Source organism: Flavobacterium subsaxonicum WB 4.1-42 = DSM 21790, from assembly GCF_000422725.1.
GTDB classification, from domain to species: Bacteria; Bacteroidota; Bacteroidia; order Flavobacteriales; family Flavobacteriaceae; genus Flavobacterium; species Flavobacterium subsaxonicum.
Map to the genome: position 1 here is coordinate 115343 of NZ_AUGP01000029.1, position 57671 is coordinate 173013.

Below are 57671 nucleotides of genomic sequence, written 5' to 3' on the forward strand. Positions count from 1 at the left end.
CTAAAAGCGCAACGTAGTATTGCTGACCGTTTAGTAACGGTGTAGCCGGTGTAATGGTAATGGTGTTGGCTGCAAATGTTGCATCAAAAGGTACCACGGCACCTGTAGCATTGTTAAGCCTAAGCGCTACTAAAGCATCTACGTTTGTGTTAGTTATGGCACTGTTATCGGCCAGTCTTACATCTTCGTTAAAAGTTATTGCAGGGTGTGCCGAAATTAGTATGTTTGTAGCGGCATTTGCCGGTGCAAAAGTAACAACGGGGGCGGTAACATCCACGGTACCTTCCATGGGGGTGGCGGTAACGGTAAGGTTATCAAACCTGTTGTTACCCACTGCACCACCTGAACCCTGTTCAAATTCTACCTTTATTTTAAAGTTCGCATTATTATCTGCTCCGGCTATAGCCGAAAAATCTAATGTTGCCAATGCCGGGTCGCCATCTATTGGTGCAATTGTAGCAAAAGATATATACGTACTTCCGTCTGTTGAATACGACCACAACTGGTTACCCGCACCCGATCCTGAACGTTTTGTAGCAAATTTCACTATAGCATTTTCATAACCTGTTGTTGGCACTGCAAAAACAAGCGCACCACCTATTGGGTTGTTAAAACGTAAATGCGTACCTGCCTCGTCGCCGTTTTGGGCGTTAAGGTTTAGCGTTGCGAAGTTCTGACCTGTGCCACTTGCAAAATCGATAAGGCTTGTACCTCCGGCAACAGCCGTAAGTGTAGGTGCACCTACCAGAGTTTGCGATACTGCTGTAATAGCAGCCTCCGAAGCACTATTATTAAAGTTCCAGTAATGTATTACTGTTGGGTTTACAAGCACAGTACCGGTTAGGGTAAAGTTATCGAACCTGTTGTTGCCAACAATGCCTCCCGGGCCTTGTTCAAATTCTACCTTTAGTTTAAAGTTAGCGTTATTATCTGCTGCGGCTATAGCCGAGAAATCTAAAGTAGCCAATGCAGGGTCGCCATCTATTGGGGCTATGGTAGCAAAAGATGTATACGTAGTACCATCGGTTGAATACGACCATAACTGGTTACCTGCACCCGATCCTGATCTTTTAGTTGCGAATTTTACAATTGGGTTTTCGTACCCTGTTGTTGGCAATGCAAAAACAAGTGCGCCGCCTATTGGGTTGTTAAAACGTAAATGCGTACCTGCCTCATCGCTGTTTTGAGCGTTAAGGTTTTGCGTGGCAAAGTTCTGACCTGTGCCACTTGCAAAATCGATAAGGCTTGTACCTCCGGCAACAGCCGTAAGTGTGGGTGTACCTACAAGGGTTTGCGATACTGCAGTAATAGCAGCCTCAGATGCGCTGTTATTAAAATTCCAGTAATGCACCACAGTTTGCGCTCCCGCTGCATGTGCCAACATACAGCAAAGCAGCGGCATGAAGATTTTTTTGTAATTGTTTAACATTCTTTTTACTTTGATTAATATAGCTGCAAAAATCAAACTTGCATGTTATTTAAGCTTTAAGTAAAAAACAATGCTATATCATTATAGTGTTACCAATGTTTTTTAAACATCAATCAAAACCATGATTTTTAGTAGCCGATTAACGTTTTCGTAAACTTGCCTGTTATTCTAAAACAAAAAAGCCTGCCGAAAATTCGGCAGGCCATAGTAAAACATGATTCGAAAATTACTTGTGCATTAACACAGTATCTATTACATGGATAACACCATTGCTTTGGTTAACATCGGCAATTGTAATTTTGGCTTTACCGCCTTTTTCGTCAATTACCCAAACATCTTTGCCATCCATTTTAAACGTTAGCTTGCCACCCTGTACGGTTGTAGCAGTATAGGTACCGTTACCTTTTTTAATGGCAGCAACCACATCGGCAGCGCTCCATTTACCGGCAACAACGTGGTAGGTAAGCACGCTTTGCAGCATATCTTTATTTTCCGGTTTTAGTAAAGTCTCTACAGTACCTTTTGGCAGTTTATCAAAAGCAGCGTTGGTTGGAGCAAAAACTGTAAACGGCCCTTTGCCAGATAATGTTTCTACTAAACCGGCAGCTTTAACCGCAGCTACAAGCGTAGTATGGTCTTTAGAGTTAACTGCGTTCTCTATAATATTTTTGTTAGGATACATGGCCGCGCCACCTACCATTTTAGTTTTTTGGGCAAATGCAGCCCCTGTGGTTAACATTGTAAAAGCAACAAGTGCAACAGATAACATTTTTGAAAATTTCATGATTGGTTTATTTTAAGTTATAGTAGCAGATACGCCATATAAACCATCATGGTTTTTTTGATTGTTTAAATTTTGGAAAATATTAACGTATGATGTTGCGGATTTGGTAATCAATTAGCATGCTAATTATTAAAAACAAGGCATTTACGTGAGATTGCCGTAGCAGCAATCCATTTAAAAGTAAGTATAAAGTGCTTCATCGTACCTCCTTGCAAAGACAGTGTAGGAAGAGTTACACAAACAGTACTCATACGCGTCTTTAGCGCAATGCAACAGAGCGCGGCAATATGTTTTAAGGATCATATTCGGGATTCTTCGACTGCGCTGCGCTCAGAATGACAAACTGCACATTGTAACACAATAGGTAATTTATAAATAAAAAAACCTCCTGATTGCTCAGGAGGTTTCTATATTTAAAATGGAGTCGAGAATTATTTGTTCTCTCCTTTTTCCATTCTTTCTTTAAGTTCTGCCAATACATCAAGATCGCCAAGAGTGGTTTTCTCAGAATTGTTAGAAGAGTTGTTGTTAGAATTGTTCGAGTTGTTAAAATCGTTGTTTCTTACGTTTTTCTCTTCTTCGTCTTTAAAGGTAGCAGTATGAGAAGCTACAACACGTTTGAATTCTTTATTAAACTCAATAACTTTAAATTCAGCAGATTCGCCTTTTTTAAGTTTTTTACCGTCTTCTTTCTCTAAGTGCCTTGTAGGGATAAAAGCAACAATATCGTCGCCAAATTCTACAGTTGCGCCTTTATCAACTATTTCAGATATCTCACCTGTATGTAAAGTACCTACAGCAAAGCTATCTTCGTATTTATCCCATGGGTTAGCAGTAGTCTGCTTGTGACCAAGAGATAATTTACGGCCATCAACATCAAGTTCAAGAACTAAAACGTCTAATTTATCGCCAACGTTTACAAACTCACTTGGGTGTTTAATTTTCTTAGTCCAAGAAAGGTCTGAGATGTAAATTAATCCATCAATACCCTCTTCAAGTTCTACAAAAATACCAAAGTTTGTAAAGTTTCTAACGATACCTGTGTGGCGAGAGCCAACCGGGTATTTAGAAGTAATATCAGTCCAAGGGTCTTGAGAAAGTTGTTTGATACCAAGAGACATTTTACGGTCTTCCCTATCTAAAGTAAGGATAACAGCTTCTACCTCATCGCCAACTTTAACAAAATCCTGAGCAGAACGTAAGTGTGTAGACCAAGACATTTCAGAAACGTGGATTAAGCCTTCAACACCTTCAGCAACTTCGATAAATGCACCGTAGTCTGCAATAACAACTACTTTACCTTTAACTTTATCGCCTACTGCAAGTTTAGCATCAAGTGCATCCCAAGGGTGAGCGTTTAATTGCTTAAGACCAAGTTGAATACGTGTTTTCTCGTCATCAAAGTCAAGAATAACAACGTTAAGTTTCTGGTCAAGTTCAAGAACTTCGCTTGGATGGTTAATACGGCTCCAAGAAAGGTCTGTAATGTGGATAAGACCATCAACACCACCAAGATCGATAAATACACCGTAAGAAGTAATGTTTTTAACAACACCTTCAAGTACCTGGCCTTTTTCAAGCTGGCCGATGATTTCTTTTTTCTGAACCTCGATATCTGCTTCGATAAGAGCTTTGTGCGATACAACAACGTTTTTAAATTCGTGGTTGATTTTAACAACTTTAAACTCCATAGTTTTGTTAACGTACTGGTCGTAATCACGGATAGGCTTAACATCTATCTGAGATCCCGGTAAGAAAGCTTCGATGCCAAATACATCTACAATCATACCACCTTTAGTTCTGCATTTTACAAAACCGTTAACAATTTCGCCTGTTTCATTAGCGCTAATAACCCTATCCCAAGCTTTAATAGTACGTGCTTTTCTGTGAGAAAGCACAAGCTGGCCAGATTTATCTTCACGAACATCTATAAGTACTTCTACTTTATCTCCTACTTTTAGAGCAGGATTGTAACGAAATTCGTTAAGAGAAATTACACCTTCAGATTTTGCGTTGATGTCTACAATAACATCTCTGTCTGTAATTCTTACTACTGTACCTTCTACTACCTCGTCACTGTCAGTTGAAATAAAAGTTTCTTCAACTAAGCTTTCAAATTCTCTCAGGTTTTGTTCGTCTACCGGATCAATACCTTCTTCAAAGTTATGCCAGTTAAACTCCTGTAAAAATTCGTCTTGTGTTTTTGTTTGTTCAGACATGCTGATTAAAAATTTGTATCCTGCGCTTTACCCGGTTTCGTTATGCTCGATAAAACTGCAGAAGCGTTTTACATAAAATTGTTTATCCTCTTTAATGAAACCTACGCTTAAAAAGGTGCGCAAAAGTACTACTTTTTTATTGATTTACAAATATTAACCTCCCGTTTTTTAATAACGCAACTATTTAATCTACAGATTATTGAAACTTTGTTAAATATCTATATTTTGACTATAAAACTTATTAACATAAATTTTAAGTAAAAATTTTTATTTATCTTAGGCAACTGGAAAAAAACTTGAAATTAAGTCGGGAAAACTTAATTTTTGCTATGATAACTGTAAACAATAATACCTTAGCCCATGGTGCATTTGTAAAGCTTGCACGCTATACAATCATCTTATCCCTGCTGCTTTTTAGTACCATACTAAAGGCGCAAGGGTTTACCATATCTGTTGCTGCAACGCCAGAAACCTGCTCCGGCAACGGCACACTTACTTTTACACCGCAAAATGCAGCCCCATCGCCGGCTATAACCTATCAGGTATATTTAATGCCCGGCGGCACTACAGATCTTGCCGGCGGCACTACCGCCACAACCCTACCCGGCCTTGTTGCAGGCACCTACCAGGTAATAGCCACACAGGGCAGTATTAGCGCACCTGCCGTAACAGCTACTGTAGAGAACCAGCTAAACCCCTTAGTATTTGGCGTTTTTACCCATGTACCTGCGTATTGCGGCCCGGATGGAAGCATAACCGTAGTGGTAACATCGGGCACTCCGGTTAGCTACCAGATAACAGCAGGCCCCAACACCACAGGGGTTCAAAACTCCAGCACTTTTAATAATATATCGGCAGGTTTTTACACTATACAGGTTACAGATAGTTGCGGCGATAGCCAGTCTATTAACTACACCCTGCCATCTAACGCGCCGGTACTTAGCGTTAGCCCGCCCAGTTTTCCTGATAAAGAGTTGCCAGACTGTAACCATATAACGGTTGTAAATGTAGTTACCCACACCACCACCCTGCCAATTGCATATCCGTTAACAGCAACATTTACGGTTTACCCACCCGATGGTAGTGCACCTATAGTTTTTACACAAACAATTCCGGCCGGAGGTCCTGACGAAGCCGTAATTGGGCAGGTAATACCTCTTTACTACGGCGAGGATTATTATTATGACGTAGTGGTTACAGACCCCTGCGGAACCCCCTATTATGCTCTTACCAACCAGGTGGTAGCTATGTTTCAGGTAGGGGCCATTTTTAACGACCTTGGCTGCGGCAACAGAATGATGCAAATTGCGCCATTGCAATATGTGGCGCCTTACACTATTACGTTTACCAACAATGTACCGGAGGATTTTGATCCGGAACAATTTAGCGCTATTTATCCAAATCCATTTTATGGCGAAACAGCCGACTTTGGCGATATAGATAACCCCGTGCCTTATGGCAGCTACGAGTTTACGGTTACCGATGCCTGCGGCCGTAGTTATACTACTACCGAAACAAACACAGAGCCGCCCCCTGCCACACCTTCCAGCACTGCAACTAATAACGACTGCATAAATAATAAAGGTAAAGTTATTATAGAGATACCCGGCTTTATAATAGAAACGGCTTTTATAACAAGCGGGCCTCCTGACTACGAATTTCCACCCGGAGGAACACCCCTTACAATGCCTGTAGATGTAACAAGCTTTATTAATAGCGAACAAAAGCTCGAAGTGCCGGGGCTGCCACCAGGCAACTATATTTTTTATCTTATAGATACCTGCGGCAATACCTATACTTATCCGGTTGTTATACCGCCCTACTCTTCCGGCACCCTAAGCTCTGCCATGAGGCCCGGTTGCGCACCCGGTTTTGGCTCTGTATTTCTTGGCAACAATACCGCAGCAACAGAGGTTTTAATGCTATCCTGGCCAAGCAGTTATACAGTACCTACAACTACCCCGTACGATGTTTCTTTTAACATTTACACCAACGGTTATTTTTATATGGATAACCTGCCGCCGGGGCAATATAAATTTAAGGTTACAACAGCCTGCCAAACTTTTGAGCCGCCACCAATAACCGTTATAGGCTATAACGTTACCCAAAATAACATTACACATACACCCCTGTGCGGTTCGTTTAATTTAGAGCTGCAACATACTGCCAATGCCATATCTGGCGTGGGGTTCTGGCTTCAAAAAGAAATAGACCCCGTTGCAGGCACATGGGGGCATCCAGATGGTAGCGGCGTACCTTATATTGAAGGAGAACAGCCCGGAGCTGCCAACGCTGTAGCAGTACAAAATAATTTTGTAAACACCAACCTTATATACCCAACGGGCCATTACAGGGTTTTAAAAGCCTTTAAATCTTATGGCAGCGGCAGTGTTACTAACGAAAAAATTTGCATAGAAAACGTATACGATTTTGAATATTATAATACCCTTACCGTTCTTAGCATACAAAACATTAGCTGCTCTGGCACTATTGCCGATGTGCAGGTAAACGCCGTAGGTGTAGGTACTATTACCTATACCATTACCCATGCCAACGGCATACCGTTAACTACCCCTATAGTTAATGGCAGCAGCAATATATTTGCTAATTTACCATCAGCATCCTACATTGTATCGGTAACAGATCTTTGCAATACTAAAACGTACAGTTTTAATATTGCCGATTTACCTCCGTTAGTTACCGCATCTACAGCACCCGATCTTTTTGCCTGCGATGACGATGGTAATAGTACCGAAGCATTTGACCTCTCGTTGCAAACCCCAACCGTATTAGGGCTGGTAAATACTGCCGATGTTACAGTGTCTTATTACGCCTCTCAAGCCGATGCAGATGCTGCTATAAACCCGTTACCTTTAAATTTTTTAACGAGCGCAGCAACCACCACCATTTACGCAAAAGTGCAGCACAATACCAATACCACCTGCTCTGCCATAAGTACCTTTGATATTACTGTAAGGCCAAAACCGGTACTATTGATGAACGAACTTTGGAGGGGTTGCGAAAATGAGCCTATTACCATTACTGCCGACCCCGGGTTTATACACTACGACTGGGACAACGGCGCTTCCGGCCAGGTTATAGATGCTTTTATGCAGGGCCCCTTAACGTTAACCGTAACAGATCTTTACGGATGCCAGGCTTCTAAAACCATTCAGGTGGTTACATCGGCAGAGCCGGTTATTAGCGAAATTGTAATTTCTGACTGGACCGACCACGATAACAGCATTACCGTGTATACCGAACAGGATGGTACGGCTTCGGTACAAAATTTCGAATATTCGTTAGATGGCATCAACTTCCAGACAAGTAATATTTTTAACGGTCTCGACCCCGGTAAATATGCTGTTTTTGTTAGAGATAAATACGGCTGTGGCATGGCACCCGCCAGTACTTATTTACTTACCTACCCAAGGTTTTTTACCCCTAACGGAGATGGCCAGAACGAAAAATGGCGCATTAAATTCTCCACCCAGGCAGAGCCGGACCTTATGGTTTATATTTACGACCGTTACGGTAAGCTTATAACCGGCTTTGGTGCCGATAGCGAAGGCTGGGACGGCACCTACAATGGCTATCTGCTACCTTCTACCGATTACTGGTTTGTGGTACGCCGCCAAAGCGGTAAAGAGTTTAAAGGGCATTTTGCGATGATACGATAACAGGACTTTGAGATGAAAGACACAACTATTTAGATGAAAGATAATAGATGAAAGACCGTAGCTTAGATGCTTACTTACAATCTATTATCTGTTATCTGTTATCTTCTTCTCCCTAAACACCACCGGAAACACAATTGCCAGTACTAATGCATAACCTGCAAAGCACAACCAAATGCCCTGCCAGCTAAGGCTGCCGTTGGCATTGGTAAAAAAGTGCTGAATAATAAGCCCACTGGCAAAGCTGCCTATAAGCGCGCCAAAACCGTTTACCATCATCATAAACAGCCCTTGGGCACTGCCGCGAATTGCCGGGCTGGTATTGGTTTCTACAAATAGTGAACCCGAGATATTAAAAAAGTCGAATGCCATGCCGTAGATAACGCACGAAAGCAGTATCATCCATAAGCCCTCGGCGGGGTTAGCAAAGGCAAACAACCCAAAGCGAAGTACCCAGGCAAGCATACTAAAGAGCATCACCATTTTAATTCCGAACTTTCGCAAGAAGAAAGGAATGGCAAGTATAAAAAGCGTTTCTGATATTTGAGATACCGACATTATTATAGCCGGATACTTAACCGCTACGGTATCTTTATAAGCAGCTACATTTTTAAAGTCGTGCAAAAAGGTATCGCCATAAGCATTGGTTAGCTGTAGTGCAGCCCCCAATAGCATGGAGAAAACAAAAAACACGGCAAACTTTTTATCTTTAAAAAGGCTAAAGGCATTAAGGCCCAAAGCTTCAGTCATTATTTTTGTGCCTGCCTGCGCAGATAATGGCGGACATTTGGGCAGTGTAAAAGCATAAAGCCCCAACACTAATGATATAAACGATGCAATGTAAAACTGGTTAGAGGATGTTTCGTTACCTGTAAGGCTAACCGCCCACAAGGCTGCAATAAAGCCTATAGTACCCCATATACGCACCGGCGGAAAATCGGCCACAACATCTTTACCGTTGTTTTTAAGTACCGTGTAGGCTACTGTGTTAGATAATGCCAGCGTAGGCATGTAGCACATCATATTTACAAGAAGTACCCAGAAAAAGGCCGTAGGGCTATATACCTGTGGTAGTACAAACAGCATTACTGCGCCACCAAGATGGCAAAGGCCGTAGAGTTTTTCGGCATTAACCCATCGGTCAGAAATAATACCCATTATGGCCGGCATAAAAACCGATGCTATGCCCATGGTAGAAAAAATTATTCCAAAGTTAGAGGCACTCCACTGCCGATTCTGGAACCAATACGCGCCTACGGTAAGCAGCCACGCCCCCCAAATAAAGAACTGAAAAAAATTCATTACCACAAGGCGCAGTTTTATGCCCATATACAATAGCGTTAGGTTACCAATACAAAACTATAATGGTAAATCTATCAATAAAAATTGGTTTTAGCAATTAAGAGCCTATGCCTCAAGCACTTTTTTGGCAAGCGCCACAACAGTGTCAAACTGCTGCTGTATCGATAAGTCAGAATTATCTATCTCTATGGCATCGGCAGCTTTTACAAGCGGAGAATCTTTACGGTGGGTATCTATATAATCGCGTTCCTGCACGTTGTGCAGCACCTCATCAAACGTTACTGTATCGCCTTTTTGGGTCAGTTCTTCAAAACGGCGCTGGGCACGCGTTTCGGGGCTGGCCGTCATAAACAGCTTTAGCTCGGCATTAGGAAAAACCACCGTGCCAATATCGCGGCCGTCCATAACCACGCCCTTATGTTCGCCCATGTGTTGCTGCTGTTTAACCAGCATGGCACGCACGGCGCTAACCTCGGCCACACGGCTCACAAAATTACTTACAGGCAGCGTACGGATCTTGCGCTCTACATTCTCCTCGTTAAGGTACATTTCGGCAAAGCCAAGGTCGGGGTTAAATAAAAACTGAAGGCTAATATCGTCTATGCAATCAGTAAGGCCTTCGCTATTAAAAAATTCGGTATCAATAAAGCCATTTTCCATAGCATAAAGGGTAACGGCGCGGTACATGGCACCGGTATCTACATAAGCATAGCCAAGGTGGCGTGCCAGCTGCTTTGCCAGCGTGCTTTTGCCTGTAGAAGAAAAACCGTCTATAGCTATGGTAATTTTTTTATCCAAATTACTGTAAGTTTATGGTTAGCCCAAAAAGGCTGGTGTTGGCAGCAAGGGTGTAGCGGGAGTACGAATAATCAAAGCGTAATTTATTAAATCTAAGCGACATACCTACCGATATACCCGAGAAATTACGTTTATCTACCACGCGCAGCTCTTCTCCCCTCCTAAAATTATAACCCGCCCTTATATTAAAGCTCTTACCCGGAAAAAGCTCGGCACCCAGAATAACGTGGCGCAGGGCGTTGTTAAAAAAGCTCACTTTTTCTTCGGTAGTGCCACCCTCAATATCCTGTTCGGCACGGTTGGGGTTAGAAAAGGCAATATTCCATTGTTGCAGGTTTTCCAGCGTTATATGCCACCTTACGGGAACATTCTCTACCTCCTGCGATATACCCGCTATAATTTCCAGCGGCAACGGCTCCTGCTGGCCCGCATAGGTGGTAATTTGCATACCCGCGTTGCGCACCACAAGGGCGATATTAATATCGTTATAATCGTCTATGTAAATAGCGCCAATATCTACGGCGGCGCCAAAAGAGTTGTAACTTTCCAGTGTAGAAGAAATCAGCTTACCGCTGGCTCCCAGATAAATATCGGTATAAGGTACGTTAAAGGCATAGCCAAAAGAAAGGGCAATTTCGCTACCGGTAAAGTCGCCCGTAAGCAGGCCGGTTTCGTCGCGGCCCTCAAAAGTACCGTAGTTAACGTAGCTTACCCCTGCGTGAAAGGTTTGCACGTGCCTGTCCCACGTATAGGCATAGGCCCCCGTGCCATAGGTAACCTCGCCGAAATAACTGCCGTAGTTTAAAGACAGGTGGTTATCCATTTGCGGGTTAATGGTTGCCGGATTAAAAATGGCCTGGTTAACATCTTCGTCATAATTGGTAATTACCTTGCCGCCAAGTGCCGCCTGGCGTGGAGAAGTTACCAGGTTTAAGAACTGATAGGTATATTTACCGCCTATCTGGCCAAAAGACATAGCAGTGGTTAGCAGTAAAAAGTAAAGATACCTGTTTTTAAACATTGTAGATTTGTGGCGATTTGTGCATATATAACGCGAATGCGAAGATATTATTTTTAAATAAATTAAACGTGTAAAATTTAATGTACATTATCTATAGTTTTAAGGTTTAGATAGACCCACCCCAAAATAAACCCACTACATAGCCGTTGTATTTTACAATCAGCCAAAAACCTTTACATGAAGAAATTTGTTTTATTGATTGCCTTTTTATCATGCCCAATTTTGTTTGCACAGAACAAGGTTACTGAAAGTAAAAAAATCCAAGACCTGATTAATATTTGGGGATTACTAAAATACCGGCACCCGCAGGTTAGCAAAGGTACATTTGATTTTAATGATGAGTTTATTACCGAATTAAAAAAACTGCAAACCATTAATAATCAACCCGAGGTAAATACCGAATTAATTAGCTGGGTACAGAAATTCGATTTAGGTAAATCTAAATTTAAACCCAACACGAAATTTTTAAAAACTAAAAACCTGTGTGCTAAAAATGCCAACTATACATGGATAGAAACCTCCCGGTTTAGCTCCAACCTTATCACTCTACTGAACCAGATTAAAAATAACGGGGCGTATGGAGATTACTATGCATCTATAAGCAATGTAAGCGGGTTTGTTGATTTTAAAAATGAAAAGGCATTTAAAGGTTTTGATGCCGAAAACGCTGCGCACCGCATATTATTTTTAAGCTCTTTTTGGAATATTATTAAATACTGGGACGTAAATATTTACCTGGCCGACCAAAATTGGGATGATGTACTTACAGAAATGGTTCCGGAATTTCTTGAAGGCGATGCTTTAAAATTTGAAGCGTCTAAAGAAAAACTGTTTACCAAGCTTAACGATTCTCATGCTGATTATGAGTTTAGCCACACCATTAATAATATACTTATTAAGTACCCTGCTTTTAATGGAAGGATAGTAAACGACTCTTTAGTGATTACGCACCTTCGTAATAAAGAGCTTGCTAAACTGGATGGTATCGAATTAGGAGATGTAATTGTTGCGGTAAACGGCAAAGATTTTAAAAGCTTTTATATTGATAAATTCTCAAACCTTATAAGTGCGTCAAACCGCAATTATTTGAGGAGGGGCAGCGAGCGATTTTCGTTACTTGCTGATAGTCTCGACTCAATTAAGGTTACGGTTAGAAAAAAAGATGGCCTACTTTACGATCAATACATTAAACTCAATACTTATACCCAATATCCGTATGAGCTAATTGCCTCTTTAAATCCGCCAAAGGCCAAGAAGTTTTACAGCTTAAACAATCAGGTTGGCTATATAAATCTTGCAAAAATAACTAAAGCCGAACTTAAAGACGCGTTTAACCAATTTGAATCAACAAAAGGTATTGTAATAGACCTGCGCAATTATCCGGGTAATATTTCGCATGAGGTTGCTAACTATTTATACCCCGATAAAAAGGTGTATGTAAAAATTCTTAACCCTATTGCTCCGGGTTATAGCATGTACAATTACAAATCTTCGCTACACAAAATTCTTAACCCTTTTAATGCCGGGCATAAAAATAAAAACTATTACAAGGGCAAAATTGTATTGCTTGTAGACCGGGTTACGGGCAGCCATGCCGAATCTATTGCTATGGAAATTCAGCAGGCACCAAATTGTGTTACTATTGGCGAACAAACTTTTGGTGCGGTAATGAACCGTAAAAGAGTGCCACTGATGGACAACACTACTGTTGATTACACCCACGCAGGTGCTTTTTACCCGGATGGTACGCAGGTGCAACGCAACGGGATAAAGCTTGATGTGGAAATAATTGAAAGTGCTGAAAATTACGATTCTGATCTTTATATTAAGGAGGCTCTAAAAATTATAGAACAGGGGTAATAAAAAAACGGCTAGAAATTTTAGCCGTTTTTTTATTATTTGAATCATTTTATGATGAATATATAGCATATAGAGCAATCGTGGCATTCCCCTCCCATGGAGGGGTGGCTGAAAGCCGGGGTGGTTTATTTTTCTTAGTGTTGAAAAAAGAAACAATCTATATAAATATCAGAAATCACCAACTTCTTAAAAAAACCACCCCACCCTACGGGTACCCCTCCAAAGGAAGGGAATGCTTACTCGGGTAGTTTATCAGGTAGCTTAAAGCGTCTTCGCGTTTTTAACTTTCTGGTCGGTAATGGCAAACTTAATAACCTCGCTCATTTCTCTAACGTAATGAAACGTAACACCTTCCAGATAATCCTGTTTTATTTCTTCAACATCGCGCCTGTTTTCTTCGCAAAGTATTATCTCTTTAATATTAGCCCTTTTTGCTGCCAGTATTTTTTCTTTAATACCACCTACCGGAAGTACCCTGCCCCTTAGGGTTATTTCGCCCGTCATGGCCAGGTGCTTTTTGATCTTTTTTTGCGTGAATGATGATACTAACGATGTTAACATGGCAACACCCGCACTCGGGCCGTCTTTTGGCGTAGCCCCTTCGGGCACGTGTATGTGCACATTGTATTTCTCGATAATATCCGGTTCTATACCCAAAAGCTCTGCGTTCGATTTTATGTACTCTAATGCTATGGTAGCCGACTCCTTCATTACCGTGCCCAGGTTACCCGTCATGGTCATGTGGCCTTTGCCTTTAGAAAGTATACTCTCTATAAACAAAATATCGCCACCAACGCTGGTCCAGGCAAGGCCGGTTACAACACCTGCTACATCATTATTTTCGTATTTGTCGCGTTCCATTTTAGGGGCACCCAATACTTTAAGCACGTTCTCGTCGGTTACTTTAACGTCGTATTCTTCTTCTAAAGCAATAGATTTTGCAACGTTGCGCACTACTTTGGCAATTTGTTTTTCTAAGCCACGTACGCCCGATTCGCGCGTGTAGCCCGTAACAATTTTTTCTATTTGCTTTTTACCAATAACCACATCTTTAGGCGTTAGCCCGTGCTCTTTAATTTGTTTGGGAACAAGGTGTTTTTTGGCAATTTCTACTTTTTCTTCTATAGTATAGCCCGTCATATTAATGATCTCCATACGGTCGCGTAGCGCTGGCTGAATGGTAGACAGGTTGTTAGAGGTAGCGATGAACATAACTTTAGAAAGGTCGAAACCAAGCTCCAGGAAGTTATCGTAAAAATCAGAGTTTTGCTCAGGGTCCAGCACCTCTAATAAGGCAGACGACGGGTCGCCCTGGTTGCTAACACTAAGCTTATCGATCTCATCTAAAACAAAAACAGGGTTCGATGTGCCTGCTTTTTTAAGGCTCTGGATAATCCTGCCGGGCATAGCGCCAATGTAGGTTTTACGATGGCCGCGAATTTCGGCTTCGTCTCTAAGGCCGCCCAAGGAGATACGGATATACTCCCTGCCCAACGCCTCGGCAACCGATTTACCAATCGAGGTTTTACCCACACCCGGAGGCCCGTAAAGGCACAGTATAGGCGATTTCATGTCGTTACGCAGCTTAAGCACCGCAAGGTGCTCTATAATACGTTTCTTAACATCTTCAAGGCCGTAATGGTCTTTGTTTAATATTTTTTCTGCACGCTTAAGGTCAAAGTTATCTTTAGAGAACTCATTCCACGGCAGGTCTATCATCAGTTCTAAATAGTTGCGCTGTGTACCGTAATCGGCCGCCTGCGGGTTCATACGCTGTAACTTGGCAAGCTCTTTTTCAAAATGGGTCTTTGTTTTCTCATTCCATTTTTTAGTCCTTGCCTTTTGGCGAATTTCGTCAACCTCCTGGTCGTGCGATACTCCACCCAGTTCTTCCTGAATGGTTTTCATCTGCTGGTGCAGAAAGTATTCGCGCTGCTGTTGGTCTAAGTCAAAACGTACCTTGCTTTGGATATCGTTTTTAAGCTCCAGTTTTTGCAGCTCAAGGTTCATGTACCTCAGCGTTTCCAAAGCCCTGTCTCTAAGGCTGCTTATAGCCAAAAGGTCCTGCTTTTCTTTAACGGTAAGGTTCATGTTAGACGACACAAAGTTTACCAGGAACGATTCGCTCTCAATATTTTTGATGGCGAAAGTAGCCTCGGTAGGAATGTTCGGACTCTCTTTAATGATCTGGATAGCCAGCTCTTTAATCGACTCTATAATAGTATGAAACTCGGCATCCTTACTCTTTGGCCTTGTTTCTTCAAACTCGCGTACGGTAGCCTTAAGATAAGGGTCTTCGGTTGTAACCGAATCGATCTCAAAGCGCTTTTTACCCTGAATGATAACGGTTGTATTACCATCGGGCATTTTAAGAACGCGTAAAATACGGGCCACAGTACCCACGGTATTAACATCGTCGATACCCGGCTCTTCTACACTTTCGTCTTTTTGGGCAACTACCCCTATTATCTTATCGCCATTATTGGCATCGTTAATAAGCTTTATGGATTTATCCCTGCCTGCGGTAATGGGTATTACAACACCCGGAAACAGCACCATATTGCGCAATGGCAATATAGGCAGCGTATCGGGCAATACCTCGTTATTCATTTCTTCCTCATCTTCGGGGGTCATTAACGGAATAAGATCTGCATCGGTATCCAGCTCCTGAAGTGACAAACTGTCAATATTTAAAATTCTTTGCTTAGCCATATCTTGGTAAAGGTCATTTTGTCATTAAACGTAAATTCAGAAAGCGCTTACATAAAACGCAAGCCTTTCAAAGTAATTGTGTTACAGCCCTGCATACAGCTGTATAGCCCACAGCGACACAAGTGTATGACAATGATTGTGCCATAAAAAAATCCGCCACGAGGGCGGATTTTAGATTTATTGGAGAATACTATCTGCAACCTTAGTTTTTAATAACCTTGATTGTTTTAACAGCAGTTCCTACAGTTACATTTACCATGTAGGTGCCTTGTGCAAGCGCCGACATATCTATAGCTGCATTGGTAGCGTTTGGCTTAGCAGTAAGCATTTGCTGACCAAGTACGTTAAACACGCTAACCGCAGTAATATCTGATGAATATTCTACAGTAAGTACATTGCTAACCGGGTTAGGATAGTAAGCAAAGTTATGCACATCAAAACCGGTTGTAGAAAGAACTGTTTCTATAGTAACAGTAACCGCTAAAACATCGGTACTTGTACAATCGCCTACTGTTTGGGTAGCATAGTATGTAGTAGCAGTTGTTAGTACAGCATCGGCCGCTAACGGGTTAACACCCGCAAGAGCATCAGCCTCTGTAGCATACCAGATAACAGTACCTGTAGCAGTAACCTCGATATCAGCTAAAGTAGCATCTTCGCCTTCAATAACAGTAATCGTTTGTGTAGCTGCGCCTGTTGGTGCGGCAGCACTATTAATAGTTACTGTAAATGTATTCTGGGCAGTACAGTCGCCTGATGCTGCAAATACATAAAGCGTTGTAGTTTCTGTAATTTCTGTACCCACTGCAATAGCAGTACCACCACCGTTAGCGGCAGTATAGTAAGCACCATTTGTTAGTTCAGGAAGTGTATATGCATCACATTCTGTAACATCTGCCGGAGCATCTGCAACAACCGTTGTAATAGTAACTACAACAGCAGTCCTGTCGGCGCTTTCGCAACCGTTAACCGTTTGAGAAGCATAGTAAGTAGTAGCTGTAAGCGCTGTAGCAGCCGTTAAAGCCGTACCGCCTGTAGCAGCAGCATACCACTGTACGTTTGTACCACCTGTAGCAGATAAGTTAGCTACCGTAGCAGCATTACAAAACGTTTGTGCAGCAGTAACTTCAGGAGCATCTGTAGTTATAACTGTAACCGCTGTAGTAGCTGTTACAGAACAACCAGCAACATTACTCGCTGTTACTGTATACGTAGTATCGGCATCAGGTGTAGCATATACGGTAGCTGTAGCAGTACCTGTGTAAGGAGTAGTTGCAGCAGCATCTGTAAATAAGCCTGCAACAGGAGCCCATGTAAATGAAGCCGATTGCTCGCCCTGTACACTTACATTGTCTATAGCCCAGTAGTACCTGTACTCAGAATCATATTTAAACCTTACATATACTGTTGGCTGGTTTAAGTAAGCTGCTGTTAGAGCAACAGTAGATTGTTCAAAAGCATCAAGTTCGCCTACTGTTTCATCATAAGTTGCAAGGGCAGCCCATGTAGTACCGTTAGTAGAAACCTCTACCGTAGCAGTAGTACCGGAAGATGGCTCGTATAAAAACTGGTAGAACGATACATTTGCAGATGTATAGCCTACAGTACTAAAGGCAGGAGACTGCAATATTGTAGATGTTGTTATACCTTCGTAACCCTGCGCATCGCTGTTAGTAAGGTAAAACTGGGTGTTATCATTACTTTCAAAAGGGTCAAAGCTATACTCGTAGCCATCCGGCCTTAGTGTCCATGCCGCTTCGATAATATCGCCACCTGTAGAGTTGTTTATTTTTGTCCAGTTGTTGGTAGCAGCGTTAAAGCCTTCGCTTAATATAACGTTGTTAGTAACACCACCTGTAACTGTTAGTGCTACAGCATTGCCGTTAGTGCAAACTTCTGCATCTTCTGTAACATCAAGGTCTGATGGTAAAGCGTTAACCGTAACGGTAACTGTTGCAACAGCCACACAGCCCGTAGCAGCATCTGTAGCTGTAACAGTATACTGGGTTGTAGCCGTTGGCGATACCGTTTGTGTTGCACCCGTAAGGTTGCCCGGCATCCAAACATAAGCATAACCTGCATTGGTGCTTGTAGCCGATATTTGTGTACTTGCACCCTCGCAAATTAATGCGTTAGTTACCGCTGTTGTTACAGGGGTAGCCGGGTTAACAGTAACTGCAACTGCCTGCCTTGGCGACAAACATGCGTTTGAACCAATTAGAAGGTTGTAGAAATACATATTGGTAACATCTTCGCCATACCAGTATCCGCTGGTTACGCTTAGAGATCCATCCTCTGTTTCAAAAGGAAAAGTTTCTTCAGAATAACCAAGGTCATAAATATTTCCGGTTATTTCTGATAGTATAATATAATAATCGCCTGCTGCAGGTATTGTTAAGTTAAGCGGAACTGCAACCGGGGTTGCACCGTTGCCTGTAACCGTTTCTGTAGTTACCGATGTAACCACGTTTTCGTTAGCATCCCATAATTCTACCGTAAATGTACCTGTACCTGTAAAAGGTATTTCGGCACTCATTACAGTAACGTTAGGCACTGTTGTGGTAACAGCAATACCATGATTGCCTGTACTATCACCGATAGTTTCGGTACCGCTGTATACAGCACCGGCTGTTTGTAATGCCGATGACGATGCACCTACATAATATGTTGCATTTTGTGTTAGTAAAGGCGTAGTAAATGTTTCGCCAGATGCAATAATGCTACCACCTACGGCTGCATTATACCAGTAAACAAAACCGGTACTTTCTGAAACAAGATCTATAGAGCCCTGTCCGCAAATTGCTTCGGGAACAGTAACTGTTAATACCGGAGATATACAATCGGTTGTAAAAGAACCTTGTGTCCATGTGCTAAAGCCATCTGCACCGCATGCACTCCTTACAAATACATAATATGTTGTAGAAGCCGTTAAGTTTGCTATAGCAGCAGATGTTCCTGTAGCGGCTGTACCTGCGCCTGTTGGTGCTGTATTGGTTGTAGAAACAACATACTCGTAACCTGCCGGAGTACCCAATACAGGTGCCGCCCAGTTAATAGTAGCCGTATTTTGTGTTACTGCCGTAGCACCAGCACTTGCCGGGTTAAGGCATGATGGCGGTGTTGTTAATACAAAACGTGCCTGTGGCTTAAACGTGTTTACAACCTCGGTCTCTACGCTACATTGCGATGTACCGTCAGACACACTATATCTGCTGCTGTTATCGGCTGTGCCGTAAACAAACGTGGTTCCGTAAGTATCTTCAAAATCAGCAGAACCGTTACAAATGTCTATAAGTATGTTACTTGTACCATCCCAAACAAATGTTGTGGTAAGTGTAAACATGTTATAACCGGTTACGGCTGTAAAATCGCCACTGTACACCTGTGTTAACGGTGCATTGTTATGCGTAGCAGCATCTGTAGCTGTAGTAAGGGCCATTTTAATTGTGTACGCCGGCAGCACAACATCGGGCGCCAACGATACATTCCAGCCAAACTGGCTTACTAATCCGGCAACGCCGCCGGCGGCGGTAATTTCGGCAGCGGTGTAAACCACCTGGTAGTGCGTGTAAGCGTAGTAGCTGCTTACAGGCCCAAGGTCAAGATAATCTGCCTCACTGGTTTCTGCGGTGCCCGAACCCAATGTAACTGTTTGTGCAGTTGCAACGGTGCCGATCAATAAAAAAAGCACCAAAAAGCCCGATATCCATTGCTTAGGATACCACGATTTTTGCAAATTGTTTAAAGTAAATTTGTTCATAAAGTATTAAGTTATTTGATTCTTTAAAACTATAACAAAATACACTACAGTTCAATAACCTGTCAGATTATACCCATACACTAACCAAAACGTTAAATAACTGAGTATTTTCAAACCCAAATCAAAAAATTATAAAAACGCAATCTTAATTTTATGTTAATTTAAGCGTCGTAATATGTTACAAAAATACTTTTAAAACTTGCTAAAATTAAAAAAGCCCCTAAAAAGGGGCTAATTGTTATAATATTATAGTTAAAATGTAACTATTTATTTATTCTTTTATGCTTTCAACTGTAACAAGTTCGTTAGCATCGGCAGCATAGTCTACGCCATCAAAACCAAAGCCAAAAAGGTTGTAAAAATCATCCCTGTATCCTTTAAGGTCGCCTATTTCGGCAAGGTTTTCGGTTGTGGCTTCCTCCCAAAGTGTGGCCACTTTTTGCTGAACATCCTCCTTCATTTCCCAGTCGTCTATACGTATCCTGCCTTTTTCGTCTACCGGAACATCGCCACCCGTGTACAGCCTTTCGGCATACAAACGCTGAATTTGCTCAATAGTACCTTCGTGCAGGCCTTCTTCTTTCATTATTTTATACAGTAACGATATGTAAAGCGGAATTACCGGTATGGCCGAACTTGCCTGCGTTACCAGTGCTTTGTTAACCGACACATAAGCTTTACCGTCGATATCTTTAAGGCTGTCGGTAATTTCGAAAGCGGTAGCTTCAAGGTGGTCTTTAGCACGCCCAATAGTACCTTTGCGGTAAACTGCCTCTGTAAGCGACGGACCTATATAAGAATACGCCACAGTTTGCGCGCCCGGAGCCAAAAGGTTAGCCGCCTTAAGAGCGTCGATCCACATTGCCCAGTCTTCGCCACCCATTACGGCAACGGTGTTCTCTATATCGCCATCCTGAGCCGGCTGTATAGAAATTTCTGATACCTTACCGGTATGAAAATCGACTGTTTTATTGGTATACACCCCGCCTATTGGCTTAAGTACAGAGCGGTGCAGCACACCTGTTTCAGGATGCTGGCGCACCGGCGATGCAAGGCTGTAGATAACAAGGTCTACCTGGCCAAGATCTGCCTTAATAAGGTCTATGGTTTGTTGTTTTATTTCTTTAGAAAACGCATCGCCGTTAATGCTTTTAGCATACAGGCCTGCTGCGTGTGCTTCTTTTTCAAAAGCTGCTGAGTTGTACCAACCCGGAGACGCTGTTTTGCCCTCTACCGGTGGTTTTTCAAAAAATACGCCAATGGTGGCAGCGCCGCTTCCAAAAGCGCTGGTAACCCTGGATGCAAGTCCAAAACCTGTAGAAGCGCCTATTACAAGCACTTTTTTAGCTCCGTTTATGCTGCCTTTAGATTTAATGTACTCAATTTGGTTTTTAATACTTTGGGCGGCACCATCCGGGTGGGCGGTTAAACAAATAAACCCGCGCATTCTTGGTTCTATGATCATAACTGTAATGGTATGTTTGTGTGTGTATTTTTATTTTATGACGGACAAATATAACCCGATTTTTTAGTTGAGCAAAGCCCGTGCGTGATTAAGGGCAGAATCTGACACATCCTTGCCCGAAAGCATCTCGGCTACTTCCCTAACCCGCTCTTCTTTAGTAAGCAGCTTAAGTTCAGATACCGTGGTTTCGTCCTGCGTGGTTTTAAACACCTTGTACTGCTGGTCTCCCTTTGCGGCAATTTGCGGCAGGTGGGTAATGGCAAATACCTGCATGGCCTGGCTCATATTCTTCATTATATCGCCCATTTTATTGGCAATCTCGCCCGATACCCCTGTGTCTATCTCGTCAAAAATAATGGTAGGCAGCTTAGAGTAATTGGCAAGCACCGCCTTTATGGCCAGCATTATACGCGACATCTCTCCGCCCGAAGCTACTTTTTTAAGCAGGCCAAAATCAGTGCCCTTGTTGCCCGAAAACAACAGGCTCATCTGGTCTTTACCGTTGGCATAATAAGTTTCTGATGCTGTTACATCAAACTTAAAGCGTGCGTTGGGCATGCCCAGTTGCTGTAGTATCGCGGTAATTTTATCGGTTAAAACCGGTATGGCGCGTTGCCTTTGCTCGTGCAGCAGGGCCGCAGTGGCATCAGTTTCGGCTTTGGTTTTTTCGGCTTCGGTTTGTAGGGCGGCAATGGCATCATCAAGACCTTCTACCAAAACCACTTTATTTTCCAGCTCCTGCTGAATGGCAAGCAACTCTTCAACCGTTGCGGCCTGGTGCTTTTTTTGCAGCGAATAGATTAATTGCAACTTCTGGTTAATCCGTTCCAGCTCTTCGGGGTCGTTTATTAACGACTCGTAGTTTTGCGCAAGGCTGTCGGCCACATCATCAAGTTCGATCAATATACTTGAAACGCGCTCATGATAATCGGCATATTCCGGCGAAAGCCCGCTTATTTTTTGCAGTGCATTTTTTATTTCTTTCAGATTTTGGATTACCCCTATCTGCTCTTCGTTTGCTACGGCTATTGCCCTGGCAACCGATTCTTTTATAAACTCTACGTTGCTTAGTTTTTCTAAAGCTGCCTCAAGCTCTTCCTGCTCGCCTGCTTTAAGGCTGGCCGCAACCAGCTCCTGCAATAAAAAGGTATTGTAGTCCTGCTCTTTAGACAGCGTTCCTTTTTGTTCCAGCAGTTTTTTAAGCTGCGACTGCACTGCTTTGTAAGCCGAATGCTGTTTTTTATACGTTTCTAACAGGGTTGCGTTGCCGGCAACCGCATCCAGAATTTGCATTTGGTACAGCTCATCGCTTAGTTCGCGGGTTTGCTGCTGCGAGTGGATATCTATTAGGTAGGCACCAAGTTCCTGCAATTCGGCAAGGTTAACAGGGCTGTCGTTTACAAAGGCGCGTGATTTGCCTGATGGCAGTATCTCCCTGCGGATGATGGTTACGGCATCGTAATCCAGGTCGTTTTGGGTAAAGAAATCGCTTAGGTTATAATCAGATATTTTAAAATGTGCCTCTACTACACATTTTTGCTCCTTATCTTTAAGAGAAGTAAGGTCGGCACGGTTGCCCGATACCAGGCCCAGGGCACCCAGGATAATGGATTTACCGGCACCGGTCTCGCCGGTTATGGTAGAAAACCTGCCTGAAAAATCGATGTGCAGGTGCTCTATAAGGGCAAAATTTTTAATATGTAAGGTTTGAAGCATACTGTTTTAAGGTGCATATAGCAGCACAAATATACTATTTACAAAAGAATATTTATCATAAAATTTAGCCACGAATTACACTAATTCCACAAATTTACATTCTGATGCGGGAGTAATTGTATTTGTTTCGGAATGCTCCATTTTATAGTTTTAGCCACGAATTACACCGTTTCCACAAATTATATAACGGCATAGGGAATATATTCGTAATACTATATTCAATCGCTTATAAAAAATTTAGCCACGAATTACACCAATTTCCACAAATTTAATTGCGATGATTAGTATAATTCGTGGCCAAAAAAAATTATTTTATTTTATCTTACCCCACTTAGCGCCATTCATAGGCGATATGCGGTTTAGCATATCCTGTAATTTTGTTATGGAAACCATTGGGCCTCCGGAGAATACCGCAACAATTTCGTCTGACTTGGCATCAAAAAATACGCGGGTTAAAAATGCATTGGGGCGCACTTTATATAATTCTGATAGCGTAGTTATTGCCGCTATTACCTTCTCTTTACCTTCTTTCTGGTTGTCGGCCATTTTATCCATCGCCGTCATGTGGTAAGCATAAAGTGCTTCTCTAAAGGGTTTGTAGGTGTTAGAAAGTACATCGTTAACCAAAAAGTAACGGCTTTGCAGGCCATCCTGTTGGGTCCAGCCTTTGCCGCCGCTTTGCGAAACACTCACTATGTTTTGTGCTGCCTCATAGTATGGTGTGCCGCCTTCTTTTTCGTACGTATCGGCATCCATGGCAATAATCATGTTGGCATAAAACGCCACAAGCGATACGAGGTTAGAATCGAACGAATTGGGGTTAAAAATAAGGTTCTCGCCTTCGTTATATCTAAAGGCAATATCTTTATCGTTAACATTCATTACCGGGCTCTGGTAGGTAGAGTTGTACACACTCCTGGACGAAGCCACCTGCAGCATAGCGGTAAAGCTATTATTATCATACGCCGAAATATTAAAGAACATAGAGCAGTCTATGCGCTCGCTCCTGCCAAAGTTACGGGTAGTCCAGCGGGTGTTGTTTACAAAATCCTGCAACGACTTTTCGAGCGTTTTAAATATTTGCGGGTTGGCATCGGTAATACGGTCAAAACTTACTTTTACAGTACAATTAAGCTCCTGCCCCTTAGCAGTAAAGGAAAAGAAGGTTAGCATTAAAAGCCCTATCCATTTATGCATTGTAATGTTTTTTTATCTTGTTTATAATATCTGCAGCAACAGCTTCTTTTGTTTTAAGCTCCATTGGCTCTTCGTTAAAATCTTTATCTATAAAGGTTACCTTGTTGGTATCGCTGCCAAAACCGGCACCTTTATCATTCAACGAATTTAAAACAATCAAATCTAAGTTTTTTTTAGTTATCTTAAGCTTGGCATTCTCAATTTCGTTCTCTGTTTCTAACGCAAAGCCCACTAAAAACTGACTTATTTTTTTTTCGCCTAACGATGCCAGTATATCTTTAGTTTTTTCGAGCTCAAGAGATAACGTGCTTTCGCTCTTTTTTATTTTTTGGGGTGCCACATTTTTAGGTCGGTAATCGGCTACGGCAGCAGCAGCAACGGCAGCATCTACGGTGCCAAAATATTCGTGGCAGGCGGCGTACATCTCTTCAGACGATGTTACCCTAACCACCGTAACCAGCGTATGATCCAGTTTTAAATGCGTGGGGCCGGTAACTAAAATTACCTGGGCACCCTGGTCGGCGGCGGCTTTGGCAATATCAAAACCCATTTTGCCGGACGAATGGTTACCTATAAAACGCACAGGATCTATAGGTTCGTATGTGGGGCCGGCAGTAACCAGTATTTTTTTTGTGCGAAGCGGTAGTTTGCCCTCTATATCGCGCTCTATAAAAGCCACAATATTTTCGGGTTCGGCCATGCGGCCTTCGCCGGAAAGGCCACTGGCAAGCTCGCCGGATTCGGCAGGAATAACACTGTTGCCAAACAATTCCAGTTGCCTGAAGCTTTCTTTAGTTGAGGGGTGCTTGTACATATCGAGGTCCATTGCAGGGGCAACATAAACCGGGCATTTAGCCGAAAGATAGGTAGCAATAAGTATATTATCTGAATTGCCCGATACCATTTTAGATAAGGTATTGGCCGTAGCCGGGGCAATAACAAAAATATCGGCCCAAAGGCCAAGGTCTACGTGGTTGTTCCAAACGGCATTTTCGTCTTCTTCATGATAAAAAGAAGAGTACACCGGGTTCTTGGAAAGCGTAGACAGGGTAAGGGGAGTAATAAAATCTTTAGAAGCAGGCGTCATGACTACTTTTACATGCGCGCCTGCTTTTATAAAAAGCCTTACTAACGACGCTGTTTTGTATGCGGCAATGCCCCCGGATATGCCGAGTAATATTTTTTTACCGCTTAAAACAGACATCCTTATGTATGTATTATAGTTTATCCGGGTTTCTGTAAGAAACCTTGTTGTCTAACCACTCCTGTACTGCAAGAGCATGTGGTTTAGGCAGTTTTTCGTAAAATTTAGAAACCTCTATTTGTTCTTTGTTCTCAAAAATTTCCTCAAGGCTGTCATTATACGTAGCAAATTCTTCAAGCTTCTCGATCAATTCCTTTTTAATTTCGGTATTAATCTGGTTAGCCCTTTTTGCCATAATGGTAATTGCCTCGTATATGTTACCTGTAGGCTCTTCTATTGTAACCTTATTGTAGGTAATTGTATTTACCGGAGCAGTTGTTTTCTTTAAATCCATGACTCGTTATTTAGAAAATTTTTGTAATTCAGTATCTATTGTTGCAAGCATTTTATCTGCCTGCTCTTTGTATTTAGTATCGGCCTTAAACTTTAAAAGCGCAGCATAGTTGGCTTTTGCTGCCTCAAGGCGATCGTGCATTTTTACCTGTACACTATTAATAGCCAGTTGGTAAGAAGAGTCGAATTTTAAAAACAGCGCATCTTCTTTAAGCTTGGTACCCGGAAAATCTATAATAAAGTTATCCAGGGTTTTAATAGCGGCATTATAATCGCCAAAATATTCGGCAGTCATATGGTACTGCTTTGCAATTTCAAACGCTTTGGTTTCCAGTTTTTCCCTTAGCTCTTTTACAAGCTGGTTAGCCTCCGGCATAAACTGAGAGCTTGGGTAATTATCTATAAACGCCTGTAGCTTATCTAACGCCTTGTAGGTATCTACCTGGTCTAAAGAATAACGCGGCGACAGCATGTAATAACTTTTAGCACCTAAAAACGATGCCTCTTCCATTTTTTGGCTACGCGGGTAACCGGCTGCAAATTTTTCGAACTGGTAACCTGCCGTGTAATATTGTTTGGTTTTAAACAGGGCATCAGAGTACATAAAAAACATTTTCTCTGCCTGTGGCTTACCGTTGTATGATGGGGCTATCTGCTCGAAAAGCCTAATAGCCTTCATGTATTTTTCTTTAGTGTAAAGCTTTTCGGCTACTTCATATTTAACCTTAACGTCGTCTGCCTTTAAAGCCTTTTGAAATTCGCTGCATGATGTAAGCGCCAAAGCGATAAGAAGTATGTAAAAAAATCTTGCCATATATATAAGTTAAGCGGCTGTGCAGCGGCTGTTGTAAAAGCAACTGCAAAATTAGTTAATAATTACAGAATAAAAAATCTTTTTTTCATAGTGTTGCCCATAAAAAAAGATGCCGTAATTGGCACCTTTCTTTAAACTGATTTTTTAACGTTTTATTGTACGATATTATGGCCTGTAGAGGTAAAATTCTTCATATCGTTATCAAACATATAAAGGCCACCCTTGCTATCGCCAATAAGGTCTATCTTATCTAAAATTACTTTGGCCTGGGCCTCTTCTTCAATCTGCTCGCTTACATACCACTGCAAAAAGTTGCTGGTGGCGTAGTCTTTTTGCATTAATGCGATATCTACAAGCACGTTGATGCTTGCCGACACCTTAACCTCGTGCTCGTACAGCTGCCTGAACAGCACCCCGAACGACGAATAATCCAGCCTTGGCTCGTCTAACGCCGAAACTACAGCATAGCCGCCACGCTGGTTTACATATTTTACAAGCTTAAGCATGTGCTGCCTTTCTTCGTCACTTTGCTTAAACATAAAGGTTGCAATACCCTCAAAACCTTTAACCTCTGCCCAAGATGCCATGGCAAGGTATATTTGAGATGATTCTGCCTCTACTTTTATCTGCTCGTTGAGCGCTGCCTGCATTATATCTGTTAACATGATACGTATATTTAAAGTTGTACCGTAAAATTAGGCGATTTTTTTTACAAAAGCAGCAATCCTGCCCGCTAAATCGGCGTTTACGTTAACCAACGGAAGCCTTACAACATCTTCGCAAAGGCCCAGTTCTTTAAATATATGTTTGATGCCTGCCGGGTTGCCCTGCTCAAAAATCATATCAATCGAGTCGGCAATAAGGTAGTGCAGTTTATAGGCTTCGTCTACCTTGCGCTCTAAGCCCAGCTTAACCATTTGCGAAAATTGTTTAGGGAAACCCTCGGCAATTACAGAGATAACCCCTGCCCCACCGGCCAATACCATAGGCAGTGTTACCATATCGTCGCCCGATATTACAAGGAAACCGTCGGGCTTGCCCTGTATAAGGCGCATGGCCTGTACAATATCTCCGGCAGCTTCTTTAATGCCCACAATGTTCTTAAAATCGTTAGCCAGCCTAAAAACCGTTTCGGGCAGCATGTTGCTTGCCGTACGGCCGGGCACGTTATATAATATTACAGGTAGCGGAGATGCTTCGGCAATAGCCTTAAAATGCTGGTAAACGCCTTCCTGCGTTGGTTTGTTATAGTAGGGAGAAACCGACAGTATGGCTGTAAACGCCGACAAGTCGCGCGATTTTAGCTCATCGGTAACTTCTTTAGTATTGTTGCTGCCAATACCCAACACAAGCGGCAGCCTGCCGTTGTTTGCCTTTATAACCGTTTTTATAACAAGTTCCTTTTCATCCTTATCCATAGTGGCCGGCTCTCCTGTAGTACCAAGTACTACAAGGTAGTCTATACCGCCGTCTATCTGGTAGTTAACAATTCTTTCCAGAGCTTCTGTATCTACAGAAAGGTCTTTTTTAAAAGGGGTAATAAGCGCAACGCCCGTACCTGTTAATGACTGCATGGTTATATTTTGTTTAGTATTTTTAAATATTTAAAAAGCTCTGCCACAAACTCTTTGTATTTTTCGGCCTGGCTTTTAATCATAAAATTATTAAGGCGGTTATCTACCGTTGCAAACCCGGCCTTAAACTTAGCCTGGCTTTTAATGGTTGGCAGCTCCAGCGGAGCCTTGCCCACATCATAATAGCTTATTAGCAAATCAAAAGGCTTGTTCATAAAGGCGGTAACATCATCTTTCTGAAAAACCCCCGCGCCAGATATATCGGCCCGTGTGTAATAACAGCAGTCCATAACCTCGCCCTTTTTTACAGCATCTTTAAAGCTAAGGGTATCTATATTGCTGCGCTGTATGCCGTTGCTAACCAGCTCTTTTATAAGCGCTTCTTTTTGCGTAAAGTACGTCTCATCTAAAAGCACCCCCACTGTAACTACTTTACCGGGGGCTGTTGCGGCCTTATAATTGTGTAAACTTTTCTTAACAATCTTTTTTAGGCCAAAATCTTTAATAAACTTCAAAAACATAGTACTTTTATTGCCGATTGCAAAAATATTGAATAAAAAGGTCAACCGCAATGAGAATGACTAAAAAGTATAACACATACCGCAACGGGTTTGTTTTATTTTTAACAACGGCCTTGTTATCTGCCTGCGGCGCGCCCGCGTTTCGCAACACTGCTATCGAAGCAAAAAAGCTGCCCATTACCAACCAATATGCCGATAACCAGGATATTGAAAAATTCATCCTCCCGTACAGAGACCACATAAACAAAGACCTGGACAGCGTTTTGGCCTATTGCCCCGAAACAATGGATAAAAGCAACAGCATTAACGGCTGGCAGACTACTATAGGCAATTTTCTTGCCGATGTTACTTTTGATAAGGCCGCCACCCTTTTTAGGGCAAAGGAAAACCGGAGCCTGGATATCTGCCTGCTTAACCACGGCGGTATCCGGTCGATTATCCCGAAAGGGCCGGTTACTGCCCGCACCGCTTTTGAGGTTATGCCTTTTGAAAACAGCCTTATGGTGGTGGCGCTTAAAGGAGAGCAGGTGCTGGAAATGGCGCAATACATTGCCCGCGAAAAGAAACCGCACCCTTTAGGAGGGATGCAGATTGTGTTAGATAAAGACAATGCAGTTAAAACGATTACCATTCAGGGCAAGCCCCTGGAGGCCGGTAAGATCTATAACGTTGCTACATCTGACTATTTGTATAATGGCGGCGACAGCATGGATTTTTTAGGCAAGGCTGTTGCCACGTACTACCTGGATTATAAGCTGCGCAACATTTATATTGATTATTTTAAGGAGGTTGACACGCTGCCCATTATTCGTACCGAACGCATTATAACCCAAAAGCCATGAAAAGAAGGGAATTTATACAAAAAACGGCTGCCGGCAGCGCCCTGGTTATGGGCGGGTTATCGCTTAGCAGTTTTGCCGGCCCCGAAGTTAAAAAGCTTACCATACTGCACACTAACGATGTGCACAGCCACATAGACCCTTTCCCGATAGACGACCCTAAATTTGCTAACATGGGCGGCGTGGCGCGCAGGGCAAGCATTATTAAGCAAATACGTAGCGACGAGCCTAACCTGCTGCTGCTGGATGCGGGCGATGTTTTTCAGGGCACGCCTTACTTTAACTATTATGGCGGCGAACTGGAGTTTAAGCTTATGAGCATGATGCAGTACGACCTTTGCACCCTGGGCAACCACGATTTTGATAATGGTATTGATGGTTTTAACGCGCAGCTGCACAATGCATCGTTTAGTTTTGTGTCGGCTAATTACGATTTTAAGAACACCGTGCTGGATGGCATCGTTAAGCCCTATAAGATTTTTATGAAGGACGGACTTAAAATTGGCGTTTTTGGCCTTGGCATTGAGCTTAATGGCCTGGTTAACAAAAACCTGTATAAAGAAACTGTTTACAACAACCCTATTGATGTTTCTAAAGATATGGCGCGTATTTTAAAGCACTCTGAAAAGTGCGACCTTGTAATTTGCCTGTCGCATCTTGGGTTTATTTATGCTAACGATAACCAGAAAGTATCTGACCTGATGCTGGCCCGCGCCACTAAAGACATTGACCTTATTATTGGCGGCCACACCCACACGTTTTTAAACAAGCCCTACATTGAGAAAAACGCCGCCGGAAACGAAGTACTGATAAACCAGGTGGGTTGCTACGGCCTAAATCTGGGCCGCATTGATTTTACTTTTGAGAAAGGTGGGAAAATTAAATCGGGAGGCAAAACGATTGTTGTTTAAGTAGCAAAATCATCAAGTCGAAAGTCATCAGGTCGAAAGTCACAAGGTCGAAAGTTAGAAATTTGAGTCCGTAGTAAAATTTCAAATCGAAGTCAAGTCAAAAAATTCAGAGTTGAAAATTGGATGCAAAATATCGGCTACCCACATCTTTCGACTTGATGACTTTCGACTTGATGACTTAATGCGAATCTCAAAGTCCGAAAGTGAAATATTAAGCACTTTTTTGCCTGTTTTGAGTCTATTATCTTTCGTCTATTTTCCCTCCCTCTTTTTCACAAAATAAAAAATGCCCACTACTTTCGTAGCAGGCATTTTCATCCAACCAATTAATCCAATCACCTATTAATTATCTTACTGCTGCCTAAACATGGCAGGGTCTATTTGTATGTTAAGTCCCTTAGCTACACCAAGTCCCAGGTTTATATCGGCCCTAAACCAGTGGCACAGCTGTCGGTTAATAATTTCGTCGCGTTTTGGGCCTGCAATGCCACTCATAGCACCCACTATGTTACTGATAGTGTTTTGTTTAGCCTGCTCATCCATCAATTTAAACAGGTTGCCCGGCTGGCTGTAATGGTCGTTTTCGCCGGGGCCGTTACGGTCGTACCAGTCGGCCGTAAGGCTATCTAACTCAAGGGCAGGCTCTTTGTAGCTGTGGTCGGCCACAATGTTATCAAAACTGTTAGGGTAATAGTTAGCGTTGCTGCCGCCGTTGCCGTCTACACGCATAAGGCCATCGCGCTGGTAGTTATTGGTCATGTACGGGCAGCGGTTAACCGGTATCTGCTCGTAATTGGTACCCAAGCGGTAACGTTGCGCATCTGGGTAGCTTAATAACCTGCCTTGCAGCATTTTATCAGGGCTATAGCCAATACCGTCTACAATATGGGCCGGTGCAAAAGCAGCCTGCTCCACATCCTGGTAGTAGTTTTGGGGGTTGCGGTTAAGCTCCATCTCGCCAACATCCATGAGCGGATAATCAGCATGTGGCCACACTTTTGTAACGTCAAACGGGTTTATATGATAGGTTTTGGCCTCAGCCTCAGGCATTACCTGTATTTTAAGGTGCCATTTTGGGTAGTTGCCCTGTTGTATGTTCTCAAAAAGATCGCGCTGGGCAAAATCAAGATCTTTACTCTTCATTTCAGCAGCATCGGCATCGGTAAAGTTCCTAATGCCCTGCGCGGTTATAAAATGGAATTTCACATAAAAACGCTCATTATCAGCGTTTATCAGCGAAAAAGTATGGCTCCCGAAACCGTGCATGTGGCGGTATCCTACGGGTGTGCCCCTGTCGCTCATCAGTATTAACACCTGGTGGAGGCTCTCGGGGTTAAGCGACCAGAAATCCCACATCATGGTGGCCGACTTCATATTCGTCTGCGGGTCGCGTTTTTGGGTGTGTATAAAGTCTGAGAATTTTTTAGGGTCTTTTATAAAGAACACAGGGGTGTTGTTGCCCACGAGGTCCCAATTGCCGTCTTCGGTGTAAAATTTAAGGGCAAAACCGCGCGGATCACGCTCAGTATCAGGGCTTCCCTTCTCACCACCTACAGTACTAAAGCGAAGGAACATACCTGTTTGCTTGCCAACTTCAGAGAAAATTTTAGCCTTGGTATACTTTGTAATATCGTGGGTAACCGTAAAAGTGCCAAACGCCGCCGATCCTTTAGCATGCACTACCCTTTCGGGGATGCGCTCGCGGTTAAAGTGGGCCATTTTTTCGTGAAGGATAACATCCTGCAAAAGTATAGGGCCGCGTGCGCCAACGGTTTGAGAGTCTTCGTCTTCGTAGTAAGGGCGGCCTGAAGCCGTGGTAAGTTTATCTTGAGACATACGCTTGTGTGTTTTATTGATTTCGTTATACAAATTTAGTTTTTGATAGATTATACTTATAGTATTGGCAATTGATTTTTTCTATTAAGGCATAGTGAATGGTCAAGGTTTGGGGTTGCTTTTGATATACCAAAATCAAACCACATTAATACAGTATTAGTAATCAATAAATTACCAAATAGCTGAGTGCAATTTTTAACGATATGTCGCTATTTGAGTGTCTTAATAATGAAATAACGTAGCTTTTTTACCGCTAAAAAATGCCTGTTTACCTCTAAGCCATTATCTACAACAATAAACAGGAATGGTTTTTGTTTACCTTTGTTTAAACCACAATATAAAATGAAAAAATTACTATTATCTGTACTGATAGCAACAGCCGTAACTACCGCCGCCAATGCCCAGCTTAAAAGCATTTTATCTAAGGCTAAAGAAAAAGTAGCCTCCGGAAGCACAGGCTCTTTAGGCACAAGCGAGATTGGATCGGCACTAAAAGAGGCACTTAATAAAGGTGTAACAGAGCAGGTTACCAAACTTACAGCCACCGATGGGTTTTACAAAAACGAAGCCGTTAAGATATTACTGCCCGAAGAATTGCAAAAGGTAGATAAAAAATTACGCCAGGTGGGCCTTGGTAGCCTTGCCGATGAAGGTATTAAAGTGCTTAACCGCGCCGCCGAAGATGCTGTAAAAGAGGGTACCCCAATTTTTGTGAATGCCATTACCAGCATGACCCTTACCGATGCCAAGGGCATTTTAATGGGCGCCGATAATTCGGCTACAGCCTATTTGCAAAAAAGTACCTCAACACCACTATACGCTAAGTTTAGCCCCGTGGTTAAAACATCGCTAAGCACGGTGGGTGCCGATGAAGTTTGGGCAAAAATTATAGCCAAATATAACGCATTACCATTGGTTACCAAGGTAAACCCGGACCTTACCGATTATGTTACCAACAAAACCATGGACGGTGTTTTTAAAATGATAGCTGTAGAAGAGAAAAACATTCGTACGAACATCGCATTCAGGACATCAGACCTGCTTAAAAAGGTATTTGCTATGCAGGATTAATTTCTATATCAATATATTACAAATTGCCGCATGGTTTTCCTGTGCGGCTTTTTTATTAGAGGGCGTCATCGCGAGGTACGAAGCGATCTCACTCGAAATGAACTACAAGCCCACATGACGGGATTGCTTCGTACCTCGCGATAACTATGCTCCTGATGAGTATCTATAAAACTTTTACCACAAATTTATCAGTACCCCTATTTCAAATTTGTTAAAAAAGTGGTTGCTTTACAGTATAAATTCTACAGAAATATGAAAAAACTCATCCTGCCCATAGTTGCCTTATGCCTAACACTTTCGGGCTGTGCAGAGTTGCAGCAGGCAGCAGCACAGTTTCCGCAGGCCACCGGAGTACTATCTAATGCCGATATTGCAGCCGGCCTGAAAGAGGCTTTAGATAAAGGTATAGACCAACAGGTTACCAAACTTACCGCTACCGATGGTTTTTACAAAAACCAGCTGGTTAAGATACTTTTACCTGCCGAATTACAAAAGGTAGATAAAACCCTGCGCGACATTGGCCTTGGCAGCCTTGCCGACGAAGGCCTTAAGATGATGAACCGCGCTGCCGAAGATGCTGTTAAAGAAGCTACCCCAATATTTGTATCGGCGGTTAAGAACATGACGTTTAATGATGCAAAGAATATTTTGTTGGGTAATGATGAGGCTGCAACCACCTATTTAAAGGGTACAACAACATCGCAACTGTACACCAAATTTAACCCGGTTATAAAAACATCGTTCAGTAAAGTAGGTGCAGATAAGGTTTGGAGCAGCATTATAAACAAGTACAATACGCTGCCCCTTGTAACCAAGGTAAACCCGGACCTTACCGATTATGTTACTACCAAAGCGTTAGAGGGCGTATATAAAATGATAGCTGTGGAAGAAAAAGAGATTCGCAACAACATTAACGAGCGTACATCGGTACTGTTAAAAAAGGTGTTTGCATTGCAGGACAGCAAAAGCTAAAATTTTAATCTTCAATAACATACAAATAACATAACCTTAACAATTGAGTCAAAATATTTTTGGTAATTTGCATATCAATAAATGGTTTTCTCACATTTGGTTAGGGTTAGTTAGAAGGAATGCCGGTAGTTATACTACCGGCATTTTTATTTGGCGTAATATAGCGCTGAAAATTCTGAATTATAACAACATTTTAAATCGTCTGAAAAAAACGAGCACCATAATTGCAAGATAATTATGTATTTTTACTGCATTATATAACTATATGATGTTAGCCTTACACAAAAGAATTGACAATGCCCCGCTTATTATTTTTAGGATAATGCTTGGCATTTTACTGGCATGGCATTGTATAGACCACATGGTAGACGGCACGGTACGCAAACTGTATATACGCCCTAAATTTACCTTTAACTTTATTGGTATGGACTGGCTCCAGCCACTGCCCGGCAACGGAATGTACTGGTATCATGGCGTTATGGCATTTTGTGCGCTTTGTGTGACTATAGGCTTTTTATATCGCTACACCCTTAGCTTGTTTGCAATACTATTTGCCGGAACGTATTTTATGCAAAAAACGGTTTACAACAACCACCATTATTTATTAATACTGCTTTGCATTATACTGCTGCTGCTGCCGGCCAACGCCTTTGCCAGTGTAGATAGCAAAATTAACCCTAAAATAAAGCGCTATAGCATGCCACAGTGGTGCAGCTATGTACTTATTGCCCAAATGGCAATTGTGTATTTTTTTGCTGCTATGGCAAAACTATACCCCGATTGGCTAAATGGTACTTTTCCTGGCTTTATAGTGGGCAATCATGGCCTGCACAGGCTGGGCGGCCTGCTACAGCACAACTATTTTCATAGGTTTATTGCTATAGGAGGCTTTTTTTTCGATTTACTTGTGGTACCCATGTTGCTTATTAAAAAAACACGCAACCTGGCTGCATTAGCATCGGTTGGGTTTCATACTTTTAACTGGTACCTGCTACATATTGGTATATTTCCGTTTCTATCATTAAGCTATCTCGTGTTTTTTTACCCTTCTGATAGGGTTAGGGCACTATTCTTTTGGAAAAAACCACCGCTTAATCAGGTTATAGAAGAACCCGAAGACCAACACAATAACCTGCTTATTCTTAAATATTTTTTTATACCTTACTTTATTATACAACTTGCCCTGCCCGTACGACACCATTTTATTAAAGGTGATGTGGTATGGACCGAAGAAGGCCACAGGCTAAGCTGGCGTATGATGCTACGGCTTAAAAGTGGCGAGACTATTTTTAAGATAAAAGATAAGAAAACCGGCGAACGGTTTGATTTTGATTATACGCTGCTGTTTACAAAAAGGCAAAATAAGCGCTTTTCTGGTAAAGGCGATGTTATATGGCAGGGCGCACAGCGTATTAAAGCCTATTATGCCAAACAAGGCAGGGATGTTGCTGTGTATGTAGATAATAAAGTTAGCCTTAACCGCCGGCCCCCACGACTTTACGCAGATCCAAATGTAGACCTGGCATCGGTACAATGGAACTACTTTGGGCACAACGAATGGATACTGCTTTATGACGATTACCCCGAATAATGATACTATTTATCGTTAATAGTTAAATAGATTTTGAAAACCGGCTAACTTTTATACTTTTGCGAAAAATTAAAAGGGTGAAAAAGTCGCTTTGTGTACTGTTTATTGTTTTGCATACCGCAGCCTACAGCCAGGAATGGAACACAGATTTTGATGTTGCCAAAAAGCAATCGGCCACAACAGGTAAAAATATCCTGTTGGTATTTTCCGGACCCGAATGGTGCACAAACTGTACCAAGCTGGACGAACTGGTGTGGGACAGCCCCGAATTTAAGGCTGAAGCCGAAAAGAGCTGGGTGCTGCTGCGTGCCGACTTTCATGAAAAGAAAGGCATGCCCGAACCGGTAAACGTAAACGATATGAAAATGGTGCTTGCCGAAAAGTATAACCGCGATGGGTTTTTTCCGTTTGTGGTATTGTTAGATAAAACCGGCAGGCGCATTGGCAAAACCGGTTACGAAAACCTGGACACCGCTGCTGCTTATGTAGCGCTGTTCAAGAATTTGGCGCGCTAATTAATGCGCTATCACTACCCTTACCCATTGCTTTTTACTATCTGATATAACCTCCGCCAGATAAACACCATCGGCCAAAGAAGATGAGTTAACGGTAAAGCCTTCTCTACTTTGTTTTACTACCACATTAACTACTGCGCCAACTGCGTTGTAGAGTTTTAGGCTATTAGTCTCTCCTGTTGCCTTAACCGTAAACTCGTTAACAGCCGGGTTAGGGTAAATTAACACAGTATTATCTGTAACAAAATTATTAGGCACAGCTAAAGCCAAACAGTTGGGCAAGGTTTCGCAGTTGCATAGCATTTCCATCTGTTGGGCTGTAAATTGCGTGTAAGTACTATTTACATCGCTATTTTCTGGATGGTCTGCCGTACGGCCATCGCAAGCCAATAGGTTATCTTCATAAAAATTAGTAAGCTTATAGTAAACACCGTTATCGCAACTGCCTTCGGCGTTGTATACTACCACGTCTCCGCCAACCTCAACGGTTCCGCTAAGATTATAATTAGTAACCCGCGCCCTCATGCCAACCAGGGCATTACCGCTCATTACTGCATTTTCTACAAAAGCCTGGCCTTGTATAATAGCATTTCCGCTATAAGTACCGCCATTAACAAAAGCATTATTAAGCACTTTTGCACTACCGCTTATAATGGCATCTTTAACCAGCGCCGTATTTTCTAAGCGCACATTGCCCGTAATCTGGGCATTCCCTAAAACTATAGCAGACGGGCTTACATAAACACTTGACGCTACCGATGCCGATGCAGCAACCCAACCACCACCATTAGCATGAACAGCACCATCTGTTTTTAACTGCTCCCTGAAATTTGCCGGTTCCTGAAAACCTTCCGGCACCGCACCTGTTATGGTAAGTTCATAAGGGAACCTGAAATGCTTTGGGTAGCCATGCCATGTATCGTTGGTAGCATTGGTGGTAGTATCGTTAAACGGCGCACCCATAACCATAAGGTACATTGCGGTTTCATCGCCCTCTAACGCAAAGGCAATCTCGGCAGTATTGGCACTATAGGTGTCACTGTAACGGCTAACGGTACCATCAGGGTGTGCCGTTACAAATCCGTAGCGCCATCCGGCATGTATGTTGGCATCGGTATGGCCTTTAAATTTTACGATAACCGAACAACTTTCGGCATCTACATGCAGCGGTACTATATTATACGAATACTCTTCCGGTGCCTGCTCAATGGGTATGGCGTAACGATTTTCTGTCCCTTCAACCTTTGTTAATACATTATATGCAGCCTGAACCGTGGGCAGGTAATTAAGCTGATCGGCAGCCCTATACTCCCTTAGATAATTCCCAAGATTGTTATATTCAAAATCAAAGGTTGCCATTCGCCTTATATGGCTATACATAATCGTATTAAACTGTTCCTGGTTATAGTTGCCCAGCCTTTTGTAAGCTGCTATTGGATATTCGTTACTTAACGATTCCCTCCATAAACGGTTAACCATGTTAATACCTTCGGCATCCATAATTGCAAAAAGCAAAGGATAATTTTCGTAAGTATTTTTCCAGTCGCCCCAGGTTTCTAAATGGTATACATCCATACCCCAGGCCGTTACATCCTGCGGATAGATAAGGTTACGCATAAAATTGGCATGGGTTTCCCAAAAAATACCCGCATTGTTCCAAACGGGGCCAAGGCCGTTAGCGTTACGATAATCTATAACACATTGCGCCTGCAGGCTGTGCACCAGCTCGTGCGCGGCTACATCGCCGGTTTGCATGGCTATAGGGTGCACCCAAAACGCACCTATAACTCCATCTACATCGCCGCCGTTTGCAAAACCCTGAACCACATCGGGTCCATAAGTGCCATACATTATTATGGGTATTTTATATTGGGCGAGATTTGTGCCTGCCGAATCGTCTAAAAAACCAAGGTCTTTAAAATTATCGTACAGCATTTCCATAGTATTTAATATGGTTTGCGGATTAAATGCTAACGAAACATCTGCGGTATAACTTGCAGGATCTGTGCCTACAGTATTGCCCCATATCATGATAAAATTATCGCTTTGTGCGGTTTTATCCCAGGTAAACTGGCCGCCTTCTATCGTATTGGTATCCTGAATGTAAAGGGGGATATAAACGGTTTTCTGAGCAAATAAAGGCATTGCCAACAGGCAGGCAAAAGAGAGTAATAGTTGTTTCATACTATAGGTTTACATAATAGTAAATCTATAAAAAGAAATGGATTACACAACAATAGTACTCAAGATTTAAGACGACTACCCAAAGCTATAAATTTGTTTATCCTGCCCGAAAAGAAAATTGGTAACGCTAACGTTATCAATAACGCTGCATTAATAATTAAGTAAGACAGATATCCAAATTTATTAGGAATAACTTCTGAATATTTAGCTCCTGTTTTATCGTATAAGATAAGTATAAATAGTATCCAAAATAACAAAACAGAATGTGCCCACCCCCACTTTTGCTTAATTACAATGTACAAGGATATTGAAAATGATAGTAAAAGGCCTGTCAAAGCTCCTATTGATAAATAAAGCAAAAAAAGAAAACCATTGTATTTCTCAATAATATCCCATTTATTAGCTGCCTGATGATATTCTTCCAAAAAATCTGTAAACCACATTTTTACAATTATCTGGCTGGCACAAGATATAAGCCATGTGGCTAAAAAATGCAATAACAATAACCTAAAGTTAATAAGGTTAATAAAATTTTTCAATGCTATTGGCTTTTTTTATATTGGATGCCCAAATATACACTTTTATTAGCTTAACGGCTATTGGGCAATAATCCCCACCTGTGTTGCTAAAACTTCGTTATTTGTTACCAGTAAGTTAGATGTCATTCCTACAACCTCATCATCGCTTTCGCTTAAAAACTGGGCAGTGCTAATATAGATGGTTTCTCCGTTAGAAAATTCGAGGGCAATATATTGTGGCGATACGGTTTTGGGTGCCCTCTTAAGGCCTAAAATTCCGCTGCCGGGTTTGTAGGTATTTATTTCCTGCCAGCCGATGCGTACATCTGTAATGGTTTCAGAAATTACGCTCTTCCAAACGGTTTCTTTAGATACATCCCACATTTGATACACAGGCGACGGACCGAATTCATTAATTTTTAACCCAACCTCGTATTGCACAAAGTGGCTGTCCCACCAAAACTCAACGACATCATTATTTCTCGAATATAAAAATACCGAATAGCCAACCGTATCGATATCAGCAAAATGGGTTTTGTAATTAGGTTCGGCAGATTGATGAAGCAATTCGGCATATTTAGCCTTAACAAGCTGTAGGCCAATTAACTGTTTGCAATGGTTATGATATAAGGTATGCCTGTGGGTAAAATCCATATAATCAGGCAGGCTCCTGCATCCTGTCCTGCAATTTTTTAAAGTAGTCAAAGGCTTTTACCAGCCTGCTGCCGTACCAGCTAAACATTTCGCCATCTACAAAAATGGTTTTAGCGTGGTGGGTGTGGCGGCCAAGTTCAAAAGCATCTTCATCTTTAAACGGATAGGGTTCTGACGATAAAAAAATCGCATCGGGGTCGCCCTGAATACGCATTTTTTGCACCACCACTTCGGGGTAGCGGCCTTCCCTGTCCTCGTAAATGTTGCTAAAGTGGTTTAGCTTCATCATTTCGTTTATAAACGTACCGTTGCCGGCAGCCATGTAGGGGTCTTTCCAGATAAAGTACGCCGTTTTAAGCCACTCGCGGCCCTTTATAAACTTTTCAAAATCCTGCTGGGCGTAGTTTATTTTATCTATCCACTGGCGCGACTGCGTGCGAACGCTAAACAGGCGGCCAAAATCGTCGATCATTCTAATAACATCCTGTATGGTAACAATATCGCTAACCCATACCGGGGCAATCTGGCGCATGGCTTCTACAATCTCCAGCGTATTTTCTTCCTTATTGGCAATAATAATATCAGGCTGTAAAAGCTGCACTTTATCGGCATGCACCTTTTTAGTACCGCCAATAATGGTTTTGGTGGATTTTAAGTGGTACGGATGCACGCAAAACTTAGTAATGCCCACAAGGCGGTCTTCGAGGCCTAAGTCGAACAGCAGCTCTGTAATAGAGGGCACCAGGCATACTATGCGCATGGGCACGGCACTTAGGGTTATAGTTGTACCGGTCTGGTCGGTAAAAGTTTTGGTTTCAGGTTTCAAATTAGGATATTCTAAAGGCGCTGATTAAAGGTCTATTTTGGCAAGCTGCCCATCTAACAATATCTTATGCATTTCCTGTTGCACCTTAAGAGCTTCTTCGCGGGCTTTTTCGGCAAAATTGGTACCGTTACCCGCATAAAGAATAGCACGCGATGAGTTTACAAGCAGGCCAACATGGTTGTTCATACCATATTTGCATACCTCTTCAAGACTGCCGCCCTGTGCCCCCACTCCGGGAACGAGTATAAAGCTATCCGGAATTATTTTACGGATTTCTGTAAAATATTCGGCTTTGGTAGCACCCACCACATACATGAGGTTTTGGCTGTTAGCCCACGTTTTAGATGTTTCTAAAACCTGTTTGTACAACTCTTTATCGCCCGCCACTTTTGTCTGAAAATCAAAAGCACCTCCGTTAGATGTTAGTGCCAGCAGTATTGTAAACTTGTTCGGCACTGCCAAAAACGGCTCCACACTATCTTTGCCCATATACGGCGCTACAGTAATAGAGTCGAAATTCATATCCTGCAAAAATGCCTTGGCATACATGGCCGATGTATTGCCAATGTCGCCGCGCTTGGCATCGGCAATAGTAAATACCTCGGGGTGTTTATCATTAAGGTATTTAATGGTTTTTTCAAGCGAATTCCATCCCTTTAAGCCATACGCTTCAAAAAAGGCCGTATTGGGTTTATAGGCCACAGCAAGATCGTGTGTGGCATCTATAATGGCTTTGTTAAACTCAAATATAGGGTCTTCGGTATCCAGCAGGTGTTGCGGTATCTTGTTTAAGTCTACATCAAGGCCTACACATAGAAACGATTGTTTTAGACGTATTTGTTCGAATAACTGTTGGGTGGTCATTGTTTGTGTGTTGATAGTTGCTTTTGCAAAAATAAGGATTTTATATTGAAAATCCATGAGGGAAATGGAACGCGGATGACGCCAATGCTTCGCAGGACGGATTTTAGCAACTGGATAAATCCGTGTCAATCAATTTTTAAATCCGCGTTATCCGTGTTCCATAAATCGCAAAAAAAATCCCGCCAAAGCGGGATTCCTGATATTTAATAAACTTCTGTTTCCTTAAGTTTTTCTGTGTTGTTAACCAACTGAAGCTCGTCGATCATTTTGTGGATGTTGCCATTCATAAAACCATCAAGGTCGAATAAGTTAAGCCCTATCCTGTGATCTGTAATACGGCCCTGAGAATAGTTATACGTACGGATCTTAGCCGAACGGTCGCCACTGCTTACCTGAGAGGTACGTGTAGCCGCATCTATTTCCTGTTTTTTGGCAAGCTCCATTTCATAAAGGCGCGAGCGTAAAACCTGGGTTGCTTTATCTTTATTTTTATGCTGCGATTTCTCGTCCTGGCACTGCGCCACCAAACCTGTTGGCAAGTGCGTTAAACGTACAGCCGATTTGGTTGTGTTAACCGACTGCCCACCGGGACCAGACGAACAGAAGTAATCAATACGTACCTCGTTCATATCCAGCTGTACATCAAACTCTTCAGCTTCCGGCAATACCATTACCGTAGCAGCAGAGGTGTGTACACGGCCCTGGGTTTCTGTTTGTGGTACACGCTGCACACGGTGTACACCGGCTTCAAACTTAAGTGTACCGTAAACATCTTCTCCGCTAACTTCAAAAATAACCTCTTTAAAGCCACCCGATGTACCTTCGCTAACGTCTACAATACTGGTTCTCCAGCCTTTGTTTTCGCAATATTTGGTATACATCCTAAATAAGTCGCCTGCAAAAATACTGGCCTCATCGCCACCGGTACCGGCACGAATCTCTACCATTACATTCTTGGCATCTTCTGGATCTTTAGGTATAAGCATAAATTTAATCTCGTCTTCCAGTTCCGGAAGCCTTTTCTTAGCCTCATCCAATTGCATCTTGGCCATCTCTACCATTTCGGCATCGCTGCCGTCGGCCATAATTTCCTGGGCTTCTTTAAGGTTGCCCGTAACAATTAAATATTCGTCGCGCTTGTCTACCAGCGCCTTTAAGTCTTTATACTCTTTATTTAACTGTACATAACGTTTTTGGTCGGAAATAATATCCGGCTGTATAACAAGGTCAGATACCTCATCAAAACGCTGCTTTATATACTGTAACCTGTCTAACATAGTCTTTTCCCTTTAATTGAAAGTGCAAAATTACGTAATTTTTTTGATTCTCAATACACTATACTTAATACAAAAACCGTACCTGTTTAAGCACAGCTTTTGCAGTAGCCGGTAATCCAGCTGCTGCTGTTTTGCAGCCTGTAGCCATCGGGTAGTGTAAAGGTAACCTGCTCCTGCAGGCACTCTACCTTTTCGCACCCAAGGCACCTAAAATGAAAATGATCGTGCGCATGGTTATGCTCCTCGCAGCTGTGGCACAGGGCAAAGTAAAACTTACCATCATCGGCCAGAATTTTGTGGGTAACACCATCTTCGCAAAAGCGGTTAAGCACACGGTAAATAGTAACACGGTCCATTACACCTTTAACCTCTGCCTCTATCCTTTCCTGGCTTAACGCGGAATTGGCTGCCTGCAACAGCTCCATTATCATTTTTTTGGCGGGTGTGTTTCTCCTGTTCATTTATTAATGCAATTAAGTTGCAATAATACGGAATTTATTTATCTTTACCAAATTATTGTGATAATGGAACACGGATAATACGGATGGAGGCATACGCGGATTTACATGGATTTTATAATTAGATTCATTGATGCAATACATAATTAAAATCTGCGTAAATCCGCGTCATCCGCGTCATCCGCGTTCTAAAAATATACAGTTCAATCATCAATCAAAAAAAAATGCAAACAAACTACGAAGTAATTATAATAGGCGGCAGCTATGCAGGCCTATCTGCTGCAATGGCATTGGGAAGGGCATCGCGCAATGTATTAATAATAGATGCCAATAAACCCTGCAACCGCCAAACGCCGCATTCGCACAACTTTTTAACGCAGGATGGCGAAACCCCAGCAGCAATTTCGGCGAAAGCCAAAGAGCAGGTAATGGCCTACCCTACCGTAACTTTTTTAAACGATAGTGCTGTTAAGGCAGCTTCCGCAGAAAACGGGTTTAGCATTACGACAGAAAACGGAAAAACCTTTACAGGGAAGAAATTACTACTTGCCACCGGTATAAAGGATATTATGCCTGAAATTGATGGTTTTGCAGAGTGCTGGGGGATATCGGTTATCCACTGCCCGTACTGCCACGGCTACGAAGTTAAAAACCAGCCAACTGCTATTTTGGCTAATGCCGATGCCGCCATGCATTACGCCCAGCTCCTGTTACAATGGACGAAGGACCTGACGCTCTTTACTAACGGCCCTGCCCTATTTACTAATGAACAGACAGCCAAACTGCAAAAGCACAACATTGCAGTTATTGAAGGCGAAGTAGCCCGACTTGAGCAGCAAAAGGGTCAGCTTGAGAGCATAGCGCTTAAAAATGGCAGTACCCATAATTTTAAGGTGCTGTACTACAAGCCGTCTTTCGAGCATCATACCAATTTGCACGAGCAGCTACACTGCGCTGTTAACGATATGGGGTTTTTAGCTATCGACGAATGGCAAAAGAGTGAAGTATACGGAGTTTATGCTGCCGGAGATTGCACCACCCCAATGCGATCGGTGGCTATGGCGGTAGCACAAGGCATGAAAGCCGGTGCTATGATAAATAATGAATTAGCTTCCGAGGCTTTTTAATTGGCTGATAATTGTCATGTTATCTGTATATTTATTTTGATTACTTTGCACTATACTTAATTAACCTCACCATGAAATTACTGAAATTTTCCGCGCTTGCCCTGATTGGCCTTGGCCTTATAACATCGTGTAAAAAGAAAGAAGAAGTTACCGATGTACCGCTTTCGGATACTAAAACCACTCAAAAATACCACCAGATAAAAGAGTTTGCCTGGCTGGAAGGCACTTGGGAAAACCCTACCCCACAAGGCACCTTTACCGAAACCTGGAAAAAAGCAGATGATTCTACCTTTACAGCCATAAGTGTTTTTGTTAAGGCTAAAGATACCCTGTTTCATGAAACGGTGGTGCTGGACCAAAAAGGCGATTCGCTACATTACATTGTTACCACAAAAAACCAGAAAGACGAGAAGCCGGTATCGTTTACCCTTAAAAGCTTTACGGCCAACAGCTATGTTTTTGAGAACAAGCAGCACGACTTTCCGCAGAAGATAACGTACACTAAAGTTACTAACGACTCTATAGTGGCCGAAATAAGTGGCACTAAAAATAATAAGCCCGGGTTGGAGCAATTCCCCATGAAAAGAAAGCAATAATTGGCGTCGGCTTCCTAAATTAGCGGTTTAAATTCGACTCATGAATATTATAGAAAGTACCGTTTACAAAAAAGAAGATTTTACTCAACACCCATTGCCTGTTGCCGAATATGATAACTGTACTTTTATAGATTGCCAGTTTAGCAACGCCAACCTTACCGGCATTATTTTTACCGAATGCCGCTTTGATGGCTGCAACCTGGGTACGGCCAACGCTAAGGGTACGGCTTTTAAAGATGCTACTTTTATTAATTGTAAACTGTTAGGGCTTAACTTTAGCGTGTGCGAACCGTTCTTATTTTCGGTACAGTTTGAGGGTTGCCAGCTGCAATTTGCATCGTTTTATAACCTTAAGCTTAAAAGCACCAAATTTATAAAATGCAATGTGCAGGAGGTTGATTTTACCCAATCCGATCTTAGCGGTGCCACCTTTAAAGAGTGCGATTTGCTTAAAGCGGTCTTCCAGAATACCGTTTTAGAGAAAACCGACTTCAGGTCTGCGTACAACTATGCCCTTGACCCGGAAATGAACCGCATTAAAAAAGCAAAATTCAGCCGCGAAGGCCTGCCGGGACTACTGCACAAATATGGGATTGATATTTCGTAACCCTATACATAACCTGACTCATAAATTCCTGCTTCTTAAGTGGGAATTTTTATTTTATTTAACAAGCATTTTTTTATTACATTTGACTTATAAGTTTGATAAACAAACAAATAACCAACCTTTAATATAATGAAAAATACGTATCCTTACCTTTTAGGAGGCTTGCTGCTGTGCGCAGTTTCCTGCCAGAAAGAAGAAAAAGCCGAGGCGCGCATACCTAAACAATTTGCCCTGGAAGACCTGTTTGACACTAAAAGCATAGCGGGTGCTGATTTTAGCCCTGACGAAACTAAGATATTGGTAGACAACAACACTACCGGAATTTTTAACGCCTACGAACTTAATATTGCCGATACTACGCAAACTGCTCTAACCAAATCTACTAAAGAGTCTGTTTTTGCGGTAGATTATTTGCCGGGCAACGCCAATAAGTTTGTATACTCCAGCGACCAGGGTGGTAACGAAGACAGCCACCTTTATGTAATGGACCGTAAAACCGGCACTCCACAAGACATTACCCCATGGCAGGGAAGCAAAAATATGTTTGGCCGCTGGACTATAGACAACAAGAGCTTTTACCTTATAAGCAACAAGCGCGACCCCAAGTACTTTGACCTCTACAAGATGGATACCCTTACCTGGACACCTACCCTGCTTTACGAAAATAAAGATGGCATACAGCCTTACACTATTAGTAACAACGACCAATATGTTGCCCTGACTCAGGAAATAACGGCCGATAAAAGCGAGCTGTTTTTGTATGACAACAAAACAAAAACCTCTAAACGCATTAGCAATGATAATGAGGCCAACTGGAACCCGGTAACTTTTGAAAGGGATAACACTGCATTGTACTACACCAGCAACGATGACAATGAGTTTAATGCCCTTTATAAATATGATATTGCCAGCGGTAAGTCGACCAAGGTATTTTCGGATAAATGGGATGTTGCAGGTGTAAGCCTTAGCAAAAATGGTAAATACCACGCCGTTTTTATTAATGATGATGGTAAAAATAAAGTATTGCTTTTTGACCATGCTACCAACAAACAAATAGACCTGCCCGATCTGGAAGACGGGGATATTTTAGATGTAATAATATCAGAATCGGAAACCAAGCTATTGCTAACCGTGGGCAGCAGTACGAGTTCTGCGAACCTGTATGTGTACGATATGGCTACCAAAAAATTAAAGCAGCTTACGCGTACACTATCTAAAAAAATAGACCAAAACGATCTTGTTAAAGCCGAGGTAGTGCGCTTTAAATCGTTTGATGGTAAAGAGATTCCCGCTATTTATTACAAGCCGCTACAGGCCTCTAAAGAGGCTAAAGTACCTGCGCTTGTTTGGGTACATGGTGGCCCGGGTGGGCAAAGCCGCATTAACTATTCCAACGCCATACAGTATTATGTAAACCATGGCTATGCGGTGCTTGCGGTAAACAACCGTGGCAGCAGTGGCTATGGCAAAACTTTTTACAAGCTTGATAATAAAGACCACAGTAACGGCGACCTTAAAGATTGCATTTGGGGTAAAAAGTGGCTGGCCCAGCAGGATTACATCGACCCAAATGCCATTGGCATTTATGGCGGCAGCTATGGCGGTTGTATGGTGTTAGGTGCATTGGCATTTCACCCTGAAGAGTTTAAAGTGGGTGTAGATTTATTTGGTGTTGCCAACTGGCCGCGCACGCTTAAAAGCATACCCGCCTATTGGGAGGCCGGCCGAAAAGCCATGTATGATGAAGTGGGCGACCCTTACAGCGCCGATAGCGTTAGGCTTAAAAATATTTCGCCACTATACAACTATCAAAAAATCAACAAGCCACTTATTGTATTACAGGGCTCTAACGATGTTAGGGTGCTGCCCATAGAAAGCGAAGAAATTGTAAACGGCGTAAAAAAGAACGGTGTACCGGTAGAGTATGTTGTTTTCCCTGACGAAGGCCACGGCTTTATGAAAAAAGAAAACCAGCTTACAGCCGCCAAAAAAACACTTGCCTTTTTAGACAAGTACCTTAAACCAAAAGCACAGCCTGTTGCCAAATAAAAATATCAAACCCCCGTTTATTGCTAAACGGGGGTTTGTTTTTAACGGCGGGCCCTAAAATAATCAGTAAAGGCGGTACAGCTGCTTTCACTGCTTAGCTCTTTATAATACTCAGGATATTTGTTTAGTATGGCCGTATAATAATCGCCCTTGTTATCTCCTTTTTCATCATCTATATGTGCCATCATACGCAGGCATAATGCTTTAAACTTAGCTGTTTTAGCATGCTTTATTGCCAGAGTATAGTATTTTTTTGCAAGGTTAGCTTCACGATATTCTTTTTCATCTTCAGCTATGGTGGTATTATAATTACTTGTCCAGTAAAAACGTCGCATCATCCAGGAATTGCCGTCCTCTGTCATATTATAGTAGCATGTGGCAACTAAAAAGTAATAATAGTCCCTATCTTTCTCTTTAACATTTTCGGCCTTGTCCAGATAATTTATCAGGTATTTTGTAACCGTATATTTATTGTACATAATACTATCTTTTACCGGTATAAATTTGGGTGTATGTTTAATATCGTAAAACGGGCTTTTATTAAACAGGTCGCCATAAAAATCTGCTTTTCCACGTTCCCATGCCGAATAATTCATATCCCAGTATTCCCTGCCCACACTTTTAAAGCTCGACAGTGCCTCTTTTAATTTATTCTGCCTTATGTACTGTGTACCTAAAAGATCGTACAGACTTTTTACCTCATTTTTAAGCGAGCTGAATTTCCACACCGAAAATGCATCCTGAGCGGTATTTTTTTCAATTGCCCTTATAAGCCCGATGGTTTGCTGTGGCGTATAATACACATTTATGTAGTCAAAATAATTGGTATAAAAATCGCCGTAGGTAGTATCATCATTTTTAAGGGTACGCCAATAAGCCGCTGCCGAATCGTTATCGTATTCTCCCGTATAATCAACATCATTGGTAAGTTTAGAATATAATAGGGCGGCATCGCTGGTATTGCCTTTATACTCTAACTCCCGCCCAAGTGCAAACAAAAACTTCTGGTTTTTTTTATTACTCAAGATTACAGGCTTAACATTATCTAAAATAACGGCGTTGTCCTGCGGCTGACTGGCAGTGAGTGCCAGCGCTTTTAGCTGTTGCAACTGTTTAAAGGCAGTGGTATTTTTATTTAAAACAGTTTCTAAAGATGCAATACTATTAAGGCATGCAGCGTAGTTTTTTACCGAAAACAATAGCTGCACTTCGGCAAGTTTCCAGAATTGTGCATTTTCAACAACAGATTTATCTACAGATTGTACAAATTGCAGCACCTTTGCAGCATACTGCCTGTCGTGTTCTACCCTTTCTAAAACAATTTTTGCAGAATCATCCATCGTATCATAGTTGGTAACAATAGATGGAGCAAAAAGCGAATAGTAAGGCGTATATATCCAATCTTCTATCTTATTTACCTCGCGCAGCAGTAAAAAAGACAGCCCTTCTGAACCTGCATTATATCTGTAAGCTTCTTTTATTTCTTCTAAGGCGCGGTCAGACCGTATTATGCCCGCAAGCACGTACACATTGGCACGTTCTTCGTTAGTTTTCGCAAATTTTAAAACCTTATCAAAAGGTATTGCCCTATTGTAGCTCCAGCTAATCATAAAGCGTTTTTCGGGGGCATGGGCAAATACCTGTGCCGCATAAAAGTTAGCCAGTGCCGGATCGGTCTCGGTAAGCGTTGTAAAATAAAGGCTCCAGTAATAAACAATATCCTTATTTTTTATGGTAGCAAAAAAAGTATCGAACAAACTGCGCAGCTTATCTTTTTGTTCATTATAATAAGCCATGCGTATGGCTAAAAAAGTATAGCGCAGCTTGAGCTCTGTATTGTCAGCTTTTGCTGCCAGTACTATAGCCTGGTCTATAATATTGGTACGCTGTGGTATGGTAATATTATCTGTACGCTCCCAAGGGTCTTCGTAATAGGTATTCATAAGCTCGCATTTTTTTGCGAACAGCAAATAATTTATAGCCTGGGTATCTTTAACTGCAAACAGGTATTTTACCATTTTGTTGTCCGATTTTTTATTAAAATCTTTATCAGATAGGGTGTAAACTGCTTTTTTAATTTCTGCCTGAGGCACCTTACCCTTGCAGTAGTTATACCACAACTGTATGTTAGGTTCGGTTTCGTTAACACCGTAAAGTTCTTTAGGGCTAAACGATTGTGACGAATAATCAAATTCTGAAAAGGTTTTATAGCCATAATACCGCGGCTTAAAAAAGCAAAAGCGTATATCTTCGCCATACGGATAAAAACCGCAAGCATTGGCAGTAATACTGCTACTTAGTAAAACCAGTATAAAAAGCTGCAATTTCTTCATGGCTGTAACGGCTTAATTGTTCTTGATCTAAATGAAAAAGGCTTACGGTAATATCTCTATCCAGTGGTACATATTTTTTTATAATGGCTACCGCCTTATTTAACTGTTCTGCGGTTTGCTCCTCTATCTTTACCTTATCGCCGGACCTGATGTAAAAATCATTTATAACAGTATCTTTTTTAACCGTATACCACAAAGGCTTGTTTGGGGTAAGAATGGTTTTAATATCTTTAGTATTGGTATAAACAACCTGTGCAAAATGGTCGTTTTGGTACACCTGCATCCACGAATATACGGGCAGGGCCACATCCAGGTGCAACGGATACTTTTTACCCGAATTTAAATAGGCATGCAACTCATTAATATCCAGTATCGAATTTTTTTCGCGTTCTTGTAACGGGTTTAAAAGATTGTAGCACATAAGCATGGCTTTATCTACCGGTGGTACTCCCATTTTATCCGGATACTTGTAAGGATAAAGACGCAACGTACAGCTTATCTTTTTGCCCGATACCTGTTTTAATTTTTTAAGAAAGTAAAAATAACTGTCTTTTGTACTAAGAGTCCAGTCGCAATCCATCTGGTACTCGTCTACATTGGCTACGTTATGAAACTTATCTTTCGTGTATTTATCTATCAAAAAATTAACGTTGTCGGCCAGTGCATCCATGTCTGATGGCTTCGCTTTTTTAAACACCTCATTAGTAATATATACTGTAGGTATAAGGCTTGTAATGTTATCGTTGCTGTAAAGATGCAAATCAGTTTTAGCAATCGGTACATAACCCACAAGGTCATTTTTCTCTACCTCAAAAAACTTTACATAAATTTTCTTTACCTGTAACGTATCCATCAGTTTATTTTCCTGATCTGAAAGTTGGTAATCGTTGCTTTTCCAAAAATAGAAAGCCCTTTCAACACGCTCTGCCTTGTGCGAACACGACCATAACAATGCCGGCAGCAGTGCCAGCAAAAACATTTTTTTCATGAGGGATATTGGTTTAGGCATGTAACGTAAAATCGTATTAAAATTATATGATTTGTTCAGTATATTTAATAAAAAAACCTGCTTATTTCTAAACAGGTTATTAACTTTTTTATTGACCTACGTCTGTCAAATGATAACTGACAACTGATGACTATTTTACCGGTATGTTCTCCAGTATTTCCAGTACAAATTTCCAGTATTTTTGAGCAGATGATATGCTTGCCCTTTCATCGGGGCTATGGGCACCTTTAATGGTAGGCCCAAAAGATATCATATCCATATCCGGGTAGTTGGTGCCTAAAATACCACACTCAAGGCCGGCATGGCAGGCGGCAACATTAGGCTTTTCACCGTTTTGTTTTTCGTAAATATCTTTAAGCACCTCTAAAATAGCCGAATCTACATTAGGTGTCCAGCCCGGGTACGAGCCGCTTTGGGTAACCTCGCAGCCAATAAGTTCGAAAGTGGCGCGTAAGGCATCGGCAAGGTCTATCTTAGAACTCTCTACAGACGAACGCGTAAGGCAGCCAATGTAAATTTTGCCGTCTTTTACAATAACGCGGGCAATGTTGTTAGAGGTTTCTACAAGGCCTGAAATATCAGCACTCATGCGATACACTCCATTATGCGCAGCATAAATGGCACGAATAAGGCCTTCCTGCACACCAAGGTCCATAACCTTTTGCGGTACAACATCTATTTTTTCGAAGATAATTTCCAGGTTAGGCTCCATGGTTTTAAGCTCGGCTTTAATTTCGCCAATAACCTGTTGCATATCAAACACAAAAGCTTCATCAAAAATGGTAGAGATAATAACTGTAGCAACGCTCTCTCGCGGAATAGCGTTACGCAGGCTGCCACCATTAATTTCAACTATCTGAAGGCCAAAATTCTCAAAGCTGTCAAATAATAAACGGTTCATAATTTTATTGGCATTACCCAACCCTTTATGAATATCCATACCACTGTGGCCACCATTTAAACCTTTAACAGTAATAGTGTATGCCGCCGAATTTTCGGGGGTATCCTCTGTATTATACTCACGCTCTGCGGTAACATCTATACCACCGGCACAGCCAATACCAATTTCGTCATCCTCCTCAGTATCTAAATTTAAAAGAATATCACCTTTAAGCAATCCGCCTTTAAGGCCCATAGCACCCGTCATTCCGGTTTCTTCATCAATAGTAAACAAGGCTTCAAGAGCCGGATGTTTAATATCGGTGCTTTCTAAAACAGCCATAATAGTAGCAACACCAAGACCGTTATCTGCACCCAGGGTTGTGCCTTTAGCACGCACCCAGTCGGCATCTACATACATTTCTATTCCCTGCGTATCAAAATCAAAAACGGTATCGCCATTTTTTTGATGCACCATATCCAGGTGGCTTTGCAGCACAACCGTTTTACGGTTTTCTAAACCCGGTGTGGCAGGTTTTTTAATAATAACGTTGCCCACCTCGTCTACAATGGTTTCAAGGTTTAATTTCTCGCCAAACCCTTTAATAAAAGCAATAACCCTTTCTTCTTTTTTAGACGGGCGTGGTACTTCATTCAGGTCGGCAAATTTATTCCAGAGCGCTTTTGGCTCCAGGTTTCTTATTTCCTGGCTCATGTAAATGTTATGTATTTAGTGTTGTTGTTTTATTGGATAGCCTCTATTCTGTTTTTAAAAACATTTACCAATTTGTTGCTCTCATTCAATATTAATATATCATTCCATAATTTGGACGTAGTATCGTAAAAATCTTTCATTTTCATATTACCAAAACGTATATGAATAACTTTAGGAGGTGGTTGACGTAGTAAAATTTTATTTGAAAAGTCACTGTCTTTGGTAATGATAGTCATATCATTCTCCTGTGCATATCTCCAAATTTGTTCATCCGACCATTCGTCATTAATATCTTTTTGATGAACAAAATTCTCGGTATTCCATAAAGAAAAATAATATGGCAGATTAACATCAATTAAAAAGTCGGCCATATTAAGCGACAGTTTTAATAGTGAAGTTTCTATTCATTAAGTCAGATGCAAATTTTATACAAGCATCAATATCTTCAAGCACTAAAGAAGGATATTGATTAAGAATTTCTTCCTTGGTTTCTCCTGCTCCTAAAAATTCAAGAATAGTTTGTACAGTAATACGTTTGCCACGGATAGTAGGTTTTCCATTGCAAAGCTTTTCGTCAATCGTAATTCTGTCAGCTATATATTCCATCTTTTCAAAATATAAGTATACAAAGATAATCAATTTGAATTATAAAAAATACTCTTTAAAAATGCCCTTTACGTTCTTATCTTCGACCTCTCCCAACCATATATTTTTGGGCTGAAGGCTAACCACAGGGGCGCATTTGCAATTATCGGTGCAGTCCATACGCACAACGGTAACCTCTTTTTTAAGTCCGTTGTCTTTAATGGCCTGCTTAAATTGTTGACGGATATCATCGCTATACCGCCCACACTTTTTACCATCGCAAACAAAAATAACCTTCTTGGGTGCATCAATCTTTTTCATGGGGCAATTTGTGTTTATCCAATACAAAAATACTACTTATATTTACTTACCCATTTTATTTAACCCAAATGAAGAAAAAGAAACTGCTCGCCCTGTTGCTCCTTATACAAATTATACTGGTTAATGTGCTTTCTTTTTTTCCTGAGTTTGTAGAAAATTATTACAGTAATGGGCTATACCCCTACATATCGCACGCGTCACGCATTATTTTCGGGTGGATCGGCTTTTCTGTTGGCGATGTAATTTACGGCATTGTAATTTTTATGGCATTGCGATGGTTCTGGATGCGCCGAAAAACCTGGCGCCGCGACTATAAGTACAACCTTATAACTATGGCAGCCTGCTTTTCTGTAATATACTTTATGTTCAATTTTTTATGGGCCATGAACTACCGCCGTGTACCGCTTCATAAAAAAATGGCTATAGAAAAAGACTATACACCTGCCCAGTTAGTTGCCTTTACCTTAAAACTTATAGATAAGACCAATGCCATGCATGCCGCTTTGCAAAAAAACGACAGCCTTAAAGTGGTTAGCCCTTATTCTAATACAGAAATTTATAGCCATACCCTTAACGGATACACCAACCTGGCAAAAGAGCTGCCTTATTTTAAATACGAGCGCGAGAGCATAAAATCGTCGTTAATTAGTGTGCCGTTATCTTATATGGGGTTTGGCGGGTACCTAAACCCGTTTACTAACGAGGCACAGGTTAACAGCGAATTGCCCAAGTACAACCTGCCTACCACCGCCTGCCACGAAATGGCGCACCAGCTGGGCTATGCCAGCGAGAGTGAAGCTAACTTTATAGGTTTTATGGCATCTGTGAAGAGTAACGATCTTTATTTTAAGTACTCCGGCTATTCGTTTGCGCTTAAGTACTGCTTAAGGAATATTGCCAAGTTCGACGAGGCCAAAGCCAAAAGCCTGGTACCGCTTATTAGAAAAGGGGTGCGCGAAAACTTTAAAGAAAGTGAGGCTTTCGGAAAAAAATACGATTCTTTTATAGAAGATATTTTTGAATATATTTATGATAATTACCTAAAGATCAATCAGCAAAAAGACGGCATGGAGGCTTATAGCAAGTTTACCGGCCTTATGATTAATTACTACAAGGATAAAGAATTGTAATGTACCTGTAACATTTTAGGATGTTTATATACTAATGCTCTATGAGTTCATCTATCGAAAGGTCGTTTGTACAACAGCTTCAGGAAAATCAAAACCTGATACACAAAATTTGCAGGCTCTACACTAACAATGAAGATGCCCACAAAGACCTTTTTCAGGAAATTACCATTCAGCTCTGGAAAGCCTTTCCGCAATTTAGGGGCGAAGCCAAATTTACTACCTGGGCGTACAGGGTTGCCCTTAATACCGCCATTACCCTGTACCGCAAAAAAACGCGTACCATTAATACTATCGAGTTTGATAGTAAACTGCACCGCTTTAACCAGGACGAATACAACTACGAAGAAGAAGAGCATATTAAATTGCTCTACCAGGCCGTACAGCAGCTTAACGATATAGAAAAAGCACTGGTTTTTATGTACCTGGAAGATAAAGATTATACAGAGATAGCACAAACCCTGGGTATTAGCGAGGTTAACGCCCGCGTTAAAATGAACAGGATTAAAGGCAAACTAAAAACTATTATAAATCCGTAAAGGGGAATATGGACGAATTAGATAAATTAAAAAACCACTGGAAGCAAAACGAGCCCAGCTTTCCGCAAGTTTCTGAAAAAGAAATTTACGGCATGCTGCATAAAAAATCGTCTTCTATTGTAAAATGGATATTGGTTATAAGCATACTTGAGTTTTTACTGCAAGTAAGCCTTACCGTTTTATTAAAAGATAATACCAATACACAGTCTTTTAATACACCAAGTATAGACTACCTTACACTACCCATGACGCTTATTGGCTATGGCATAATATTGTATTTTGTGTACGTATTTTATATACGCTACAAGAAAATAACGGTTACAGACAATGTTAAGAATTTAATGCAAAGCATTTTAAAAACAAGAAAAGCGGTATCTACCTATATTTATGTAAATCTTGCCTATGTAGTGGTTAGTGCTATAGTTATTGTTTTTGTAATGTTTAAAACCGATTCCAGGGTATTGGAGGCGGTGCATAAATCTCAGGAACATGGCAATGCGCTTGCCTTTTACCTTACTGCTTTTTTATTCATATTTGTTTTAGTAGGTATATTTATATTGTTGGTATGGCTGTTTTACAAATTAATTTATGGATTTTTGTTACGCCGACTGCATAAAAACTACGAAGAACTTAAGAAATTAGACTTTTAAACTTATGAAAAAATTACTCTTTACGGTCTTTGGCCTTTTGATAGCATTATCTGCCAGCGCTCAAAAATCAACTGATGCCGCTCCTCAAAAATTAGACAAGGGCCTGCTTTGGAAGATTACGGGCAAAGGCATCTCTAAACCATCTTATTTGTTGGGTACGCTGCATGCAACCTGCAATCTTGTGTTAGACGATAATATACTTACTGCTTTAGATAACACCCAACAGCTCTATTTGGAACTGGATATGGACGACCCCAACCTGCAAACCCACTTAATGGCAGGCATGAAAATGAAGAATGATGTTAAAATGAGCAGCCTTGCCAAACCCGAAGAGTATGCTAAGGTAGATGCCTTTTTAAAAGCTACTTTGGGCTACCCTGTACAGGCTGTAGATGGTTTTATGCCGTTGCTTGTTACCAGCATGCTGATACCTAAAATGGTTGATTGCGAAATACAATCGGTTGAAGGAGATTTAATTAAATATACCCAAGACCAGCAGGAGCAAATTTACGGCCTTGAAACAGTAGAAGACCAGCTTGCCGTGTTTGATGCTGTACCATATACAGAGCAAATGGCCGAGCTTGTTAAAACAGCTAATGATAACATGGCTGCCAGCAAACTTGAGCTGCAAAGGATTATGACGCTTTACAAAGAAAAAGACCTTAACGCTATTTATAATTTTACTTTGCAGGAAGGCAGCCCAATGTTTGCCAAACACATTGAGACCTTTTTAAACAATCGTAATAAAAACTGGGTGCCTAAAATAGAGGCAGTAGCAAAAGCAAAACCTACGTTGTTTGCTCTGGGTGCGGCCCACCTGCCGGGAGAGAATGGTGTTATAATGCTGTTACGTAAAAAAGGCTACAAAGTAGAAGTTGTAAAATAAGAACACAAAAAAAAGAGGCTCAGGCCTCTTTTTTTTTTAGTAGTTCCACTGGCGTTGTTTGTTGAGTTCTTCCTGTGCGTCTAATATCTCGTTTGGTATAACCTTTAAAAAAGATGGGTGCTGCTCTATGGCATACTCAATCTTTTCTATTATTTCTTCGATGGTTTCGTTATCATAATCAATATCAAGTGGCTCTTTTATAATAAACGATTGCAGTATGCCCTTCTTTTTAAGGCGTAGCCCCTTTTTGTCGAAAGACCGGCGAAAGCCATCTATAACAATAGGCACTACAATAGGTTTGTGCTTTTTAATAATATGGGCCGTACCTTTCCTTATAGGTTTAAAGGGTTTTGTTGTACCCTGAGGGAAGGTTATTACCCAACCATCCTCCAGTGCTATTCGTATATTTTCGGTATCGTTGGGGTTAACCTCGCGCTGCACATCCTGCCCTTTTGCCCTCCAGGTCCGCTCTACCGTAATCGCCCCGGCATACGATAGTATTCGCGGCAGCCAACCCTCTTTCATGGTTTCTTTAGCCGCTACATAATAAATATTAAGCTTGGGGTTCCAGAGGTAGCCAATGTTGTTTATATTGTCTTCACGCCCTTTAAGGCTGGCGTTAAATACATGAAACATAGCCACCACATCGGCAAAATAAGTCTGGTGGTTAGATATAAACAGTACGTTGGTTTGCGGCAATGCCCTTATAATTTCAGACCCATCTATTTTTAAGTGGTTAAACCCCCTGTAACGGCGGTGTGTAAGTGCCCCAAAAATGCGAATGAGCCATCTTTTAAGGAAGAGTATATGACCAAAGGGATTTTTCTTAAATAAGCCCATAATAATAGCAAAGTAAAGCACAAACTTACAAAAAGCATATTATTCGAGCGCTATTTTTATCGTTTCTTTAAGTTCGCTCAACATCATGGCTGTTGCACCCCAAACTATATGCTCTTCAACCTTAAAAGCAGGTACAAGAACTTCCGCCTGGTAAGATGTTTTCATACATGTGTTAATGATGATAGAATCGTCTAAAAAAACATCCAGGGGCAGTTCTATAAGCTGAGCTACTTCGGCCGGATTCGGGTTAAAAACTGGCTGTGTTAAGCAAAAGCCCAAAAACGGAAATACCATAAAATTACTCGGCGGTATGTAAATTTCGGTAAACGGCATAACCACATCAATATCCTGCGGCAGTATACCTATCTCTTCATGCGTTTCGCGCAGGGCAGTTGCAGCCAGGTCTTTATCAAACACTTCTGCCTTTCCTCCCGGAAACGATATTTGCGCCGAGTGAATACCCGGATACGTATTGCGCTTTATAAGCATTAAGTGCGCATGATTGT

49 protein-coding genes (2 of these 49 running past the window's edge) are annotated in these 57671 nt (G+C 41.7%); 16 read left to right on the top strand and 33 right to left on the bottom strand.

Annotated elements, in window-relative coordinates; all coding sequences use genetic code 11:
- The 3 genes from G509_RS23640 to rpsA form a co-directional block, all read right to left on the bottom strand.
- On the bottom strand, nucleotides 1-1402 hold the 5' portion of the coding sequence (locus G509_RS23640) for a choice-of-anchor I family protein (protein WP_207382708.1). The gene continues 3050 nt to the left of window position 1, outside the view; 1402 of the gene's 4452 nt are visible here — the first part of the coding sequence; the start codon lies at nucleotides 1400-1402; the stop codon falls past the left edge of the window.
- A gap of 253 nt (nucleotides 1403-1655) precedes the next feature.
- Nucleotides 1656-2213, bottom strand: a complete 558-nt coding sequence (locus G509_RS0110290) for a fasciclin domain-containing protein (RefSeq protein ID WP_026991459.1) — start codon at nucleotides 2211-2213, stop codon at nucleotides 1656-1658.
- A 431-nt stretch (nucleotides 2214-2644) separates the two neighbouring features.
- Nucleotides 2645-4432 carry a 30S ribosomal protein S1 gene (gene rpsA / locus G509_RS0110295; RefSeq protein WP_026991460.1) on the bottom strand — a complete coding sequence of 596 codons (1788 nt, stop codon included), beginning with the start codon at nucleotides 4430-4432 and terminating at the stop codon, nucleotides 2645-2647.
- A 329-nt stretch (nucleotides 4433-4761) separates the two neighbouring features.
- On the opposite strand from rpsA, the gene G509_RS0110300 reads away from it, so the two are divergent.
- Nucleotides 4762-8112, top strand: coding sequence for a T9SS type B sorting domain-containing protein (locus G509_RS0110300; RefSeq protein ID WP_026991461.1), 3351 nt, complete (start codon nucleotides 4762-4764; stop codon nucleotides 8110-8112).
- 84 nt (nucleotides 8113-8196) lie between these two features.
- On the opposite strand, the gene G509_RS0110305 is transcribed toward G509_RS0110300, so the two are convergent.
- The 3 genes from G509_RS0110305 to porQ all read right to left on the bottom strand — a co-directional run bounded on the left by G509_RS0110305 (nucleotide 8197) and on the right by porQ (nucleotide 11230).
- Nucleotides 8197-9438: a nucleoside permease gene (locus G509_RS0110305; RefSeq protein ID WP_081663284.1), complete on the bottom strand. Its 1242-nt coding sequence runs from the start codon at nucleotides 9436-9438 to the stop codon at nucleotides 8197-8199.
- Nucleotides 9439-9516: 78 nt separating this feature from the next.
- Complete coding sequence (gene cmk / locus G509_RS0110310; protein ID WP_026991463.1) at nucleotides 9517-10209, bottom strand: (d)CMP kinase; 693 nt, start codon at nucleotides 10207-10209, stop codon at nucleotides 9517-9519.
- A gap of 1 nt (nucleotide 10210) precedes the next feature.
- The gene (porQ, locus tag G509_RS0110315; protein WP_026991464.1) at nucleotides 10211-11230 is read right to left on the bottom strand and encodes a type IX secretion system protein PorQ; all 1020 of its coding nucleotides are present in this window, start codon (nucleotides 11228-11230) and stop codon (nucleotides 10211-10213) included.
- Nucleotides 11231-11407: 177 nt separating this feature from the next.
- Here porQ and G509_RS0110320 point away from each other — a divergent pair, with 177 nt between their 5' ends.
- The gene (locus tag G509_RS0110320; RefSeq protein WP_026991465.1) at nucleotides 11408-13090 is read left to right on the top strand and encodes a S41 family peptidase; all 1683 of its coding nucleotides are present in this window, start codon (nucleotides 11408-11410) and stop codon (nucleotides 13088-13090) included.
- Between the two features lie 261 nt (nucleotides 13091-13351).
- Here the strand turns inward: G509_RS0110320 and lon are convergent, their stop codons facing one another.
- From lon to G509_RS0110375, 11 genes are all read right to left on the bottom strand, one after another.
- Nucleotides 13352-15802, bottom strand: coding sequence for an endopeptidase La (gene lon / locus G509_RS0110325; protein ID WP_026991466.1), 2451 nt, complete (start codon nucleotides 15800-15802; stop codon nucleotides 13352-13354).
- Nucleotides 15803-16004: 202 nt separating this feature from the next.
- Nucleotides 16005-19562, bottom strand: a complete 3558-nt coding sequence (locus G509_RS0110330) for an Ig-like domain-containing protein (RefSeq protein WP_026991467.1) — start codon at nucleotides 19560-19562, stop codon at nucleotides 16005-16007.
- A 271-nt stretch (nucleotides 19563-19833) separates the two neighbouring features.
- On the bottom strand, nucleotides 19834-21027 hold the full coding sequence (gene fabV / locus G509_RS0110335) for an enoyl-ACP reductase FabV (RefSeq protein WP_026991468.1): 1194 nt from the start codon (nucleotides 21025-21027) through the stop codon (nucleotides 19834-19836).
- A gap of 63 nt (nucleotides 21028-21090) precedes the next feature.
- Nucleotides 21091-22743, bottom strand: a complete 1653-nt coding sequence (recN, locus tag G509_RS0110340; protein WP_026991469.1) for a DNA repair protein RecN — start codon at nucleotides 22741-22743, stop codon at nucleotides 21091-21093.
- A 312-nt stretch (nucleotides 22744-23055) separates the two neighbouring features.
- On the bottom strand, nucleotides 23056-23940 hold the full coding sequence (gene porD / locus G509_RS0110345) for a type IX secretion system protein PorD (RefSeq protein WP_026991470.1): 885 nt from the start codon (nucleotides 23938-23940) through the stop codon (nucleotides 23056-23058).
- Nucleotides 23933-25144, bottom strand: a complete 1212-nt coding sequence (gene coaBC / locus G509_RS0110350) for a bifunctional phosphopantothenoylcysteine decarboxylase/phosphopantothenate--cysteine ligase CoaBC (RefSeq protein ID WP_026991471.1) — start codon at nucleotides 25142-25144, stop codon at nucleotides 23933-23935. Before coaBC ends, porD begins: the two co-directional genes overlap by 8 nt.
- Nucleotides 25145-25157: 13 nt before the next feature.
- Nucleotides 25158-25478 carry a DNA-directed RNA polymerase subunit omega gene (locus G509_RS0110355; RefSeq protein ID WP_026991472.1) on the bottom strand — a complete coding sequence of 107 codons (321 nt, stop codon included), beginning with the start codon at nucleotides 25476-25478 and terminating at the stop codon, nucleotides 25158-25160.
- Between the two features lie 6 nt (nucleotides 25479-25484).
- Nucleotides 25485-26291 (bottom strand): outer membrane protein assembly factor BamD, encoded by an 807-nt coding sequence (locus tag G509_RS0110360; protein ID WP_026991473.1) that lies wholly within the window; start codon nucleotides 26289-26291, stop codon nucleotides 25485-25487.
- A gap of 152 nt (nucleotides 26292-26443) precedes the next feature.
- Nucleotides 26444-26956 carry a ferritin gene (locus G509_RS0110365; RefSeq protein ID WP_026991474.1) on the bottom strand — a complete coding sequence of 171 codons (513 nt, stop codon included), beginning with the start codon at nucleotides 26954-26956 and terminating at the stop codon, nucleotides 26444-26446.
- Between the two features lie 30 nt (nucleotides 26957-26986).
- Complete coding sequence (gene dapA, locus G509_RS0110370) at nucleotides 26987-27865, bottom strand: 4-hydroxy-tetrahydrodipicolinate synthase (protein WP_026991475.1); 879 nt, start codon at nucleotides 27863-27865, stop codon at nucleotides 26987-26989.
- Between the two features lie 2 nt (nucleotides 27866-27867).
- A complete protein-coding gene (locus tag G509_RS0110375) occupies nucleotides 27868-28386 on the bottom strand; it encodes a DUF6913 domain-containing protein (RefSeq protein WP_026991476.1) in 519 nt (172 codons plus the stop codon).
- 56 nt (nucleotides 28387-28442) lie between these two features.
- On the opposite strand from G509_RS0110375, the gene G509_RS0110380 reads away from it, so the two are divergent.
- Together G509_RS0110380 and G509_RS0110385 are read left to right on the top strand one after the other, a co-directional pair.
- Nucleotides 28443-29228 (top strand): 5'-nucleotidase C-terminal domain-containing protein, encoded by a 786-nt coding sequence (locus tag G509_RS0110380; RefSeq protein ID WP_316931121.1) that lies wholly within the window; start codon nucleotides 28443-28445, stop codon nucleotides 29226-29228.
- A complete protein-coding gene (locus tag G509_RS0110385) occupies nucleotides 29225-30136 on the top strand; it encodes a bifunctional metallophosphatase/5'-nucleotidase (RefSeq protein ID WP_026991478.1) in 912 nt (303 codons plus the stop codon). Before G509_RS0110380 ends, G509_RS0110385 begins: the two co-directional genes overlap by 4 nt.
- Nucleotides 30137-30487: 351 nt before the next feature.
- On the opposite strand, the gene G509_RS0110390 is transcribed toward G509_RS0110385, so the two are convergent.
- Nucleotides 30488-31972 (bottom strand): catalase, encoded by a 1485-nt coding sequence (locus G509_RS0110390; RefSeq protein ID WP_026991479.1) that lies wholly within the window; start codon nucleotides 31970-31972, stop codon nucleotides 30488-30490.
- A gap of 342 nt (nucleotides 31973-32314) precedes the next feature.
- On the opposite strand from G509_RS0110390, the gene G509_RS0110395 reads away from it, so the two are divergent.
- From G509_RS0110395 to G509_RS0110410, 4 genes are all read left to right on the top strand, one after another.
- Nucleotides 32315-33043 carry a DUF4197 domain-containing protein gene (locus G509_RS0110395; protein WP_026991480.1) on the top strand — a complete coding sequence of 243 codons (729 nt, stop codon included), beginning with the start codon at nucleotides 32315-32317 and terminating at the stop codon, nucleotides 33041-33043.
- Nucleotides 33044-33295: 252 nt separating this feature from the next.
- A complete protein-coding gene (locus tag G509_RS0110400; protein WP_026991481.1) occupies nucleotides 33296-34015 on the top strand; it encodes a DUF4197 domain-containing protein in 720 nt (239 codons plus the stop codon).
- Nucleotides 34016-34280: 265 nt separating this feature from the next.
- Nucleotides 34281-35606, top strand: coding sequence for an HTTM domain-containing protein (locus G509_RS0110405; protein WP_026991482.1), 1326 nt, complete (start codon nucleotides 34281-34283; stop codon nucleotides 35604-35606).
- A 77-nt stretch (nucleotides 35607-35683) separates the two neighbouring features.
- A complete protein-coding gene (locus G509_RS0110410) occupies nucleotides 35684-36121 on the top strand; it encodes a thioredoxin family protein (protein WP_035738832.1) in 438 nt (145 codons plus the stop codon).
- On the opposite strand, the gene G509_RS0110415 is transcribed toward G509_RS0110410, so the two are convergent.
- From G509_RS0110415 to G509_RS0110445, 7 genes are all read right to left on the bottom strand, one after another.
- A complete protein-coding gene (locus tag G509_RS0110415) occupies nucleotides 36122-38305 on the bottom strand; it encodes a DUF6055 domain-containing protein (protein ID WP_026991484.1) in 2184 nt (727 codons plus the stop codon).
- A gap of 59 nt (nucleotides 38306-38364) precedes the next feature.
- Complete coding sequence (locus tag G509_RS0110420; RefSeq protein WP_026991485.1) at nucleotides 38365-38844, bottom strand: hypothetical protein; 480 nt, start codon at nucleotides 38842-38844, stop codon at nucleotides 38365-38367.
- Nucleotides 38845-38901: 57 nt separating this feature from the next.
- A complete protein-coding gene (locus G509_RS0110425) occupies nucleotides 38902-39477 on the bottom strand; it encodes a hypothetical protein (protein WP_026991486.1) in 576 nt (191 codons plus the stop codon).
- A 4-nt stretch (nucleotides 39478-39481) separates the two neighbouring features.
- Nucleotides 39482-40237, bottom strand: a complete 756-nt coding sequence (locus G509_RS0110430) for an ABC transporter substrate-binding protein (protein ID WP_051200119.1) — start codon at nucleotides 40235-40237, stop codon at nucleotides 39482-39484.
- 90 nt (nucleotides 40238-40327) lie between these two features.
- Nucleotides 40328-41167, bottom strand: a complete 840-nt coding sequence (gene pyrF / locus G509_RS0110435; protein ID WP_026991488.1) for an orotidine-5'-phosphate decarboxylase — start codon at nucleotides 41165-41167, stop codon at nucleotides 40328-40330.
- A 203-nt stretch (nucleotides 41168-41370) separates the two neighbouring features.
- The gene (gene prfA, locus G509_RS0110440) at nucleotides 41371-42444 is read right to left on the bottom strand and encodes a peptide chain release factor 1 (RefSeq protein WP_026991489.1); all 1074 of its coding nucleotides are present in this window, start codon (nucleotides 42442-42444) and stop codon (nucleotides 41371-41373) included.
- Nucleotides 42445-42530: 86 nt separating this feature from the next.
- Complete coding sequence (locus tag G509_RS0110445) at nucleotides 42531-42905, bottom strand: Fur family transcriptional regulator (protein ID WP_026991490.1); 375 nt, start codon at nucleotides 42903-42905, stop codon at nucleotides 42531-42533.
- Nucleotides 42906-43126: 221 nt separating this feature from the next.
- Here G509_RS0110445 and G509_RS0110450 point away from each other — a divergent pair, with 221 nt between their 5' ends.
- The 4 genes from G509_RS0110450 to G509_RS0110465 all read left to right on the top strand — a co-directional run bounded on the left by G509_RS0110450 (nucleotide 43127) and on the right by G509_RS0110465 (nucleotide 47281).
- Nucleotides 43127-44029, top strand: a complete 903-nt coding sequence (locus tag G509_RS0110450) for an NAD(P)/FAD-dependent oxidoreductase (protein WP_026991491.1) — start codon at nucleotides 43127-43129, stop codon at nucleotides 44027-44029.
- 71 nt (nucleotides 44030-44100) lie between these two features.
- The gene (locus G509_RS0110455; RefSeq protein ID WP_035738834.1) at nucleotides 44101-44625 is read left to right on the top strand and encodes a DUF6265 family protein; all 525 of its coding nucleotides are present in this window, start codon (nucleotides 44101-44103) and stop codon (nucleotides 44623-44625) included.
- 40 nt (nucleotides 44626-44665) lie between these two features.
- Nucleotides 44666-45232, top strand: coding sequence for a pentapeptide repeat-containing protein (locus G509_RS0110460; RefSeq protein WP_026991493.1), 567 nt, complete (start codon nucleotides 44666-44668; stop codon nucleotides 45230-45232).
- Nucleotides 45233-45361: 129 nt separating this feature from the next.
- Nucleotides 45362-47281 carry a S9 family peptidase gene (locus tag G509_RS0110465; RefSeq protein ID WP_026991494.1) on the top strand — a complete coding sequence of 640 codons (1920 nt, stop codon included), beginning with the start codon at nucleotides 45362-45364 and terminating at the stop codon, nucleotides 47279-47281.
- Nucleotides 47282-47322: 41 nt separating this feature from the next.
- Here G509_RS0110465 and G509_RS0110470 read toward each other — a convergent pair whose 3' ends face one another.
- The 6 genes from G509_RS0110470 to G509_RS0110495 form a co-directional block, all read right to left on the bottom strand.
- On the bottom strand, nucleotides 47323-49614 hold the full coding sequence (locus G509_RS0110470) for a hypothetical protein (protein ID WP_026991495.1): 2292 nt from the start codon (nucleotides 49612-49614) through the stop codon (nucleotides 47323-47325).
- The gene (locus G509_RS0110475) at nucleotides 49574-50602 is read right to left on the bottom strand and encodes a hypothetical protein (RefSeq protein ID WP_026991496.1); all 1029 of its coding nucleotides are present in this window, start codon (nucleotides 50600-50602) and stop codon (nucleotides 49574-49576) included. The genes G509_RS0110470 and G509_RS0110475 overlap by 41 nt, the downstream gene beginning before the upstream one ends.
- Nucleotides 50603-50753: 151 nt before the next feature.
- A complete protein-coding gene (locus G509_RS0110480; protein ID WP_026991497.1) occupies nucleotides 50754-52217 on the bottom strand; it encodes an aminoacyl-histidine dipeptidase in 1464 nt (487 codons plus the stop codon).
- A 29-nt stretch (nucleotides 52218-52246) separates the two neighbouring features.
- A complete protein-coding gene (locus G509_RS0110485; protein WP_035738836.1) occupies nucleotides 52247-52588 on the bottom strand; it encodes a DUF5615 family PIN-like protein in 342 nt (113 codons plus the stop codon).
- 1 nt (nucleotide 52589) lies between these two features.
- Nucleotides 52590-52823, bottom strand: coding sequence for a DUF433 domain-containing protein (locus G509_RS0110490; RefSeq protein ID WP_026991499.1), 234 nt, complete (start codon nucleotides 52821-52823; stop codon nucleotides 52590-52592).
- 39 nt (nucleotides 52824-52862) lie between these two features.
- On the bottom strand, nucleotides 52863-53123 hold the full coding sequence (locus G509_RS0110495; protein ID WP_026991500.1) for a (2Fe-2S) ferredoxin domain-containing protein: 261 nt from the start codon (nucleotides 53121-53123) through the stop codon (nucleotides 52863-52865).
- 68 nt (nucleotides 53124-53191) lie between these two features.
- Here G509_RS0110495 and G509_RS0110500 point away from each other — a divergent pair, with 68 nt between their 5' ends.
- Genes G509_RS0110500 through G509_RS0110515 form a run of 4 tightly spaced genes read left to right on the top strand, consistent with a single transcriptional unit; the run spans nucleotide 53192 to nucleotide 56325 of the window.
- Complete coding sequence (locus tag G509_RS0110500; protein ID WP_026991501.1) at nucleotides 53192-54253, top strand: DUF3810 domain-containing protein; 1062 nt, start codon at nucleotides 53192-53194, stop codon at nucleotides 54251-54253.
- A gap of 41 nt (nucleotides 54254-54294) precedes the next feature.
- A complete protein-coding gene (locus G509_RS0110505) occupies nucleotides 54295-54789 on the top strand; it encodes an RNA polymerase sigma factor (protein WP_026991502.1) in 495 nt (164 codons plus the stop codon).
- An 8-nt stretch (nucleotides 54790-54797) separates the two neighbouring features.
- Nucleotides 54798-55439, top strand: a complete 642-nt coding sequence (locus G509_RS0110510) for a hypothetical protein (protein WP_026991503.1) — start codon at nucleotides 54798-54800, stop codon at nucleotides 55437-55439.
- Nucleotides 55440-55443: 4 nt separating this feature from the next.
- Nucleotides 55444-56325: a TraB/GumN family protein gene (locus tag G509_RS0110515; protein ID WP_026991504.1), complete on the top strand. Its 882-nt coding sequence runs from the start codon at nucleotides 55444-55446 to the stop codon at nucleotides 56323-56325.
- A 36-nt stretch (nucleotides 56326-56361) separates the two neighbouring features.
- Here the strand turns inward: G509_RS0110515 and G509_RS0110520 are convergent, their stop codons facing one another.
- Both G509_RS0110520 and G509_RS0110525 read right to left on the bottom strand, forming a co-directional pair.
- On the bottom strand, nucleotides 56362-57165 hold the full coding sequence (locus tag G509_RS0110520; protein WP_026991505.1) for a lysophospholipid acyltransferase family protein: 804 nt from the start codon (nucleotides 57163-57165) through the stop codon (nucleotides 56362-56364).
- 39 nt (nucleotides 57166-57204) lie between these two features.
- Nucleotides 57205-57671, bottom strand: the 3' portion of a protein-coding gene (locus G509_RS0110525) for an NUDIX hydrolase (protein ID WP_026991506.1). Its footprint extends 175 nt past the window's final position; the window shows 467 of its 642 coding nt (coding positions 176-642); its start codon lies off the right edge, out of view — the gene reads right to left on this strand; it ends in the stop codon at nucleotides 57205-57207.

Coding starts and splice junctions, on each gene's coding strand:
- G509_RS0110485 (WP_035738836.1), bottom strand. CDS start 52,588: ATGGCCGACTTTTTAATTGATGTTAATCTGCCATATTATTTTTCTTTA.
- G509_RS0110520 (WP_026991505.1), bottom strand. CDS start 57,165: ATGGGCTTATTTAAGAAAAATCCCTTTGGTCATATACTCTTCCTTAAA.
- G509_RS0110475 (WP_026991496.1), bottom strand. CDS start 50,602: ATGAAAAAAATGTTTTTGCTGGCACTGCTGCCGGCATTGTTATGGTCG.
- G509_RS0110320 (WP_026991465.1), top strand. CDS start 11,408: ATGAAGAAATTTGTTTTATTGATTGCCTTTTTATCATGCCCAATTTTG.
- G509_RS0110460 (WP_026991493.1), top strand. CDS start 44,666: ATGAATATTATAGAAAGTACCGTTTACAAAAAAGAAGATTTTACTCAA.
- G509_RS0110490 (WP_026991499.1), bottom strand. CDS start 52,823: ATGGAATATATAGCTGACAGAATTACGATTGACGAAAAGCTTTGCAAT.
- G509_RS0110450 (WP_026991491.1), top strand. CDS start 43,127: ATGCAAACAAACTACGAAGTAATTATAATAGGCGGCAGCTATGCAGGC.
- G509_RS0110390 (WP_026991479.1), bottom strand. CDS start 31,972: ATGTCTCAAGATAAACTTACCACGGCTTCAGGCCGCCCTTACTACGAA.
- prfA (WP_026991489.1), bottom strand. CDS start 42,444: ATGTTAGACAGGTTACAGTATATAAAGCAGCGTTTTGATGAGGTATCT.
- coaBC (WP_026991471.1), bottom strand. CDS start 25,144: ATGTCTGTTTTAAGCGGTAAAAAAATATTACTCGGCATATCCGGGGGC.
- fabV (WP_026991468.1), bottom strand. CDS start 21,027: ATGATCATAGAACCAAGAATGCGCGGGTTTATTTGTTTAACCGCCCAC.
- pyrF (WP_026991488.1), bottom strand. CDS start 41,167: ATGACCACCCAACAGTTATTCGAACAAATACGTCTAAAACAATCGTTT.
- G509_RS0110355 (WP_026991472.1), bottom strand. CDS start 25,478: ATGGATTTAAAGAAAACAACTGCTCCGGTAAATACAATTACCTACAAT.
- G509_RS0110515 (WP_026991504.1), top strand. CDS start 55,444: ATGAAAAAATTACTCTTTACGGTCTTTGGCCTTTTGATAGCATTATCT.
- G509_RS0110380 (WP_316931121.1), top strand. CDS start 28,443: ATGACTAAAAAGTATAACACATACCGCAACGGGTTTGTTTTATTTTTA.
- G509_RS0110470 (WP_026991495.1), bottom strand. CDS start 49,614: ATGAAGAAATTGCAGCTTTTTATACTGGTTTTACTAAGTAGCAGTATT.
- recN (WP_026991469.1), bottom strand. CDS start 22,743: ATGCTTCAAACCTTACATATTAAAAATTTTGCCCTTATAGAGCACCTG.
- lon (WP_026991466.1), bottom strand. CDS start 15,802: ATGGCTAAGCAAAGAATTTTAAATATTGACAGTTTGTCACTTCAGGAG.
- G509_RS0110505 (WP_026991502.1), top strand. CDS start 54,295: ATGAGTTCATCTATCGAAAGGTCGTTTGTACAACAGCTTCAGGAAAAT.
- G509_RS0110425 (WP_026991486.1), bottom strand. CDS start 39,477: ATGGATTTTACCCACAGGCATACCTTATATCATAACCATTGCAAACAG.
- G509_RS0110305 (WP_081663284.1), bottom strand. CDS start 9,438: ATGGGCATAAAACTGCGCCTTGTGGTAATGAATTTTTTTCAGTTCTTT.
- dapA (WP_026991475.1), bottom strand. CDS start 27,865: ATGCAGTCATTAACAGGTACGGGCGTTGCGCTTATTACCCCTTTTAAA.
- G509_RS0110445 (WP_026991490.1), bottom strand. CDS start 42,905: ATGAACAGGAGAAACACACCCGCCAAAAAAATGATAATGGAGCTGTTG.
- G509_RS0110495 (WP_026991500.1), bottom strand. CDS start 53,123: ATGAAAAAGATTGATGCACCCAAGAAGGTTATTTTTGTTTGCGATGGT.
- G509_RS0110290 (WP_026991459.1), bottom strand. CDS start 2,213: ATGAAATTTTCAAAAATGTTATCTGTTGCACTTGTTGCTTTTACAATG.
- G509_RS0110500 (WP_026991501.1), top strand. CDS start 53,192: ATGAAGAAAAAGAAACTGCTCGCCCTGTTGCTCCTTATACAAATTATA.
- G509_RS0110510 (WP_026991503.1), top strand. CDS start 54,798: ATGGACGAATTAGATAAATTAAAAAACCACTGGAAGCAAAACGAGCCC.
- G509_RS0110480 (WP_026991497.1), bottom strand. CDS start 52,217: ATGAGCCAGGAAATAAGAAACCTGGAGCCAAAAGCGCTCTGGAATAAA.
- porQ (WP_026991464.1), bottom strand. CDS start 11,230: ATGTTTAAAAACAGGTATCTTTACTTTTTACTGCTAACCACTGCTATG.
- G509_RS0110405 (WP_026991482.1), top strand. CDS start 34,281: ATGATGTTAGCCTTACACAAAAGAATTGACAATGCCCCGCTTATTATT.
- rpsA (WP_026991460.1), bottom strand. CDS start 4,432: ATGTCTGAACAAACAAAAACACAAGACGAATTTTTACAGGAGTTTAAC.
- porD (WP_026991470.1), bottom strand. CDS start 23,940: ATGCATAAATGGATAGGGCTTTTAATGCTAACCTTCTTTTCCTTTACT.
- G509_RS0110300 (WP_026991461.1), top strand. CDS start 4,762: ATGATAACTGTAAACAATAATACCTTAGCCCATGGTGCATTTGTAAAG.
- G509_RS0110365 (WP_026991474.1), bottom strand. CDS start 26,956: ATGTTAACAGATATAATGCAGGCAGCGCTCAACGAGCAGATAAAAGTA.
- G509_RS0110415 (WP_026991484.1), bottom strand. CDS start 38,305: ATGAAACAACTATTACTCTCTTTTGCCTGCCTGTTGGCAATGCCTTTA.
- G509_RS0110400 (WP_026991481.1), top strand. CDS start 33,296: ATGAAAAAACTCATCCTGCCCATAGTTGCCTTATGCCTAACACTTTCG.
- G509_RS0110360 (WP_026991473.1), bottom strand. CDS start 26,291: ATGGCAAGATTTTTTTACATACTTCTTATCGCTTTGGCGCTTACATCA.
- G509_RS0110465 (WP_026991494.1), top strand. CDS start 45,362: ATGAAAAATACGTATCCTTACCTTTTAGGAGGCTTGCTGCTGTGCGCA.
- G509_RS0110385 (WP_026991478.1), top strand. CDS start 29,225: ATGAAAAGAAGGGAATTTATACAAAAAACGGCTGCCGGCAGCGCCCTG.
- G509_RS0110395 (WP_026991480.1), top strand. CDS start 32,315: ATGAAAAAATTACTATTATCTGTACTGATAGCAACAGCCGTAACTACC.
- G509_RS0110430 (WP_051200119.1), bottom strand. CDS start 40,237: ATGCGCATAGTATGCCTGGTGCCCTCTATTACAGAGCTGCTGTTCGAC.
- G509_RS0110455 (WP_035738834.1), top strand. CDS start 44,101: ATGAAATTACTGAAATTTTCCGCGCTTGCCCTGATTGGCCTTGGCCTT.
- G509_RS0110375 (WP_026991476.1), bottom strand. CDS start 28,386: ATGTTTTTGAAGTTTATTAAAGATTTTGGCCTAAAAAAGATTGTTAAG.
- G509_RS0110330 (WP_026991467.1), bottom strand. CDS start 19,562: ATGAACAAATTTACTTTAAACAATTTGCAAAAATCGTGGTATCCTAAG.